General features: G+C 71.0%; 48 protein-coding genes, 3 tRNA genes and 1 pseudogene (1 of these 52 only partly in view). 24 read left to right on the top strand and 28 right to left on the bottom strand.

Annotated elements, in window-relative coordinates; all coding sequences use genetic code 11:
- From RM590_RS05640 to RM590_RS05650, 3 genes are all read right to left on the bottom strand, one after another.
- Window positions 1–288, bottom strand: partial view of an exopolysaccharide biosynthesis polyprenyl glycosylphosphotransferase gene (locus RM590_RS05640; RefSeq protein ID WP_311703242.1) — the beginning only. It extends 1,134 nt beyond the left edge of the window; the window shows 288 of its 1,422 coding nt (coding positions 1–288); it begins with the start codon at window positions 286–288; its stop codon lies off the left edge, out of view.
- Window positions 285–1,460 (bottom strand): glycosyltransferase, encoded by a 1,176-nt coding sequence (locus RM590_RS05645; protein ID WP_311703243.1) that lies wholly within the window; start codon window positions 1,458–1,460, stop codon window positions 285–287. Before RM590_RS05645 ends, RM590_RS05640 begins: the two co-directional genes overlap by 4 nt.
- A gap of 408 nt (window positions 1,461–1,868) precedes the next feature.
- Window positions 1,869–1,955 (bottom strand) — tRNA-Leu (locus RM590_RS05650).
- A 297-nt stretch (window positions 1,956–2,252) separates the two neighbouring features.
- Here RM590_RS05650 and RM590_RS05655 point away from each other — a divergent pair.
- The 6 genes from RM590_RS05655 (at window position 2,253) to pknB (ending at window position 10,226) form a co-directional block, all read left to right on the top strand.
- Window positions 2,253–3,080, top strand: a complete 828-nt coding sequence (locus RM590_RS05655; RefSeq protein WP_311703244.1) for a DUF3662 and FHA domain-containing protein — start codon at window positions 2,253–2,255, stop codon at window positions 3,078–3,080.
- A gap of 10 nt (window positions 3,081–3,090) precedes the next feature.
- On the top strand, window positions 3,091–3,585 hold the full coding sequence (locus RM590_RS05660; RefSeq protein ID WP_311703245.1) for an FHA domain-containing protein FhaB/FipA: 495 nt from the start codon (window positions 3,091–3,093) through the stop codon (window positions 3,583–3,585).
- A 40-nt stretch (window positions 3,586–3,625) separates the two neighbouring features.
- Window positions 3,626–5,089 carry a Stp1/IreP family PP2C-type Ser/Thr phosphatase gene (locus tag RM590_RS05665; RefSeq protein WP_311703246.1) on the top strand — a complete coding sequence of 488 codons (1,464 nt, stop codon included), beginning with the start codon at window positions 3,626–3,628 and terminating at the stop codon, window positions 5,087–5,089.
- 35 nt (window positions 5,090–5,124) lie between these two features.
- On the top strand, window positions 5,125–6,528 hold the full coding sequence (locus RM590_RS05670) for an FtsW/RodA/SpoVE family cell cycle protein (protein WP_311703247.1): 1,404 nt from the start codon (window positions 5,125–5,127) through the stop codon (window positions 6,526–6,528).
- Entirely contained in the window at window positions 6,525–7,997 is a 1,473-nt protein-coding gene (locus RM590_RS05675; RefSeq protein WP_311703248.1) for a penicillin-binding transpeptidase domain-containing protein, read from the top strand. Before RM590_RS05670 ends, RM590_RS05675 begins: the two co-directional genes overlap by 4 nt.
- Before the next feature lie 219 nt (window positions 7,998–8,216).
- Window positions 8,217–10,226: a Stk1 family PASTA domain-containing Ser/Thr kinase gene (pknB, locus tag RM590_RS05680; RefSeq protein WP_311703249.1), complete on the top strand. Its 2,010-nt coding sequence runs from the start codon at window positions 8,217–8,219 to the stop codon at window positions 10,224–10,226.
- Between the two features lie 34 nt (window positions 10,227–10,260).
- Here the strand turns inward: pknB and RM590_RS05685 are convergent, their stop codons facing one another.
- Window positions 10,261–10,743: a DUF5324 family protein gene (locus tag RM590_RS05685; protein WP_311703250.1), complete on the bottom strand. Its 483-nt coding sequence runs from the start codon at window positions 10,741–10,743 to the stop codon at window positions 10,261–10,263.
- Between the two features lie 194 nt (window positions 10,744–10,937).
- Here RM590_RS05685 and RM590_RS05690 point away from each other — a divergent pair, with 194 nt between their 5' ends.
- Together RM590_RS05690 and RM590_RS05695 are read left to right on the top strand one after the other, a co-directional pair.
- Complete coding sequence (locus RM590_RS05690) at window positions 10,938–11,471, top strand: peptidylprolyl isomerase (RefSeq protein ID WP_311703251.1); 534 nt, start codon at window positions 10,938–10,940, stop codon at window positions 11,469–11,471.
- Between the two features lie 72 nt (window positions 11,472–11,543).
- The gene (locus RM590_RS05695) at window positions 11,544–12,434 is read left to right on the top strand and encodes a rhomboid family intramembrane serine protease (protein WP_311703252.1); all 891 of its coding nucleotides are present in this window, start codon (window positions 11,544–11,546) and stop codon (window positions 12,432–12,434) included.
- 265 nt (window positions 12,435–12,699) lie between these two features.
- On the opposite strand, the gene crgA is transcribed toward RM590_RS05695, so the two are convergent.
- Window positions 12,700–12,963, bottom strand: a complete 264-nt coding sequence (gene crgA, locus RM590_RS05700; RefSeq protein WP_311703253.1) for a cell division protein CrgA — start codon at window positions 12,961–12,963, stop codon at window positions 12,700–12,702.
- A 110-nt stretch (window positions 12,964–13,073) separates the two neighbouring features.
- Here crgA and RM590_RS05705 point away from each other — a divergent pair, with 110 nt between their 5' ends.
- The 5 genes from RM590_RS05705 to RM590_RS05725 all read left to right on the top strand — a co-directional run bounded on the left by RM590_RS05705 (window position 13,074) and on the right by RM590_RS05725 (window position 17,122).
- Window positions 13,074–13,811, top strand: a complete 738-nt coding sequence (locus tag RM590_RS05705) for a DUF881 domain-containing protein (RefSeq protein ID WP_311703254.1) — start codon at window positions 13,074–13,076, stop codon at window positions 13,809–13,811.
- A 105-nt stretch (window positions 13,812–13,916) separates the two neighbouring features.
- Window positions 13,917–14,096 carry a hypothetical protein gene (locus tag RM590_RS05710; RefSeq protein ID WP_311703255.1) on the top strand — a complete coding sequence of 60 codons (180 nt, stop codon included), beginning with the start codon at window positions 13,917–13,919 and terminating at the stop codon, window positions 14,094–14,096.
- Entirely contained in the window at window positions 14,093–14,749 is a 657-nt protein-coding gene (locus RM590_RS05715; protein ID WP_311703256.1) for an aminodeoxychorismate/anthranilate synthase component II, read from the top strand. Before RM590_RS05710 ends, RM590_RS05715 begins: the two co-directional genes overlap by 4 nt.
- Complete coding sequence (locus tag RM590_RS05720) at window positions 14,746–16,179, top strand: class E sortase (protein ID WP_311703257.1); 1,434 nt, start codon at window positions 14,746–14,748, stop codon at window positions 16,177–16,179. The genes RM590_RS05715 and RM590_RS05720 overlap by 4 nt, the downstream gene beginning before the upstream one ends.
- On the top strand, window positions 16,163–17,122 hold the full coding sequence (locus tag RM590_RS05725) for a class E sortase (RefSeq protein ID WP_311703258.1): 960 nt from the start codon (window positions 16,163–16,165) through the stop codon (window positions 17,120–17,122). Before RM590_RS05720 ends, RM590_RS05725 begins: the two co-directional genes overlap by 17 nt.
- Before the next feature lie 223 nt (window positions 17,123–17,345).
- Here the strand turns inward: RM590_RS05725 and RM590_RS05730 are convergent, their stop codons facing one another.
- The 3 genes from RM590_RS05730 to RM590_RS05740 form a co-directional block, all read right to left on the bottom strand.
- Complete coding sequence (locus RM590_RS05730; protein ID WP_311703259.1) at window positions 17,346–18,122, bottom strand: FHA domain-containing protein; 777 nt, start codon at window positions 18,120–18,122, stop codon at window positions 17,346–17,348.
- Window positions 18,123–18,241: 119 nt separating this feature from the next.
- Window positions 18,242–20,110 (bottom strand): serine/threonine-protein kinase, encoded by a 1,869-nt coding sequence (locus RM590_RS05735; RefSeq protein WP_311703260.1) that lies wholly within the window; start codon window positions 20,108–20,110, stop codon window positions 18,242–18,244.
- 126 nt (window positions 20,111–20,236) lie between these two features.
- A tRNA-Ala gene (locus RM590_RS05740) sits at window positions 20,237–20,309 on the bottom strand.
- 145 nt (window positions 20,310–20,454) lie between these two features.
- Between RM590_RS05740 and RM590_RS05745 the strand changes: the two genes are divergently transcribed.
- Window positions 20,455–21,015: a helix-turn-helix domain-containing protein gene (locus tag RM590_RS05745; RefSeq protein WP_311703261.1), complete on the top strand. Its 561-nt coding sequence runs from the start codon at window positions 20,455–20,457 to the stop codon at window positions 21,013–21,015.
- A gap of 111 nt (window positions 21,016–21,126) precedes the next feature.
- On the opposite strand, the gene RM590_RS05750 is transcribed toward RM590_RS05745, so the two are convergent.
- The 10 genes from RM590_RS05750 to dnaA form a co-directional block, all read right to left on the bottom strand.
- The gene (locus RM590_RS05750; RefSeq protein ID WP_311703262.1) at window positions 21,127–21,264 is read right to left on the bottom strand and encodes a DLW-39 family protein; all 138 of its coding nucleotides are present in this window, start codon (window positions 21,262–21,264) and stop codon (window positions 21,127–21,129) included.
- A gap of 121 nt (window positions 21,265–21,385) precedes the next feature.
- Window positions 21,386–21,459 (bottom strand) — tRNA-Ile (locus tag RM590_RS05755).
- 46 nt (window positions 21,460–21,505) lie between these two features.
- Window positions 21,506–22,231, bottom strand: coding sequence for a DUF3566 domain-containing protein (locus RM590_RS05760; protein ID WP_311703263.1), 726 nt, complete (start codon window positions 22,229–22,231; stop codon window positions 21,506–21,508).
- A 3-nt stretch (window positions 22,232–22,234) separates the two neighbouring features.
- Window positions 22,235–24,805, bottom strand: coding sequence for a DNA gyrase subunit A (gene gyrA, locus RM590_RS05765; protein ID WP_311703264.1), 2,571 nt, complete (start codon window positions 24,803–24,805; stop codon window positions 22,235–22,237).
- Window positions 24,806–24,863: 58 nt separating this feature from the next.
- On the bottom strand, window positions 24,864–26,921 hold the full coding sequence (gene gyrB / locus RM590_RS05770; protein WP_311703265.1) for a DNA topoisomerase (ATP-hydrolyzing) subunit B: 2,058 nt from the start codon (window positions 26,919–26,921) through the stop codon (window positions 24,864–24,866).
- Window positions 26,922–27,190: 269 nt separating this feature from the next.
- Window positions 27,191–27,721, bottom strand: a complete 531-nt coding sequence (locus tag RM590_RS05775) for a DUF721 domain-containing protein (protein ID WP_311703266.1) — start codon at window positions 27,719–27,721, stop codon at window positions 27,191–27,193.
- A complete protein-coding gene (gene recF / locus RM590_RS05780; protein WP_311703267.1) occupies window positions 27,714–28,832 on the bottom strand; it encodes a DNA replication/repair protein RecF in 1,119 nt (372 codons plus the stop codon). The genes RM590_RS05775 and recF overlap by 8 nt, the downstream gene beginning before the upstream one ends.
- Before the next feature lie 27 nt (window positions 28,833–28,859).
- Window positions 28,860–29,738, bottom strand: coding sequence for a phosphogluconate dehydrogenase (NAD(+)-dependent, decarboxylating) (gnd, locus tag RM590_RS05785; protein ID WP_311703268.1), 879 nt, complete (start codon window positions 29,736–29,738; stop codon window positions 28,860–28,862).
- Between the two features lie 198 nt (window positions 29,739–29,936).
- Entirely contained in the window at window positions 29,937–31,067 is a 1,131-nt protein-coding gene (dnaN, locus tag RM590_RS05790; protein ID WP_311703269.1) for a DNA polymerase III subunit beta, read from the bottom strand.
- Window positions 31,068–31,878: 811 nt separating this feature from the next.
- Window positions 31,879–33,462, bottom strand: coding sequence for a chromosomal replication initiator protein DnaA (dnaA, locus tag RM590_RS05795; protein WP_394813791.1), 1,584 nt, complete (start codon window positions 33,460–33,462; stop codon window positions 31,879–31,881).
- A gap of 454 nt (window positions 33,463–33,916) precedes the next feature.
- On the opposite strand from dnaA, the gene rpmH reads away from it, so the two are divergent.
- From rpmH to RM590_RS05840, 9 genes are all read left to right on the top strand, one after another.
- Window positions 33,917–34,054, top strand: a complete 138-nt coding sequence (gene rpmH, locus RM590_RS05800; RefSeq protein WP_016472057.1) for a 50S ribosomal protein L34 — start codon at window positions 33,917–33,919, stop codon at window positions 34,052–34,054.
- 22 nt (window positions 34,055–34,076) lie between these two features.
- Window positions 34,077–34,445: a ribonuclease P protein component gene (gene rnpA / locus RM590_RS05805; protein WP_311703271.1), complete on the top strand. Its 369-nt coding sequence runs from the start codon at window positions 34,077–34,079 to the stop codon at window positions 34,443–34,445.
- Window positions 34,442–34,756, top strand: coding sequence for a membrane protein insertion efficiency factor YidD (gene yidD / locus RM590_RS05810; RefSeq protein ID WP_311703272.1), 315 nt, complete (start codon window positions 34,442–34,444; stop codon window positions 34,754–34,756). The genes rnpA and yidD overlap by 4 nt, the downstream gene beginning before the upstream one ends.
- 12 nt (window positions 34,757–34,768) lie before the next feature.
- Window positions 34,769–35,839 (top strand): membrane protein insertase YidC, encoded by a 1,071-nt coding sequence (yidC, locus tag RM590_RS05815; protein ID WP_311703414.1) that lies wholly within the window; start codon window positions 34,769–34,771, stop codon window positions 35,837–35,839.
- Window positions 35,840–35,864: 25 nt separating this feature from the next.
- Window positions 35,865–36,374 carry a Jag family protein gene (locus RM590_RS05820; protein ID WP_311703273.1) on the top strand — a complete coding sequence of 170 codons (510 nt, stop codon included), beginning with the start codon at window positions 35,865–35,867 and terminating at the stop codon, window positions 36,372–36,374.
- Window positions 36,371–37,117, top strand: coding sequence for a 16S rRNA (guanine(527)-N(7))-methyltransferase RsmG (gene rsmG, locus RM590_RS05825; RefSeq protein ID WP_311703274.1), 747 nt, complete (start codon window positions 36,371–36,373; stop codon window positions 37,115–37,117). The genes RM590_RS05820 and rsmG overlap by 4 nt, the downstream gene beginning before the upstream one ends.
- A 279-nt stretch (window positions 37,118–37,396) precedes the next feature.
- Window positions 37,397–38,470 carry a ParA family protein gene (locus RM590_RS05830; protein WP_311703275.1) on the top strand — a complete coding sequence of 358 codons (1,074 nt, stop codon included), beginning with the start codon at window positions 37,397–37,399 and terminating at the stop codon, window positions 38,468–38,470.
- On the top strand, window positions 38,467–39,588 hold the full coding sequence (locus RM590_RS05835; protein ID WP_311703276.1) for a ParB/RepB/Spo0J family partition protein: 1,122 nt from the start codon (window positions 38,467–38,469) through the stop codon (window positions 39,586–39,588). Before RM590_RS05830 ends, RM590_RS05835 begins: the two co-directional genes overlap by 4 nt.
- Window positions 39,589–39,635: 47 nt before the next feature.
- Window positions 39,636–40,256, top strand: a complete 621-nt coding sequence (locus RM590_RS05840) for a GNAT family N-acetyltransferase (protein WP_311703277.1) — start codon at window positions 39,636–39,638, stop codon at window positions 40,254–40,256.
- Window positions 40,257–40,369: 113 nt separating this feature from the next.
- Here the strand turns inward: RM590_RS05840 and trxA are convergent.
- The 7 genes and pseudogenes from trxA to RM590_RS05875 all read right to left on the bottom strand — a co-directional run.
- Window positions 40,370–40,711: pseudogene (gene trxA, locus RM590_RS05845) on the bottom strand (thioredoxin); the annotation flags it as partial.
- A gap of 60 nt (window positions 40,712–40,771) precedes the next feature.
- Window positions 40,772–41,740, bottom strand: coding sequence for a thioredoxin-disulfide reductase (trxB, locus tag RM590_RS05850; protein WP_311703279.1), 969 nt, complete (start codon window positions 41,738–41,740; stop codon window positions 40,772–40,774).
- Between the two features lie 104 nt (window positions 41,741–41,844).
- Window positions 41,845–42,732 (bottom strand): anti-sigma factor family protein, encoded by an 888-nt coding sequence (locus RM590_RS05855; RefSeq protein WP_311703280.1) that lies wholly within the window; start codon window positions 42,730–42,732, stop codon window positions 41,845–41,847.
- Window positions 42,729–43,418, bottom strand: coding sequence for an RNA polymerase sigma factor SigM (gene sigM / locus RM590_RS05860; RefSeq protein WP_311703281.1), 690 nt, complete (start codon window positions 43,416–43,418; stop codon window positions 42,729–42,731). Before sigM ends, RM590_RS05855 begins: the two co-directional genes overlap by 4 nt.
- Window positions 43,419–43,447: 29 nt before the next feature.
- Window positions 43,448–45,169: a protein kinase family protein gene (locus tag RM590_RS05865; protein ID WP_311703282.1), complete on the bottom strand. Its 1,722-nt coding sequence runs from the start codon at window positions 45,167–45,169 to the stop codon at window positions 43,448–43,450.
- A 130-nt stretch (window positions 45,170–45,299) separates the two neighbouring features.
- Entirely contained in the window at window positions 45,300–47,795 is a 2,496-nt protein-coding gene (gene murJ, locus RM590_RS05870; protein ID WP_311703283.1) for a murein biosynthesis integral membrane protein MurJ, read from the bottom strand.
- A 51-nt stretch (window positions 47,796–47,846) separates the two neighbouring features.
- A complete protein-coding gene (locus tag RM590_RS05875; RefSeq protein ID WP_311703284.1) occupies window positions 47,847–50,138 on the bottom strand; it encodes a DUF6049 family protein in 2,292 nt (763 codons plus the stop codon).
- A 186-nt stretch (window positions 50,139–50,324) separates the two neighbouring features.
- On the opposite strand from RM590_RS05875, the gene RM590_RS05880 reads away from it, so the two are divergent.
- Window positions 50,325–51,761 (top strand): CCA tRNA nucleotidyltransferase, encoded by a 1,437-nt coding sequence (locus tag RM590_RS05880; RefSeq protein ID WP_394813805.1) that lies wholly within the window; start codon window positions 50,325–50,327, stop codon window positions 51,759–51,761.
- Between the two features lie 21 nt (window positions 51,762–51,782).
- Here RM590_RS05880 and RM590_RS05885 read toward each other — a convergent pair whose 3' ends face one another.
- Genes RM590_RS05885 through RM590_RS05895 form a run of 3 tightly spaced genes read right to left on the bottom strand, consistent with a single transcriptional unit; the run spans window position 51,783 to window position 57,353 of the window.
- On the bottom strand, window positions 51,783–53,114 hold the full coding sequence (locus tag RM590_RS05885) for an MFS transporter (RefSeq protein WP_311703286.1): 1,332 nt from the start codon (window positions 53,112–53,114) through the stop codon (window positions 51,783–51,785).
- Window positions 53,104–54,627, bottom strand: coding sequence for a glycosyltransferase family 87 protein (locus RM590_RS05890; RefSeq protein WP_311703287.1), 1,524 nt, complete (start codon window positions 54,625–54,627; stop codon window positions 53,104–53,106). Before RM590_RS05890 ends, RM590_RS05885 begins: the two co-directional genes overlap by 11 nt.
- A 47-nt stretch (window positions 54,628–54,674) precedes the next feature.
- Window positions 54,675–57,353, bottom strand: a complete 2,679-nt coding sequence (locus tag RM590_RS05895) for a transglycosylase domain-containing protein (RefSeq protein WP_311703288.1) — start codon at window positions 57,351–57,353, stop codon at window positions 54,675–54,677.
- Between the last annotated feature and the right edge of the window lie 318 nt (window positions 57,354–57,671).

A 57,671-nucleotide genomic window follows, 5' to 3' on the forward strand; every position in this document is an offset into this window, starting at 1 on the left:
GGCGGTGGCCGTGGGCGCGGGCCGGTACAGCCCGGCGGCCCCGTTCAGGCCGAGGAGCAGCGCGGGGGCGAGGAACGGCGCCGGCCCGGCGGGCACGGCCAGGACGACGGCGGCCGCCGCGAGGACGTCCGCGGCCAGCAACGGGGCGCCGGGCCGGGGGCGGCGTGGGGCCCGGGGACCGCGCGGCCGGACCGGGGCGGGCAGCGGGCCCCGGGGCGGGATGACGGAAGCCGGCCGCGCCGGCGCGGTGGCCGCGCCGCTGGCACCCGTCATGCCTGCCGAGGTCATGGCCTGCTGAACTCTCTTGCCTCGGGCGCGGCTTCGGGCCCCGGCGGGCCCTGGCCGAGCAGTTCGCCGTACAGCCGGGCGCAGGCGGCGGCCGTGTCCCGCACGTCGTGCGCGGCGCGGACGTGGGCTGCGGCTTCGCGGCCCAGGGCCGCGCGGCGCTCCGGCTCGGCGAGCAGGGCGGCCAGCGCGTCGCCGAGGGCGACGGGGTCCTCCGGCGGCACCAGACAGTGCGGGGCGTGGCCGGGCGGCAGGCTCTCGCTGGCGCCGCCGACGTCGGTGAGTACCACCGGGCGGCCCACGGCCATCGCCTCCAGCGGTGCCAGGGCCATGGCCTCCCAGCGGGACGGCAGCACGACGACGTCCGCCGCCGCGTACCAGGGCTGGGTGTCCTCGGTGTGCCCGGTGAAGAGGGTGCCGGGGTCGGCGACGGCGCGCAGGGCGGCTCGTTCCGGTCCGTCGCCGACGAACGCGAGCCGGGCGCCGGGATGCCGGGCGGTGACCCGGAGCCAGGCGCGCAGGAGCACGTCCTGGCCCTTCTGGCGCGCCAGCCGGCCCACGCAGACGACGAGCGGCGCGCGTTGCGGAAGGGCGTGCACGGCGGCGAGGGCCGCGCGGGCCTGGCGGCGGGCGACGCCGTCGGCGGCGGGGTAGCGGGCCGGGTCCACACCGTTGGGGATGACGGAGAAGCGGGCGGCGACACCGGCCGCGCCACCGCGCCGTTGCTCGGCCTCGCTGACGCACACGACACGGTCCGCCCAGCGCGCGGCGAACCGCTCCCAGGCCGCGGCGAGCCGGGCGGCGGGCCAGGGCGCCGCCTCGAACGACCAGGCGTGCGGCTGGAAAACGGTGGGCAGCCGCCCGCGCAGCGCCAGCCGCCCGGCGAGCCCGGCCTTGGCGCTGTGCAGATGAACGACATCGGGACGGGCCCGGCGAATGACGCGGGCCGCGCAGGCGATCTCCCACGGCAGATTCGGCCCGGGCACGCGCTCGGCGAGCCACAGCCGCACATCGGCCCCGGCCGCGGCGGCGGACTTTCCGAGCGACCCCCCGGGCGGACAGGCGACAACGGCCCGCATTCCCGCTCCGGTCTGCGCGCGCACGAGATCGGTGACCACACGCGCGACCCCGCCGGCGACCGGCTGGACAAGATGCAGCACTGTGGAATTCGGCACGCGTCGCCGCAGGTCACAGCCCATGACTCACCCTCCAGGCCACGTTTCGGCAGGCGGTGAAAACCATGACAGAAAACAAATCGGAAATCACGCAAACGCGCAAAGACCAGGCACAAAAAGCCATTCTGTTATTTACATATAAAACCCCAGGACCGGAAAGCCCCGCACCCCACCCACCCCACACAGTCGCGGGAGCGCGTAGAAGCTGAGAGAAGGCGCTTGGGGGGCGCTTGGACGGATCAGAGGCTCGTCTTCCCCCCCGGACGGCTTCCCGCTCCGCAGGGACGGCGCGGGCCGTATCGGGCTCGCTCGCCCAATCCGAGAGAAGATCGCCGGGCCGTTGGTCATGCGGTTGGTCACGCAAGGGGCCGGACAACAGAAAAACCCCTGATGATCAGGGGTCTTTCGTGGTGCGCGAGGGGGGAGTTGAACCCCCACGCCCTTGCGGGCACTGGAACCTGAATCCAGCGCGTCTGCCTATTCCGCCACCCGCGCATGTGCACCAGCCGAGAGCATCGTCCGGGCCCTGGGCCCGTCCGGTGCGCTACCGACATCCAAAAGGCTAACACGCGCGAGGGGGTGCCTTCATCCGCCTTCCCCACCCACCCCGGCCGCTCCCCCCGGGCCCTCCGCATTCCCTCCGCACATGCGCGACACTGTTCCTTGCTCCCCCCTACGATCCGGGGGAGGGCCGGTGCCCGGACGGGAACCACCTGGTCGTCTCGCGCGTGGATACGATCAGTAAGCCGTACCACTTCAGCCGCGCCGGGTACATCGGAGAAGGAGGTGCACATGGGAGTACTGAAGCGCTTCGAGCAGCGGCTGGAGGGCCTCGTCAACGGCACCTTCGCCAAAGTCTTCAAGTCCGAGGTCCAGCCGGTGGAGATCGCCGGTGCCCTGCAGCGCGAGTGCGACAACAACGCCACCATCTGGAACCGCGAGCGCACCGTCGTGCCCAACGACTTCATCGTCGAGCTCAGCGCCGGCGACTTCCAGCGGCTCGCGCCCTACGCCGGACAGCTCGGGGACGAGCTCGCCGGGATGGTCAAGGAGTACGCCAAGCAGCAGCGTTACACGTTCATGGGCGAGATCAAGGTCCACCTGGAGAAGTCGGACTCCCTCGACACCGGCCTGTACCGCGTGCGCAGCCGCACCCTCGCCGCCTCCACCTCCGCCGGCCAGCCCGGCGCCATGGGCCAGCCGCCGTACGCGCCCCCCGCCGGACCGCCGTCGCCCACCCCGGCCGGATACCCCGCCCGCCCCCCGGGGGCGCCTCCGATCCCCCCCGCCGCACCGCCCCGCGCGCCGGCCGCCCCCTACGGGCAGCCGGCCTTCGGCCGCGTCCGGCGCTGGGTCGAGATCAACGGCACCCGCCACCAGATCGCCCGGCCCAGCCTCGTGATCGGCCGCAGCACCGAGGCCGATGTGCGCATCGACGACCCCGGGGTGTCCCGCCGGCACTGCGAGATCCAGGCCACGGATCCGGCCACGATCCGCGACCTCGGTTCCACGAACGGCATCGTGGTGGACGGACAGCACACCAAACGCGCTACGCTCCGCGACGGCTCACGGATCGTCGTGGGCAGCACCACAGTCATCTACCGGCAAGCCGAAGGGTAAGCGGGGGGCAATGTCAGAGCTGACCCTCACGGTCATGAGGCTGGGCTTCCTGGCCGTCCTGTGGCTGTTCGTCATCGTGGCCGTCCAGGTGATCCGCAGCGACCTGTTCGGCACCCGGGTCACACAGCGCGCGGTGGCCCGCCGGCCCGAGCCGGCCCAGCCGCAGCGCCGCCCCCAGCAGCCCCCGCAGCGCGGCAGGCAGCGCCGCGGCGCCCCGACGAAACTGGTGATCACCGAAGGTTCTCTGACCGGAACCACTGTCGCCCTCCAGGGCCAGACCATTACGCTCGGCCGGGCACACGACTCGACCATCGTGCTGGACGACGACTACGCCTCCGGCCGTCACGCCCGGATCTACCCCGACCGCGACGGCCAGTGGATCGTCGAGGACCTCGGGTCCACCAACGGCACCTACCTGGACCGGGGCCGCCTGACCGCACCGGTCCCCATCCCGCCCGGCACGCCGATCCGGATCGGCAAGACGGTCATCGAGTTGCGGAAGTAGGGCCGACCAGAATGACGACCGGAGGGTGGGAGAGGCGAGCATGAGCCTGTCACTGAGATTCGCCGCGGGTTCCCACACCGGCATGATCCGGGACCACAACGAGGACTCGGGATACGCCGGTCCACGCCTCCTCGCCATCGCCGACGGCATGGGCGGCCAGGCCGCCGGCGAGGTCGCCAGCTCCGAGGTCATCTCCACGCTCGTCCAGCTCGACGACGACATCCCGGGCTCGGACGTCCTCACCTCGCTCGACGCCTCCGTGCAGCGCGCCAACGAGCAGCTTCGCGCCATGGTCACCGAGGACCCGCGCCTGGACGGCATGGGCACCACCCTGACCGCGCTGCTGTGGACTGGCCAGCGGCTGGGCCTGGTGCACGTCGGCGACTCCCGGGCGTATCTGCTGCGGGACGGCGAGCTCAGCCAGATCACCCAGGACCACACGTGGGTGCAGCGGCTGGTGGACGAGGGCCGGATCACCGAGGAGGAGGCCACCACGCACCCGCAGCGCTCGCTGCTGATGCGCGCGCTGGGCAGCTCCGACCACATCGACGCCGACCTGTCCATCCGCGAGGTCCGCCCCGGCGACCGTTATCTGCTGTGCTCCGACGGCCTGTCCGGCGTGGTCAGCCAGGACACCCTGCGCGACACCCTCAACGCGTTCGCACCGCCGCAGGACACCGTGCGCGAGCTCATCGAGCTGGCGCTGCGCGGCGGCGGCCCGGACAACATCACGTGCATCGTCGCCGACGTGCTGGACATGGACACCCAGGAGAGCGACACCCTGGCCCGGCAGCTCTACGACGCCCCGCAGATCGTCGGCGCCGTCGCCGAGACGCAGAACCAGCGCTTCGGCGAGAACAACCAGACGCCCGCCTCCCGGGCCGCCGAGCTGGCCCGTCCCCCGATGCCCCCCGGCGCCCCGGCGCCCGGCCTGGTCGGCCCGCCGACCGGCGTCTTCGGCTCGTTCGCCGACGACGACTACGTGTCCCAGCGCCCGCGCGGCAAGGCGTGGAAACGCACGGTCCTCATCGTGCTGGCCCTCGCGATCGTGGGCGGCGGCCTCTACGCCGGGTACCGCTGGACCCAGACCCAGTACTACATCGCCGCCAACGGCGACCACGTCGCGCTGTACCAGGGCATCAGCCAGGACCTCGGCCCGCTGAGCCTGAGCAGCGTCGAGCGCGACTTCGAGGACATCAAGCTGGACGACCTGCCCACGTTCCAGCAGGACCAGGTCACGGACTCCATCTCGGCCGGCAGCCGCGCCGAGGCCGAGGACCAGATCGACGAGCTGGCCGCCCAGGCCGAGGCGTGCCGGCTGCTCAGGGAGCAGGACCAGCAGCGCGAGCAGGCCGAGCAGGAGCAGCAGCAGGAACAGGACAACGAGAAGGGCACCGCCAACGGCGGCGCCGGCGAGGAAACCCCCGAGGACTCCGGGGACAACCCGGAGACGCCCTCCCTGTCCGAGGAGCAGCAGCGGCTCGCCCGGCAGTGCGGCACCTGACGACCCCGTAGCGACGACCGACAGAGACCAAGGGCATGAGCGGCACCAGCAACACCACAGTCTCCACCGGCGGCCTCCCCAGCCGCCGGAACACCGAGCTGGCGATGCTCGTGTTCGCCGTGCTCATCCCCGTCTTCGCCTACGCCAACGTCGGCCTCGCCAAGGAGGAGACCCTCCCGGCCGGCATGCTCGGCTACGGCCTGGGCCTCGGCCTGATCGCCGGCGTCGCCCACCTCGTGGTCCGCCGGTACGCGCCCTACGCCGACCCGTTGATGCTGCCCATCGCCACCCTGCTCAACGGCCTGGGCCTGGTCCTCATCTGGCGGCTGGACCAGGAGCCGCAGATCACCGACCCCGAGCTCGGTCAGCAGGGCGCCATGGCCGCCGACCAGCTCATCTGGTCCACCCTCGGGGTCGCCCTCTTCGTGACCGTGCTGCTCTTCCTGAAGGACCACCGGATCCTCCAGCGCTACACCTACATCTCGATGGTCGTGGCGCTGATCCTGCTGGCCTCCCCCATCTTCGTCGGCGAGGAGATCAACGGCGCCCGCATCTGGGTCCAGATCCCCGGCGTCGGCTCGCTCCAGCCCGGCGAGTTCGCCAAGATCATCATCGCCGTGTTCTTCGCCGGCTATCTGATGGTCAAGCGCGACGCCCTCGCCCTGGCCAGCCGCCGCGTGATGGGCATCTACCTGCCGCGCGGCCGGGACCTGGGCCCGATCCTGGTCATCTGGGCGATCAGCCTGCTGATCCTGATCTTCGAGACCGACCTCGGCACCTCGCTGCTGTTCTTCGGCATCTTCGTCGTCATGCTCTATGTGGCCACCGAGCGCACGAGCTGGATCATCTTCGGCCTGCTCCTCTCGGCCAGCGGCGCCGTCTTCGTCGCCAACACCAACGCGCACGTCGGCGAGCGCGTGCACAACTGGCTCAACCCCCTGGAGCTCCAGAACGGCGGCGTCACCGAGACCGCCCAGTCGATGTACGCCTTCGGCTCGGGCGGCCTCTTCGGCTCCGGCCTGGGCCAGGGGTACTCCCGGCTGATCGGCGGCATCGCGACCAAGAGCGACTACATCCTGGCCACCGTCGGCGAGGAGCTGGGCCTGGCCGGCCTGATGGCCGTCATCCTGCTGTACGCCCTGCTCATCGAGCGCGGCATGCGTACCGCGCTGGCCGCCCGCGACCCGTTCGGCAAGCTGCTGGCCATCGGCCTCTCCGGCATCTTCGCGATCCAGGTCTTCGTCGTGGCCGGCGGCGTCACCGGGCTGATCCCGCTGACCGGCATGACGATGCCGTTCCTCGCCCAGGGCGGTTCGTCCGTGATCGCCAACTGGGCCCTTATCGCGCTCCTACTGCGGATCAGCGACACTGCCCGACGACCGGCACCTGCCCCGGCGCCCTCGCCCGACGCGGAACAGACTCAGGTGGTACGACTGTGAACAAACCGATGCGACGAGTGGCCGTCTTCTGCGGCCTGCTCATCCTCGCGCTGCTCCTGCGTGTCAACTGGGTTCAGTTCGTGCAGGCGGACGAGCTCCAGGAGGACAAGAACAACCGCCGGGTCAACATCGAGCGATACGCCCACCCCCGCGGCGACATCATCGTGGACGGCGAGCCGATCACCGGCTCCGAGGAGACCGACGACCCGGACTACCGGTACGAGCGCACGTTCACCGACGGCGAGATGTGGGCGCCGGTCACGGGGTACTCCTCGCAGGCCTATGACACGAGCATGCTCGAGGGCGTCCACGACTCGATACTCACGGGCGACGACGACCGGCTGTTCTTCAACAACACCATCGACATGTTCACCGGCGAGGACCAGCGCGGCGGGAACGTGGTCACCACGCTGAACGCCGACGCCCAGCGCGCCGCGTTCGAGGGCCTGGGCGACAAGAAGGGCGCCGTCGCGGCCATCGACCCGGGGACCGGCGAGATCCTGGCGCTGGTCTCCACCCCGTCCTACGACCCCTCGACCTTCTCGGGCTACGGCGCGGACGACCAGGAGGCGTGGGAGGCCCTGCAGAACGACCCGGACCAGCCCATGCTCAACCGGGCGCTGCGCGAGACGTACCCGCCGGGCTCCACGTTCAAGATCGTCACCGCCGCCGCCGCCCTGGAGAACGGCATCGTGGAGGACGTGGAGGAGGAGACCGACTACGGGGACCCGTACATCCTCCCGGACACGAACAACCAGGAGCTGGGGAACCAGGTCCCGGGCGTCTGCGCCGACGCCAACATCCGCGACGCCATCCGCTACTCGTGCAACAGCGTCTTCGCCGGTCTCAGCAACGACGTGGGCAACGAGGACATGATCGCGATGGCCGAGGAGTTCGGCTACAACCAGGAGCACTTCACCCCGGTCCGGGCCAACGCCAGCGCCTACCCCGAGGACAACCGCCCGCAGAACGCCCAGGCCGGCATCGGCCAGGCGTCGAACCGGGCCACCCCCCTCCAGATGGCCATGGTCGCCGCGGCCGTCGCCAACAACGGCACGCTCATGGCGCCGTACATGGTCGACCAGCTCGTCGCGCCCAACCTGAACGTGATCGAGCAGAGCGAGCCGGACGAGCTGAGCGAGCCGCTCTCCTCGGAGAACGCCCAGCAGCTCCAGTCCGCCATGGAGTACATGGTCGACAACAGCTCGATCGACGTCAGCGGGCTGGAGACCGACGGCGTGCGGATCGGCGGCAAGACCGGTACCGCCCAGCACGGCGAAAACAACTCCGAGACGCCCTACGCCTGGTTCATCTCCTACGCGATGACCGACGAGGGCTCGCCCGTCGCGGTGGCGGTCGTCGTCGAGGACGGCGACGTGCCGCGCGACGACGTCTCCGGCAGCGGCCTCGCCGCCCCGATCGCGGTCGATGTGATGGAGGCGGTCCTGGCCGGCGAGAACGCCGGATGAACAGTTCCCGGGCAACCGCCGCACCCCGATCACACGTCATACACACGACCGGGGGAAGGCCGCCGGTCACGGCGCTGAGCGATACCGGTTGGATATCGGCCGACCACCGCCGTCCGGCTGGCCGACGCCCGCCGGGTACCGTAAGCCAGGGCTTGGACCCTTAGCCCCACGAGCCGGCCAGGGGGTGCGGCCCGGGACCGAACGGAGAGGGCTGGATACATGGAAGAGCCGCGTCGCCTCGGCGGGCGGTACGAACTGGGCCAGGTGCTCGGCCGCGGGGGTATGGCCGAGGTCTACCTCGCCCACGACACGCGCCTCGGCCGCACCGTGGCCGTCAAGACGCTCCGTGCCGACCTCGCCCGTGACCCCACGTTCCAGGCCCGCTTCCGCCGCGAGGCCCAGTCGGCCGCCTCGCTGAACCACCCCGCCATCGTCGCCGTGTACGACACCGGCGAGGACTACGTCGACGGCATCTCCATCCCGTACATCGTGATGGAGTACGTGGACGGCTCCACCCTCCGCGAGCTGCTGCACTCCGGCCGCAAGCTGCTGCCCGAGCGCGCGCTGGAGATGTGCATCGGGATCCTCCAGGCCCTGGAGTACTCCCACCGCAACGGCATCGTCCACCGCGACATCAAGCCGGCCAACGTCATGCTCACCCGGAACGGCCAGGTCAAGGTGATGGACTTCGGCATCGCCCGCGCCATGGGCGACGCCGGCATGACCATGACCCAGACCGCGGCCGTCATCGGCACCGCGCAGTACCTCTCCCCGGAGCAGGCCAAGGGCGAGACGGTCGACGCCCGGTCCGACCTGTACTCCACCGGCTGTCTGCTCTACGAGCTGCTGACCGTCCGGCCCCCGTTCATCGGCGACTCCCCGGTGGCGGTGGCCTACCAGCACGTCCGCGAGGAGCCGCAGCCGCCCAGCGTCTTCGACCCGGAGATCACCCCGGACACCGACGCGATCGTGCTGAAGGCCCTGGTCAAGGACCCGGACTACCGGTACCAGAGCGCCGACGAGATGCGCGCCGACATCGAGGCGGCCCTCGACGGCCGCCCGGTGGGCGCCACCGCGGCCATGGGCGCGGTGCCCTACGGCTACGACGACCGGCCGACCACCGCGCTGCGCGCCGCCGACCCGGCGACCACGATGATGCCGCCGGCCAACGACCCGGACTACGGCTACGACGACTACGGCGGGCGCGCCGACCGCCGCCAGCGGAACCGGCACACCTCCACCATCCTGCTCGTGCTGGCCGGCATCCTCGTGCTGGTCGGCGCGGTCTTCATCGGCCGGGCGCTGTTCGCCAGCGATCCGCCCGCGGACGGCATCGAGGTGCCGAACGTGGCGGGCGAGAGCCTGGAGGAGGCGGAGCGGCAGCTCGTGAACGCCGGCTTCAAGCCGGAGCAGGGCGACAGCCGCCCCTGTGAGCAGGACGCCGAGACGGTCTGCGTGACCGACCCGGCGGCGGGCCAGGAGATCCCGCGCGACAGCGTCGTGCGGATCATCATGTCCGAGGGCCCGGAGTCCGTCGAGGTGCCCGATGTCGTCGGCGACCCCTTCGACGAGGCCGAGGCCGAGCTGGAGAAGCTGGGCTTCGAGGTCAGCCGCGAGGAGCAGGAGAGCGAGGAGGACCAGCCCGACACCGTTCTGGAGCAGAGCGTCGAGGCGGGCGAGCAGGCCGAACCGGGCAGCGAGATCACGCTGACCGTGGCCGTCGAGCCCGAGGGCATCGAGGTGCCCGACGTCGTCGGCGACAACCTCGAGGCGGCCCGGGCGGAGCTGAGGGCGGCGGGCTTCACCGTCACCACGCTGAACCAGACCGACGACTCCCGCCCGGAGAACGAGGTCATCAGCCAGACCCCGCGCGCCGGAGACCGGGCCGAGGCCGGCACCGTGGTGCAGCTCACCATCGCGGTCCGCTCGCAGCCCCAGCAGGTCACGATCCCCAACGACCTGAACAACCAGCCGCTGGCCACCGTGCGGCAGCGGTTGACGGATCTGGGGCTCACCGTGACCGTCAACGGCCCGGACACCGTCACCGCCATCGTCACCGGCACCGACCCCGGCGGCGGCAGCCAGGTCGCGGTCGGCAGCCCGGTCACCGTGACGACGCAGGAGCCGGGCGGCCTCGGCGGCCAGGACGGCGGCGCGGACAATGGCGGCAACGGCAACGGCGGCGGCGACGGCGACGGGGGCACGTTCGGCGACATCTTCGGCGACTGACCCCGCCGCCAAAGCCCCCGGGCCCCGCCCGGGATCAGCCCAGGGAGCCCTCCTCCGCCTCCGGTACCGCTTCGGTGGCGGGAGAGGGCTCCATCAGCCAGTCGGGGTTGGTCTGGCTGTTCCACCACTTCCAGGCCGCCAGCGCGCCGCCCGCGGCCAGCCCCAGCAGCCCCAGCCGGCGCGCCATCCGCCCGGCCCGCGCCCGCCGCTGCCGGCGGCGCACCGCGCACCGGATCTCGCGCGGCGAGATGTCCCCGCGCAGCGCCGCGAGCGCCGCCTGGGAACGGGCCGACGCCTCCTCCCTGGCCGGCCCGGCGGCGGCCCTGGCCCGTTCCATCCCCGGGGCCACGCGCGTCGCGTACCGCACCCGGGCCTGCGCCGCCGCACGGCGGGCGCGCGGCCCGAAGTAGGCGCCCGCCTGCTGCGCGTAGCTCATGGCGTTGTCCTTGGCCGACACGGCGTACGGCGTCACCATCTCCGCGGCGTGCCGCACCCCCGACTTCCCGTTGTGGCTCACTGGATTACTCCCTCACGCTCTCTTGGTGTCGATTTGCCGCTGACCCTTCGTGTTGTCCAGTTACTGGCAAATCATGCGCAAATCATGCCGGGTGGGAGGTGGCGCGGCACGCGGAACGGCCATCCGGGGGCGAGGCGTGTCGCGGGCGCATGGGAGGATCGGGGACCGTCACTGACGTAGACGGAAGGTACATCGTGGCCGAGCAGCTCTATGCCACCCTGAAGACCAACCGAGGCGACATCGAGGTCCGGCTCTTCCCGAACCACGCGCCGAAGACGGTCAAGAACTTTGTCGAGCTCGCGGAGGGCTCCCGCGAGTGGACCAACCCGGCCACGGGTCAGCGGTCCGCCCAGAAGCTGTACGACGGCACGGTCTTCCACCGGGTGATCAGCGGATTCATGATCCAGGGCGGAGACCCGCTGGGCAACGGCACCGGCGGCCCGGGCTACAAGTTCGAGGACGAGATCCACCCGGACCTCGCCTTCACCCGTCCCTACCTGCTGGCCATGGCGAACGCGGGCCCCGGCACCAACGGCTCGCAGTTCTTCATCACCGTCGCCCCCACCACCTGGCTGACGGGAAAGCACACCATCTTCGGCGAGGTGGCCTCCTCCGCCGGACAGCAGGTGGTGGACGCCATCGCCGGCACCGCGACCAACCCCCGGACCGACCGCCCGGTCGAGGACGTGGTGATCGAGTCGGTGGTCATCGAGACCCGTCAGGGCTGACCCGCGGGAACCATTCCGGCCCCCTGTCCGTAGGATCAGGGGGCCGGAAGGCATTGCGCGAGAAGGGACGCCATGGCGGAGCCGCAGGGACAGCCACAGCCCGCAGCCGGGCCGGCCCGCTGCTACCGTCACCCCGATCGGGAGACGGGCATCCGCTGCACCCGCTGCGGCAGGCCCATCTGCCCGGCCTGCATGATCTCCGCCCCCGTGGGCTACCAGTGCCCGGACTGCGTCCAGGGCGCCGCGCGCGCCACCCGGGTCACCCGGCCGCGCACGCTGGCGGGCGGGGCCGTCACCGCGGACACCCGGCTGATCACCATGATCCTCATCGGGATCAACGTGGCGATGTTCGTGGCGACGCTGGCCGGCGGCGACGAGTTCGTCGCGGACTTCGGCATGCTGGGGTACTTCGGCTACACGCCGGACTTGCAGACGATCACCTGGATCGGCGTCGCCGATGGCGAGTGGTACCGGATGCTGACCTCGGCGTTCCTGCATGAGCAGTTCTGGCACATCGCGGTCAACATGCTGAGCCTGTGGTTCCTCGGCCCGGCCCTGGAGGCGGCGCTGGGCCGCGTCCGTTTCCTCGCGCTCTATCTGCTCTCGGCGCTCGCCGGCAGCACGCTGTCGTATGTGCTCGCCGACCCGGACCAGCTCTCGCTGGGCGCCTCGGGGGCGATCTTCGGCCTCTTCGGCGCCACGGCCGTGCTGGCGCGCCGCCTGCGCTACGACATGCGGTCGATTTTGATCCTGCTCGGGTTCAACCTGGTGCTGACCTTCACCTGGTCCGGCATCGCCTGGCAGGCGCACATCGGCGGCCTGGTGGCCGGGGCGGCCATCGGCTTCGGCATGCTCAACGCGCCCCGCGAGCACCGCACCCTGGTCCAGGTCGGCACCTGTGTGGCGCTGGTGGTGGTGATGGCCGTGGCGTGCGCGGCCCGCACGGCGCAGCTTCTCGGCTGAGCCGGGCTCGGCGGCGCTGGCCGCCAGGGCGGGTCGCCGGGGCCGGTAAGGGCAGGTCGGCGGCGAGTTATCCACAGCCGGTGCCGGATCTTGTGCAGGTTGTGGATGAGTGGGCCCACACCCCGCGCCGGACCGCGTTTCCGCAGGCGAACAGGGGTGCGGGACCGCCCGCGACTCGGACGGACGTTCCCGTTCTCGGTCAGTTATCCACAGATCTTGTGATGTTCGGGCGAGCTGTGGATAACGTGCGAGGGCCCGGCCGGGCCTACTTCCACTGGGTGGAGACGACGAACCCGATGGCGATGAAGCCGAAGCCGACCACGATGTTCCAGTTACCCAGGGACTCCACCGGCAGGTCCGCCTGTGTGACGTAATACACCACGATCCAGGCGAGTCCGATCACGAACATCGCCAGCATCAGCGGAGCCACCCACCGACGACCCGACCTCATGTCGATCTTCGTCGCCTGCCTCTTTTCCGGCGGGCTGTAGGTGTCGTCCTTCTTCTTCCGGATCCGTGACTTCGGCACGAGGAGTTCTCCTGTCGATCGCGCTGCCTGTCCGCGCTGGACAGCGCGTAGCTAGGGGATCGTCCGTTAGCGTAGTGCTTTCTCGGCCGATTAAGGAGACCAGGGGTACGGTGAGCATCTTCCGACTCCGCCCGGCCAGGCTGGGCACGGTGGCTGTCTTCGCCCTCGCCGGCCTCATATTCTGGCTCAGTTTCCAGGTGTCCCGGGGCAACAACATCCGCACCGACGACTCCTTGCTTCAGATGTCCGATCTGATCCGGGAGCACGCCCGGGAGAACGAGTCCCTGGAGTCGTCCGCCGCCGCCCTGCGCGCCGAGGTGGACGCCCTCGCGGACCGCGACAACCCGGCCGACCCCGCCGAGCAGCGCCGCCTCGCCGAGCTGGAGGAGGCCGCCGGGCTGACCGAGCTGTCCGGCACCGGGCTCACCGTCACCCTCACCGACGCGCCACCCGACGCGACGGCGCTCATCCCCGACGTTCCCGAGCCCTCGCCCAACGACCTCGTGATCCACCAGCAGGATCTCCAGGCCGTCGTCAATGCGCTGTGGGCGGGGGGCGCCAAGGGCGTTCAGGTCATGGACCAGCGGCTGATCTCCACCAGCGCGGTGCGCTGCGTCGGCAACACCCTGATCCTCCAGGGCCGGCTGTACTCACCGCCGTACACGATCACCGCCGTCGGCGACCGCGACCAGTTGCGCGCCGCCCTCGACGACTCGCCCCAGATCCGCAACTACCAGCAGTACGTGGCGGCCTACGGCCTGGGCTGGGACGTGCGGGAACACTCCTCGGTGACCCTCCCCGGCTACACCGGAAGCGTGGCACTCCAGCACGCGGAGCCCGTCGAATGACTCCGACCCCCTCCGGCCCCTCCCGCCAGCGTCGTACGCTTGGGGCACGCGGCGCGGCGCCCCGCCCGCGCCGACGCGTCTGATGAAGGGGAGAACACAGAAGCCATGTACGGGTGGATCTGGCGGCACCTGCCGGGCAACGTGCTGGTGCGGTCGCTGATCTCGCTGGTCCTGGTGCTGGCCGTGGTGTACCTCCTCTTCCAGTACATCTTCCCCTGGGCCGAGCCCCTGCTTCCGTTCAACGACGTGACCGTGGACGACGGAGGGGAGAACACCGGCTCATGAGCGGCACCCGCATCCTTGTCGTGGACAACTACGACAGCTTCGTCTACAACCTCGTGCAGTACCTGTACCAGCTCGGCGCCGAGTGCGAGGTCCTGCGGAACGACGCCGTGCGGCCGGAGCGGGTCGCCGAGGGCGGCTTCGCCGGCGTGCTGCTGTCCCCCGGCCCCGGCACGCCGGAGCGCGCGGGCGTCAGCATCGACATGGTCCGGCACTGCGCCGGGACCGGCACCCCCGTCTTCGGCGTCTGCCTCGGCATGCAGGCGATGGCGGTGGCCTACGGCGGAGTCGTCGGCCGCGCCCCCGAGCTGCTGCACGGGAAGACCTCCGAGGTGAGCCACGAGGGCGCCGGGGTCTTCGAGGGGCTGCCGGCGCCGTTGACCGTGACCCGCTACCACTCGCTGGCGGCCGAGGAGGACACGCTGCCCGGGGACCTGGAGGTCACCGCCCGGGCCGGCGAGGTCGTCATGGGCCTGCGCCACCGCGAACACCCCGTCGAGGGCGTGCAGTTCCACCCCGAGTCGGTGCTCACCCACGGCGGCCACCGAATGCTGGCCAACTGGCTGGCCCGCTGCGGCGACCCGGGCGCGGTCGCGCGCTCGCACGGGCTCGCCCCCGTCGTGGGGCGCACCGGTCAGCAGGAGCCGGCGGCGTGACCGGTGAGCGTCCGGGCGGGGGGGCGTGGGGGTCGGAAGGCGACGCCTACGCCGAGCCGGACGCGTTCCAGGCCGCGGTCGAGTCGCTGAACGATCCGCTGAGCGACCCGCTGCCCGGCCACTACCCGGAGCAGCCGGGGAACGGGGCCGGGTACTACGCGGCCGAGTACCCGCAGGCGCCGGGCGGGCCGGACCCGTACCAACAGGCGTACGACCCCGAGACGGTGGGGCTGCGGCGGCCCGCCGACCTCAACGCGCAGCAGTGGTCGGCCCCTTACGCGCCCGGCCGCGACTTCGCGGCGGCGCCGGACCCGAACCCGGGCCCTGCCACGCCGCCGCCCACGCCGGGCGGCCGGGCGGCGCGGCGCAGGGCCGCCGCCGCGCAGGGCGAGCCGGGCATGGACCCGGCGGCCACCCAGGCCCGGGAGATCGAGACCCCGCCGCCCGCGCCGGGCGGCCGGGCGGCCCGTCGCCGCGCCGCGCAGAACGGCGCGCCCGCCGAATCACCCGCCGCCGCTCCCGCCGCCGGCGGCCGGGCCGCCCGGCGCAGGGCCGCGCAGAACGGCGCCACCGCCACCGAATCACCCGCCGCCGCTCCCGCCGCCAGCGGCCGGGCCGCGCGCCGCCGAGCCGCGCAGAGCGGCAGTGCCGCCGCCGAGTCGCCCGGCGGCGGCGCGGACGAGGCGGAGCTGAGCGGCGGTCGCGCCGCCCGGCGCAAGGCGGCGAAGGCCGCCGCCAAGGCCGCCAAGCAGACCGGCACCGCCATCAGCAACGTGATAGGCGAACTGTTCATCACCACCGGTGTGTTGCTGCTGCTGTTCGTCGTCTACCAGCTCTGGTGGACGAACGTGGAGGCCCGCGCGCACGCCAACGGCGAGGCCGACCGGCTCACCGAGCAGTGGGACGAGGCGGGCGGCGAGGACCGGGACCCCGGCACGTTCTCGCCCGGCCAGGGCTTCGCCATCCTCTATCTGCCCACGCTCGACGTCCGGGTCCCGATCGCGGAGAGCGTGGACCCGAGTTCCGTGCTGGACAACGGCATGGTCGGGCACTACACGGAGGAGGACCGGCTGCCGACCGCGATGCCCTGGGACCCCGAGGGCAACTTCGGGCTGGCCGGGCACCGCAACACGCATGGCGAGCCGTTCCGTTACATCAACCAACTGAATCCGGGCGACCCCATCGTCGTGGAGACCCAGGACGCCTTCTACACCTACGAGATGACCAGCCGACTGGATTCCACCTCGCCGTCGAACACGGACGTTCTCGACCCGGTCCCCACCCAGGGCGGGTTCACCGAGCCGGGCCGTTACATCACTCTGACCACGTGCACCCCGGAGTTCACCTCCACCTACCGTCTGATTGTCTGGGGCCAGATGGTGGAAGAGCGTCCGCGTAGTGAAGGGAAGCCGGATGCCCTCGTCAACTGACCGGAGGACACCGGCCGTGCCGGAGGAGAACGAGCCCGACACCGCGCGGGAACGGGAGGAGGAGCGGAAGCCGGAGCCGGACGAGACCCCGGGGACGGAGTCCGAACGGGCGGAGCCCGATGAGCCCAAGTCGGTGCCCGATGAGCCCAAGTCGGAGCCCGATGAGCCGGAGGAGACCGAGACCGACGCGGAAGCGGATGAGCCCGAGCCGGAGCCCGAGCCCGTGGTCCGCCCCAGCGTCCGGCGGCGCCGCGTCGCCGCCGCCGTCAGCGTCTTCGGCGAACTCCTCATCACCGCCGGCGTGATCCTCGGCCTCTTCGTCGTCTACTCGCTCTGGTGGACCAACGTCATAGCGAATCAGGAGGCCAAGCGCGACAGCGACGCCGTCCGCGACAGCTGGGCCCAGGGCGAGGACGACGGCGACGACTCCACGGCCCCCGCCGAGTTCGACCCCGAGGACGGCATCGGCTTCCTCCACGTGCCGGCCATGACGGACGCCGACATCCTGGTGAAGGAGGGCATCGACCTCGACATTCTCAACGGCGGCGTCGCCGGGTACTACGACGAGCCGGTCCAGTCGGCCATGCCCTGGGAGGAGGGGAACTTCTCCCTCGCCGCCCACCGGGACGGCCACGGCGCCAAGTTCCACAACATCCACAAGATCGAGGAAGGCGACGCGATCGTCTTCGAGACGAAGAACACCTGGTACATCTACCGCGCCTACGCGATCCTCCCGGAGACCTCCAAGTACAACACCGCGGTCCTGGACCCCATCCCCGAGGAGTCGGGCCGCACCGAGGCCGGGCAGTACATCACGCTCACCACCTGCACCCCCGTCTACACCTCGCAGCACCGCTACGTGGTCTGGGGCGAGCTGGTCCGCACCGAGCACGTGAACGCGGAGCGCACCCCGCCGGAGGAGCTGCGGCAGGCGGACGACTAGGGCCTGTATCGAGTTCCCGGTCGGATCAGCCCGCGGCGTCAGACGCGGTGCCCCCCCAGGCCCTTGGGGGCCTGGGAGGTACCCCCAGCAAGGCACCGGATCGCAGCTCATACCCGGCCGTATTCGCGCGATTCGGCTGGGGGCACCTCCCAGACGGAGTCTGGGGGAGCGGCGAGGTGCCGTGACTGGCGTCGCGGGCCCGGGCGGGAACTCGATACAGGCCCTAGCGGCCGAACGCCCCGTCGAGGACCGCGAGATCGGTCGGCACCAGCGTGGTGGACAGGAGCAGCTCGGTGAGGAGGTTGTCGTTGAGCGCGTTGCCGATGGGCTGCGGCAGATCGCCCTCGACCACCCCGAACACGCCCCCGCGGGAGAGCCGTTCACGCACCCCGGCCACCACGTTCTGCAGGCGCCGCTCCCCCCAGCCGGCGTCCGGTTGCAGCGCCTGGAGCTGAAGGGCCGCCTGCTTCCACGCCAGCGGCTGCGGGCACGCCTCGTGCAGCAGGTAGCGCTGGCCCAGCACGATCAGCGCGAGCCGTTCCTCCGGCTTCAGCGGCCAGCGCTTCGGCGGGCGCGTGGGGTCGTCGGAACGGGTCGGCGGCCTGCCCCCGTCCGGGCCCGTCACAAACAGCTCCAGCAGGTGCTCCCGGCTGCTGGAGCCGCGCACGAAGAGCGGCGTGTACCCCTCGCCGAGGGGAACGGGCTCCTCCTCGTTGAACAGCAGCATCGAGCCGGGCAGCCGGAGCGGGAGCCGGCCGGTGTTCGTCACCCACCACTGGTCGCGGCGGTGCGTCAGGACGCCCTGGAGGCGGCTCACCCGCCCGTCGTCCTCGCCGATGCAGACGTGCACCTCTTTGCGGTTGCGTCCGAACAGGATCTCCCGGCCCTCGCGCGGCCGGAGGGTGAAGTCGCTGCCGATGGCGCGCACATGGATGGTCCCGGCCGGCGCGGGCGGCACGCCGAATGCCAGGCTGGCGCGGTCCGACGGTGGTGCTGTCATGAAGGTACCCACCTCTCTCAGCCATCCCTTCCCCGTGCTTTTGGGCGTCCGGGCCATGGTCTCGCGGCTCCGCCGGGACCGGTCCCCGCCCGGTGCCCGCAAGTCCCGTCCGGCGGCGGCTACAGCGGCGGGAGGGCGCGCACAGCCGCCTCCATGAGCGCGGTGGCGCTCGCGCAGGCGCCCGCCGCGTCGTCCGCGCCGCCCACGACAAGCAGCAGCGACTCCACGGCGTGCTGGCCGTCCGCGTCCGTGTAGGTGCGGTACTCCAGCTTCATCCGGCAGGTCCCCTCGCCCTCGGCCTCGGGCAACACGGCGGCGCGGTGGCCGGCGAGCTGGGTGGGGTCGCCGGCCTCCGGGGTCACCGGTTCGGCGCGGTCGAAGCGCAGGTCGGCCCAGCCGTCGTCGGTGGTGCTGTGCCACATGCAGCTCCAGTCGCCGAACCCGGTCTCCGGCGCGCCGGCGTCCACCCCGGGCAGGGCGGCGGCGAGCGCTTCCGCGCCGGGCAGCGCGCAGGCGTTGTACCGGGCCAGCGAGCCGGCCGGGAACGGGGCCGGGCGGCGCGGAATCGTGCCCGGGTCGTTGAGCACGCCGACGGCGTGGTCGGTGGCGGCGTCGGCCATGGCGCACAGGTCGGGGGAGCCGTCGTCCCAGTGCTGGGCCGAGACGGTGATCCAGTTGTCGTCCGGCAGCAGGAGGATCCGGGTGCACTCGCCGTCCTCCTCGGCCTCCCGCACGACGCCGACGGTGCCGTCCCGCGTCACGCCGGTCCGTGTCTCGGGCAGCGGCGGGTTGCTGAGGTCCACCTTCACGTCGACCTCGGAGCCGTCGGTGGTGACGACCACGTCGCAACGGTCGAAGTTGCCGTAGTCCCAGTCGAGCCGGGCGTTCCCGAAGTCCGCCAGGGCCTTGGGCGAGACCAGGGCGCAGGGGTCGGCGGAGCGCGGGTCGCCGACGCCGTCGTCCCGGGGCGGCTCGTCGTCCAGGAGGGCCGCGCCGAGCCAGGCCAGGCCCCCGGTCACGGCGGCCGCGGCGACGGCGGCCAGGGCGAGGCGGAGGGCGCGCGGTGCGCGCCGGCGGGGCGGTGCGCTCGAAGGGGCGGACGGCGGCGGGGGCGGGTCGGCGGCCGGCCGGTTCACCAGTACGTCCTCCAGCAGCCGACGGGCCCCGGCCGCGTCGGGCCGCCCCTCCGGAAGGGGCGTCAACAGCCGTTCCAGGACGGGCGTCAGCGGCCCGGCCCGTTCCGGCTCCAGCAGCTCGCCGGCCCGCGCGCGGATGTCCAGCACACCGCTGACGTCGTCGGCCGAGCCGTACACCGAGTGCCCCTCGACCGCGGCGAACAGCGCGGCGCCCAGCGAGAAGACGTCGGCCGCCGCGGTGGGCCGGCCGCCGCGGTGCACCTCGGGCGCGGCGTAGGCGGGCGTGAAGAGGTACCGGCCGCTGCGCCCGATGGTGTCGTCGGCGTCGCCGACGACGGAGGCGCCGAAGTCGCCCAGCTTGGCGGTCCAGTCGGAGGTGACCAGGATGTTGCCGGGCTTCACGTCGCGGTGCACCACGTCCTTGGCGTGCACCGCCTGGAGCGCCTCGGCGATCTGCGCGCCGAGGTGCGCCGCGCGCCGCCAGGCGGGCACGCCGTCGGTCTCCGGGACGCGGTTGCCGGGGGCGCCCCGAAGCACGGTGGCCAGGCTGCGCGACTCCACGTACTCCATCACCAGCCAACTGTCGGTGCCCTTGCCGGGCGCCGCGCCGTTCCCGCCGGGATCCTCCTCGACGTCATACAGGATCACGACATTCGGGTGCTGCATATCGGCCAGAATCCGGGCCTCGCGCCGGGCCTGCCGGCGGCCGCGTTCGCCGTCCAGCAGAGCGCGCTTGAGCACGACAGTGCGTGAAAGACGCCTGTCCACGGCCCGCCAGACCTCGCCCTGCCCACCCTCGTCGAACCGCACCTGGAGCACATAACGGCCGCCGACCGTGTCACCGATCTCCACGGCACCCGTAGTACCAGCGCGCCCGAACGGGCTGCCACCGCTTCTACACAATGACCACAATGGACAGGTGGAAAAGGGGGATTGCTCGCGTTTCACGGCCGACGCGACGCGCGACCGTACAGGAAGTGGAGCCTAGGAGAGTCGAACTCCTGACATCCGCCATGCAAAGACGGCGCTCTACCAACTGAGCTAAGGCCCCGCGGCCCGGGAACGGGCCAGGCCCAAGGGTACCCAATCTTCGGGCCGGATACCGACCGGGTATCGCCCCGGGTATGGGTCCCTCCGTAGGATGACGCGCAACTTCGCTCACGTGAAGCGATTCAGGGGAGAACAGGGGAGACACGATGGACGCAGCACAGCAGGAGTCCACCGAAAAGGCCAGAGAACAGCAGACGACCTGGTATGGGGAGCCGTTGGGGTCGCTCTTCCGGCGGCTCATCGCCGATCTCGGGCTCAACCAGGCACGGCTCGCCGTCGTCCTGGGTCTGTCGGCGCCCATGCTGTCACAGCTCATGAGCGGCCAGCGCGCGAAGATCGGCAACCCCGCCGTCGTCCAGCGGGTGCGCGCGCTGCAGGATCTGGCCGGAGAGGTCCGCGGCGGGCGGGTGAGCGCCGCCGAGGCGACCGCCGCCATGGACGAGATCCGGCGCACGTCCGGGGGGAACGTGCTCAGCTCCAGCTCCACCGCGACTCGTTCCGCCTCGATCGGGGTGCCGGCCAACCCGACCAAGCGCGTCGTTCGCGAGATCCAGGCCCTGTTGCGCTCTGTCTCCGACGCGACCGAGATCCAGAGCGCCGCGCGGCTGCTGTCGGACAGCCACCCGGAGCTGGCCGAGTTCCTCCGGGTGTACGGCGTCGCCCGCACCCGGGAGGCCGTCGAGCACTACGAGAACCACCAGGGCTGACCCCCACCGGTTCGTTCGCAAACGCACAGAAAAACGTCTCTCGGGCCCCCGTCCGCCGCGCGCGGTCGGGGGCCCGAGAGGGGTAAGTCGAGTATCGAACCGGTCTTCGAATCAGGCGCCCGTGGAGCCGGACGGCACGGAGTCGGTCTCCTCCGTCCACAGGTCCTGCTCGGCCTTGTCCGCCTGAATCTGGCGGTACACGAGGAGGCCGCCGATAGCCGCCAGGGCGACCAGGAGGAGCTTCTTCACCGCGCTACCTCGTCCTTCTTCAACGTGATCGGACCATCTGGCGCCCGATGATACCCAACCGGCCCCCTGCACAAAGGGCTCGGTCCGGCCGGAAAACTCTCCGGCCGGACCGAGCCCACCGTGGGGCTAACAGGACTTGAACCTGTGGCCTCATCCTTATCAGGGATGCGCTCTAACCATCTGAGCTATAGCCCCGCGTGCACGGAAAGGCTAGCGCATGTGCACCCCGGCTCCCAAATCGCTATTCGTCCTCCGCCAGCGTCACCTCGATGCCGCCGACGAAACCGGCCGACAGGTTGTACATGAAGGCCCCGAGGGTCGCCAGCGCCGTCGCCAGGACGACGTCGATCAGCGCGATGACGGAGGTGAAGATCATGACCCGGGGGAGCGACAGGAACGCCTCCAGGTCGAAGCCGCTGTCGGTGTCCGTCTCCGTGGCCTCGGTGATCGTCTCGCCGATCGTGGAGAAGACACCCATCGCGTCCATCACCATCCACAGGACGGCGACCGCGATGATCGTGCAGATCCCCAGCGCGATGGACAGCAGGAAGCTGACCTTCATCACCGACCAGGGATCGGCCTTGGCGACGCGCAGCCGGGCCTTGCGGGTGCGCGGGATGGTGCGCGCCCCGGTACGCGGGCGGCGCACGGCCTGCCGGGCCTGCTTGCCGCCGCCCTGCGGGGACTGCTGGCCCACCGTGGGCGCGGCCCCGGGCGGGGCCGGGTAGGCCTGCGGGGGGTGGTAGTGCTGTGCGTCCTGCGCCGGGTAGCCCTCGCCCTGCGCGGGTCTGGCACTGGTCATCGTGGTACCCCCACGAGTCGTCTCTTCCGGGGTTCGCCCCTGGGGGCCGCTGCCCCCGGGACCGGTGCCCGGGGCGCCGCCGGTCGGCGGGCCCGCAGGTGAACGATCCGGCGTCTGCCCGTCGTTCCCCGTGCCGCCCCCCGGGGCGCCCCTGGATCCGCTCACGCGTTACTCCTCAATGCCCGGAGCCGGCGCCTCTTCGGGCGACTCGGCCTCGACTTCCTCGGCCTCGCGGCCGGCCTCGGCGTTGCGGGCGATGCCGACGACGGCATCCCGCTTCCCCAGGTTGATCAACTGGACGCCCATGGTGTCACGGCCAGTCTCCCGCACCTCGTTGACCCGCGTGCGGATCACTCCACCGCCCAGGGTGATGGCCAGGATCTCATCAGTGTCCTCGACCACGAGAGCGCCCACCAGGGAACCGCGGTCCTCCACGATCTTGGCCGCCTTGATGCCCAGGCCGCCACGGCCCTGGACCCGGTACTCGTCGACCGGCGTCCGCTTGGCGTACCCGCCGTCCGTGGCGGTAAACACAAACGTCCCGGCGCGCACCACGTTCATCGACAGCAACTCGTCGCCCTCGCGGAAGCTCATGCCCTTCACGCCCGAGGTGGCCCGGCCCATCGGCCGCAGCGCGTCATCGGTCGCCGTGAACCGGATCGACTGCGCCTTCTTGCTGATCAGCAGCAGATCGTCGGCGGCCGAGACCAGCTCGGCACCGATCAGCTCGTCGTCGCGGCCGTCTTCCATCTGACGGAGATTGATCGCGATGACGCCGCCGGAGCGGGGCGAGTCGTAATCCTTCAGCGCGGTCTTCTTCACCAGCCCGGACTTCGTCGCCAGCACCAGGTAGGGCGCCGCCTCGTAGTCGCGGATGGCCAGGATCTCGGCGATCCGCTCATCGGGCTGGAAGGCCAGCAGGTTGGCCACGTGCTGGCCGCGGGCGTCCCGGCCGGCGTCCGGCAGCTCGTACGCCTTGGCCCGGTAGACCCGGCCCTTGTTGGTGAAGAACAGCAGCCAGTGGTGCGTGGTGGAGACGAAGAAGTGGTCGACGATGTCGTCTTCCTTCAGCTTCGTGCCGCGCACGCCCTTGCCGCCGCGCTTCTGGGCGCGGTAGTCGTCGGTCTTGGTCCGCTTGACGTAGCCGCCACGCGTGATCGTGACGACGATGTCCTCCTCGGCGATCAGGTCCTCGATGGACATGTCGCCCTCGAAGGGGATCAGCGCGGTGCGGCGGTCGTCGGCGAACTTCTCGACGATCGCCGTCAGCTCCTCGCCGATGATGGCGCGCTGCCGCTCGGGCGAGGCGAGGATCGCGTTGTACTCCTCGATCTTCGCCTGGAGCTCGTCGTGCTCGGCGGTGATCTTCTGCCGCTCCAGGGCGGCCAGCCGGCGGAGCTGCATCTCCAGGATCGCGTTGGCCTGGATCTCGTCGATCGACAGCAGGCCCATCAGCCCGTCCCGCGCGACGTCCACCGTGGCGCTGCGCCGGATGAGCGCGATGACCTCGTCGATGGCGTCCAGGGCGGCGAGCAGGCCGCGCAGGATGTGGGCGCGCTCCTCGGCCTTCCGCAGCCGGTAGCGGGTGCGGCGGACGATGACGTCGATCTGGTGGGCGACCCAGTTCCGGATGAACGCGTCCAGCGACAGGGTGCGCGGCACGCCGTCGACGAGCGCGAGCATGTTGGCGCCGAAGTTCGTCTGGAGGTCGGTGTGCTTGTACAGGTTGTTCAGGACGACCTTGGCGACGGCGTCCCGCTTGAGCACGATGACCAGGCGCTGCCCGGTGCGCGAGGACGTCTCGTCCCGGACGTCGGCGATGCCGCTGACCCGGCCGTCCTTGACCAGCTCGGCGATCTTCTGCGCCAGGTTGTCCGGGTTGACCTGGTAGGGCAGCTCGGTGACCACGAGGCACTGACGGCCCTGGATCTCCTCCACCTCGACGACCGCGCGCATCGTGATCGAGCCGCGGCCGGTGCGGTACGCCTCCTCGATGCCGCGGCGGCCGACGATCAGCGCGCCGGTGGGGAAGTCGGGGCCCTTGATCCGCTCGATCAGCGCCTCCAACAGCTCCTCGGGGGTGGCCTCGGGGTGCTCCAGGTACCACTGGGCGCCGGACGCCACCTCGCGCAGGTTGTGCGGGGGGATGTTGGTGGCCATGCCGACGGCGATGCCGGCCGAGCCGTTGATCAGCAGGTTCGGGAAGCGGGAGGGCAGGACGGTCGGCTCCTGGTTCCGCCCGTCGTAGTTGTCCTGGAAGTCGACGGTCTCCTCGTCGATGTCCCGGAGCATCTCCATGGCCAGCGGCGCCATCCGGCATTCGGTGTACCGCATGGCGGCGGCCGGGTCGTTGCCGGGGGAGCCGAAGTTGCCGTTGGAGTCCACCAGCGGCATGCGCATCGTCCAGGGCTGGGCGAGCCGCACCAGCGCGTCGTAGATCGACGTGTCGCCGTGCGGGTGGTACGTGCCCATGACGTCGCCGACAACGCGGGCGCACTTGTAGTAGCCGCGCTCGGGGCGGTAGCCGCCGTCGTACATCGCGTACAGCACGCGGCGGTGCACCGGCTTGAGGCCGTCGCGCACGTCCGGCAGCGCGCGGGAGACGATCACGCTCATCGCGTAGTCGAGATACGAGCGCTGCATCTCCGTCTCGAGCGTGACCGGCTCGATGCGCAGGGCGCCGGACGAGTTCAGCAGGGAGTCCTCGCCGGAGGGGGGAGTGGAGTTGTCGTCGGCCATGACGTTGGTCCGATTCCTTTCGAGCCGCTGGTGGGGGTGACCGGGTGGGACCGGCCCGTCAGATGTCCAGGAACCGGACGTCCTTGGCGTTGCGCTGGATGAACGATCGCCGTGCCTCGACGTCCTCGCCCATCAGGATGGAGAAGAGGTCGTCGGCCGCGGCGGCGTCGTCCAGCGTGACCTGGCGCAGCACGCGGTGCGCGCGGTCCATCGTCGTCACCCGCAGCTCCTCGGCGTTCATCTCGCCCAGGCCCTTGAAGCGCTGGATCGAGTCCTCCCTGATCCGCTTGCCGCGCTCGCGGCCGAGCTGGATCAGGCTGTTCCGCTCGCGGTCCGAGTACGCGTACTCGAACTCGTCGCGGCCCCACTTGATCTTGTAGAGCGGGGGCTGGGAGAGGAACACGTGGCCCGCCTCGACGAGCGGGCGCATGAAGCGGAAGAGCAGCGTCAGCAGCAGGGTGTTGATGTGCTGACCGTCGACATCGGCGTCGGCCATCAAGATGATCTTGTGGTAGCGGAGCTTGGAAATGTCGAAGTCCTCGTGGATGCCCGTGCCGAACGCCGAGATCAGCGCCTGGACCTCGGTGTTCTGAAGGACCTTGTCGATACGGGCCTTCTCGACGTTGAGGATCTTGCCGCGGATGGGCAGGATCGCCTGGTACTGCGGATCGCGGCCGGACTTGGCGCTGCCGCCCGCGGAGTCGCCCTCCACGATGAAGATCTCGCACTGGGCCGCGTCGTTGGACTGGCAGTCGCTGAGCTTGCCCGGCAGCGACGCGGTCTCCAGCAGGCCCTTGCGGCGGGTCAGGTCGCGCGCCTTGCGGGCCGCGACGCGAGCCGTGGCCGCCTGGATGCCCTTGCGGATGATGTCGGCGGCCTCGGTCGGGTTCCGGTCGAGCCAGTCCGACAGGTGCTCGTAAACGATCTTCTGGACGAACGTCTTGGCCTCGGTGTTGCCCAGCTTCGTCTTCGTCTGGCCCTCGAACTGCGGCTCGCCCAGCTTGACGGAGATGATCGCGGTCAGACCCTCGCGGATGTCCTCACCCGTGAGGTTGTCGTCCTTCTCGCGCAGCAGCTTCTTCTCACGGGCGTACTTGTTGACGAGCTGCGTCATCGCCGCGCGGAAGCCCTCCTCGTGCGTGCCGCCCTCGTGGGTGTGGATCGTGTTCGCGAAGCTGTAGACACCCTCGCTGTACTGGTTGTTCCACTGCATCGCGATCTCGACGGAGATCTTGCGCTCGGTGTCCTCGGCGTCGATCTCGATCACCGAGGGGTGCACCAGCTCGCCCTTGCGGGAGTTGAGATGGCGCACAAAGTCCGAAATGCCGCCCTCGTAGTGGTACGTCACCGAGCGCGGCTGGTCGTCGGCCTCGGGCGCGGCCGTGTCCGCCCCCGACGTCTGCTTCGCCGACTCCCGCTCGTCGGTCAGCGAGATCGTCAGCCCCTTGTTCAGGAACGCCATCTCCTGGAAACGGCGCGACAGCGTCTCGAACGAGTAGTCCGTCGTCTCGAAGATCTCGCCGTCCGCCCAGAACGTGACCGTGGTCCCCGTCTCGCCGGTGGCCTCGTTCCGCGCGAGCGGCGCGTTCGGCACGCCCAGCGTGTAGTCCTGCGTCCACCGGTACCCGTCCCGGCGCACCTCCACGGCGACCTTCCGCGACAGCGCGTTCACCACGGAGACGCCCACGCCGTGCAGACCGCCGGACACCGCGTAACCGCCGCCGCCGAACTTGCCGCCCGCGTGCAGCACGGTCAGCACGACCTCGACGGCCGGCTTGCCCTCGGAGGGCACCATGTCCACCGGGATACCGCGCCCGTTGTCCACGACCCGGACCCCGCCGTCGGCCAGCAGCGTCACGTTGATCAGGTCGGCGTGGCCGGCCAGGGCCTCGTCCACCGAGTTGTCCACGACCTCGTAGACCAGGTGATGCAGACCACGCTCACCGGTCGACCCGATGTACATGCCCGGCCGCTTTCGGACCGCGTCCAGCCCCTCCAGCACCGTGATCGCACTGGCGTCGTACGAGGGAAGCCCCTCCGCGGGCGCGGCAGGGGTGGGAATGTTCTTGTTGGCATCGCCGGAATCGGCCACGAAGCGCCCTTTCTGGCACAGCACGAGCCAACTCCGGCAAAGGGAGCGGCTGTGTCGTTCGACATGGTCCGCAACGGGGCGGGTCAGTCCAGTCTACCGGTAGCGCCAACCGTGAGGACGGTTTCCCGGGCCCTGAGTCCGCATGTGCCGCCCTGAACTGCCATCCGGTGACTCCCCATATGCGGCCCGGGCCCCTGATCCGCTCACAACGGCGCTCAGCGCTTCCGTCTGTCAACCTCTGCACACGTGACCGGCATCACTCCCGCACCGCCCGTCCCACGGCCCGCGACCGGCTACCCGTACGTATCGCCGGGCCCCCGGCTCCCCGGCGCGCGCAGCCGTCCCCCGCCGCGCCCGGGCGCCGCCGGACCCTGCACCTTGAGCGACTTGACCGTGCCCTGCCCCAGATCCGCGTTCAGCCGCCGCAGCAACTGCGGGGCCAGCAGGCGCAACTGCGTGGCCCACGCCGTGGAGTCACAGCGCACGGTCAGCACCCGCGCGTCCTCGTCGTACCCCTCCGGCGCGCAGTGCTGCGCCACCTCCGGCCCCACCAACTCCGGCCAGCGGCCCAGCACACCACCCACCGCGAGCGGCATCTCCCAGCCCCGCTCCACGGTCAGCCGCTCCACCGCCGCCCCGAGCGGCAGCGGATCACGGCCACCGGGCCGCGCCCCCGACCGCAGGCCCCCGCGCCGCGCCTGCCGGCGCTGCTGCGCCATCGCGCCGCGCGCCCGCGCCTGCTCCTTGGCCGCCCGCAGCGCCACCCGCGCCAGATCAACGCCCGACGGCTCCGGCACTTCGGCCGCCGCGTTCTCCTCACTCACGCTCGACCCGTCCCTCCGTCACGGCGAACCGCGCGCCCGACAGCACGTCCGGCACGTCCTGCGGCACCGCCGCCGTCACCAGCACCTGCTCACCCGGGGCCACCAGCTCCGCCAGCCGCTCCCGCCGCCGGGCGTCCAGCTCCGCGAACACGTCGTCCAGCACCAGCACCGGCTCCGGACCCTCTTCCTTCAGCAAGTCGTAGGAGGCCAGCCGCAGCGCCAGCGCCAGCGACCACGACTCCCCGTGGCTCGCGTACCCCTTCGCGGGCAACTGCCCCAGCCGCAGCACAAGATCGTCCCGGTGCGGGCCGACCAGCGTCACCCCGCGCTCGATCTCCTGCGGCCTGACCTCGTTCAACGCGCCCAGCAGCAGCTCGTACAGCTCCTCGCGCGAGGCCACCTCGGCCGCCGCCCCCCGGTACTCAAGCCCCACCGGGCCGCCGCCGGGCGCCACCGCCTCATACGCCTTGTCCGCCAACGGCCGCAGCGCGTCCACCAGCAGCAGCCGCTGCGCCAGCAACTCCGCGCCGGACCGCGCCAGATGCTGATCCCATACGTCCAGCGTGGACAGATCGACGCCCCGGCCGCCGTGCCGACGGGCCATCGCGGCCGATTTCAACAGGGAGTTGCGCTGCTTGAGCACTCGCTCGTAATCCGCGCGCACCCCCGCCAGCCGCGGGGCGCGCGCCGTGACCAGCTCATCCAGGAACCGCCGGCGCTCCCCCGGGTCGCCCTTCACCAGGTGCAGGTCCTCCGGCGCGAACAGCACCGTCCGCACCACGCCCAGCAGATCCCGGGGGCGCACCTGGGACGACCGATTGAGCCGCGCCCGGTTCGCCCTGCCCGGGTTCAGCTCCAGCTCGACCAACTGCCGCCGTTCGCCCTCGACGACCGCGGCCCTGATCACCGCACGGTCCGCGCCCATCCGCACCAGCGGCGCGTCGGAGGACACCCGGTGGCTGCCCAGCGTCGCCAGATAGCCGACCGCCTCGACCAGGTTCGTCTTGCCCTGGCCGTTCGGACCGACGAACGACCAGACGCCCGGGCCGAGCTCCACCTCGGCCCGGGCATAGGACCGGAAGTCGGCCAGCGACAGATGCGTGACGTGCAACTCGGCCCAACCTCCCCCGGTCCGCGCCTACTTGGCGTTCTCGACCGCGTGCCCGCCGAACTGGTTGCGCAGGGCGGCGATCATCTTCATCTGCGGGGAGTCGTCCTGCCGCGAGGCGAACCGCGCGAACAGCGACGCGGTGATCGCGGGCAGCGGCACCGCGTTGTCGATCGCGGCCTCCACCGTCCAGCGCCCCTCGCCGGAGTCCGCCGCGTAGCCGCGGAGCTGGTCCAGGTGCTCGTCCTCGTCCAGCGCCCGCACGGCCAGATCCAGCAGCCAGGAGCGGATCACGGTGCCCTCCTGCCAGGAACGGAACACCTCCCGCACGTCGGTGACGACGTCGACCGCCTCCAGCAGCTCCCAGCCCTCGGCGAACGCCTGCATCATGGCGTACTCGATGCCGTTGTGGACCATCTTCGCGAAGTGCCCGGCGCCCACCTTGCCCGCGTGGACCGCGCCCGCCTCGCCCTCCGGCTTCAGCGCGTCGAAGACCGGCTGGACCCGCGCCACGTGCTCGGCGTCACCGCCGTACATCAGGGCGTAGCCGTTCTCCAGGCCCCAGACGCCGCCGGAGACCCCGCAGTCCACGAAGCCGATGCCCTTGGCCGCCAACTGCTCGGCGTGCTTGGCGTCGTCGGTCCAGCGGGAGTTCCCCCCGTCGACGATGATGTCGCCGGGCGACAGCAGCCCGGACAGCTCGTCGATCACGGACTGCGTGGCGGCACCGGCGGGCACCATCAGCCAGACGACGCGGGGCGCGGCGAGCGCGTCCACCATGTCCTTGAGGCTGTGGACATCGGCGGCTTCCGTGTCGGGGGCGTACCCCACCACGGTGTGGCCGGCCCGGCGGATGCGCTCGCGCATGTTCCCGCCCATCCTGCCGAGACCGACGAGACCGAGCTCCATTGGGACTCCTTCGTAGCGATATGACCTGAAGCCGAGCCTACGCCCGACCCTCGCCACACCACCGACCGCATGGCGGCACCTCAGCCGCCCGGCGGCTCAGCCGGTCGACCGGTCAGCCGCACCGGCATACCGCGATCCTGTGAGGGGCGCCCCTCACGCTCCCGCGGCACGCGCCGGACCGGCCGTCGTCGCGGCGGCTCAGCCGCTCAGCCGCACCGGCATGATCAGGTACTTGTACGCCTCGTCCGCCTCGGCGTCCACCGCCGGCTTGCCGCTCAGCAGCGCGGGCTTCGTCGAGGTCGTGAAGGAGAGCTGGGCCGCCGGGGAGTCGATCGCGCTCAGGCCCTCCAGCAGGAAGCCCGGGTTGAACGCGATCGAGATGTCGTCGCCCTCGAGCTGGGCGTCCACCCTTTCCACAGCCTGTGCGTCGTCGCTCGACCCCGCCTCCAGGATCAGCACGCCCTGCTCGAAGCTCAGCCGGACCGGGGTGTTCCGCTCGGCGACGAGGGCCACACGCTTGACCGCCTCGACGAACGGCGCGGTCTCGATCACCGCGACCGAGTTGAACTCGGTGGGGAACAGCGTCCGGTACTTCGGGAGGTCGCCCTCCAGCAGCCGCGTGGTGGTGCGGCGGCCCGCGCCCTCGAAGCCGATCAGGCCCTCGCCCGCGCCGGCCCCGGAGAGCGCCAGGGACACCGTGTCCCCGCCGCTGAGCGACTTCGCCGTGTCCAGCAGCGTCTTGGCGGGCACGAGCGCAACCGCGGAGACGTCGGCCGTCTCGGGCTTCCACAGGAACTCCCGCACCGCGAACCGGTACCGGTCCGTGGAGGCGAGCGTCACCATGTCGCCCTCGATCTCGATCCGCACGCCCGTGAGCACCGGCAGGGTGTCGTCGCGGCCCGCGGCGATGGCCACCTGCGCGACGGCGGCGGCGAACACCTCGGCCGAGACCGTGCCGGTCGCGGTCGGCATCTGGGGCAGCGCCGGGTACTCCTCCACAGGCAGGGTATGGAGTGTGAATCGCGAGGAGCCGCAGACGACGGTCACGCGCACACCGTCGGAGGAGATCTCGACGGGACGGTTCGGCAGGGCGCGGCAGATGTCGGCGAGCAGCCGCCCGGACACCAGGACCGTGCCGCCCTCCTCGACGTCCACCTCGACCGACACCCGCGCCGAGACCTCGTAGTCGAAGCCGGAGAGGCTGAGCGCCCCGTCCTCGGCCTTCAGCAGCAGGCCCGCGAGAACGGGCACCGGCGGTCTGGCAGGCAGGCTGCGGGCGGCCCAGGCCACCGCCTCCGCGAGCACATCGCGTTCGACCCGGATCTTCACTTCAGCCGCCTCCTGCTGTCGCTGGCTGCTCGCCTGATGGCTTCTTACGGGCCACCAGTCTGACGCACGCCACTGACACTAGGGGCTTGCGTGAGTCAAATCGAAGTCGAGTGGGTAGACCGTCGGCGGGCCAGTTGTGCACAGCCCCCACTTCGAATCGAGTCTCGCGGCTTATATCCGTAGTCGTAGTAGTAGGGCCTGTGGAAACCGTGGATAACCTCGTTTTCCCAGGTCGGCGGCCGTTTTTTGTGCACAGGGCCTGTGGGTGGGGCGGTGGATGAACAGGGGGGTCCTGTGGACGCCGCCGAGTTGTGCACAGGCCGTCCCCAGCCCACCCCGACTTCTCAACAGCTTCGTCCCCAGATTCGGTGGGGTTCTCAACAGGCCGCCGCGGCCTCTCCTGTGAGCTGTTTCACTCGTCCCGGTGAGACCGCGCGTTGCGTTGCCGAACAGTGGACAACTCTGTGGATTGCCTGTGCACAACTGCCCTTTGCCTGTGGGCGGGCGGTGGACAACGCCGATCGGCCGCGATGGGGCCGCCGCGTGTCCACAGTCTGTGGATCACGCTCTTCCACACTTCCACAGGCACCCCACCTGGGATCTTCCCTCATCAACGGCCGGGCTGTGGACGGGATTCTGGACAACTCGGCGTTCCCACAGGGTGTGGACGGGCGAAACCGCGCCGAGCTGTGGAGAACGGACGGTGTCCCACCGGTAATCGAACAGCGCCCCCGAGGTGTCCTCGGGGGCGCTGGACGTCGGTGGGGTCAGTGGGATCGGCGGAACGCGGTCGCCGGCCCGCGTGGGGCCGTCAGCCGTTCTTGATGCGGTTGGTGAGCTCGGTGACCTGGTTGTAGATGGAGCGCCGCTCGGCCATCAGCGCCCGGATCTTCCGGTCGGCGTGCATGACGGTCGTGTGGTCCCGACCGCCGAAGTGCTGGCCGATCTTGGGCAGCGACAGGTCGGTGAGCTCCCGGCACAGATACATGGCGATCTGGCGGGCGGTGACGAGGATGCGGCTGCGGGAGGAGCCGGCGAGGTCGTCCACGGTCAGCCCGAAGTAGTCCGCCACGGCCGAGGTGATGGCGTCCGCGGTGATCTCCGGGGCGGTCTCCTCGCCGCCGGGGATGAGGTCCTTGAGGACGATCTCCGTCAGGCCGAGGTCCACCGGCTGCCGGTTGAGGCTGGCGAACGCGGTGACGCGGATGAGGGCGCCCTCCAGCTCGCGGATGTTGCGCGAGATCCGGGAGGCGATGAACTCCAGCACCTCGGGCGGGGCGTTGAGCTGCTCCTGCACGGCCTTCTTGCGCAGGATCGCGATGCGCGTCTCCAGCTCGGGGGGCTGGACATCGGTGATCAGCCCCCACTCGAAGCGGTTGCGCAGCCGGTCCTCCAGGGTGATCAACTGCTTGGGCGGCCGGTCGGAGGACAGCACGATCTGCTTGTTGGCGTTGTGCAGGGTGTTGAACGTGTGGAAGAACTCCTCCTGCGTCGACTCCTTGCTCGCCAGGAACTGGATGTCGTCGACCAGGAGGATGTCCATGTCGCGGTAGCGCTTGCGGAACGCGTCCGCCTTGCCGTCGCGGATGGAGTTGATGAACTCGTTCGTGAACTCCTCGGAGCTCACGTACCGCACCCGCGTGCCGGGATAGAGGCTGCGGGCGTAGTGACCGATGGCGTGCAGCAGGTGCGTCTTGCCCAGGCCGGACTCGCCATAGATGAACAGCGGGTTGTACGCCTTGGCCGGGGCCTCGGCGACCGCGACGGCGGCGGCGTGCGCGAAGCGGTTGGACGCGCCGATGACGAAGGTGTCGAAGAGGTACTTCGGGTTGAGGCGGGCCGTCGGCTCGCCGGGACCCGGCGCCGGCGCGGACGGGGAGGCGGCGGGCGGGCCGCCCGTCCCGGCGGGCGCGGCCGGCGCGTACCGCTGCTCCTCGTACCGATGCTCGTAGGGCTCCGGCTGCCGGCCGTAGCCCGAGTAGTCGGCGCCCGGCTGCTGCCAGCTCCGCGGCGGCGGGCCGCCCGGGCGGGGCGCCTCGGGGTGGTCGGGGTAGGCCGCGCGCGCGGTGGGCAGCTCGTGCCCGCCGTAGCCGTCGCGGCCATAGGGGTCGTGCGGCTCGGCGGCCGGCGGCGGGGCCGCGGGCTCGGCGGGGCGGCGGGGCTGCGGCAGCGTCTCGGGCGGCGGCGCGGTGACGGTGATCGCCAGCCGGATGGGCTGGCCGCACTCGCGGCTGAGCGCGTCGCTGATGAGGGGGGCGAGCCTGCCCTCCAGCACGCTTTTCGCATACTCGTTCGAAACGCCGAGGAGTGCCGTCCCCGAGACGAGCGCCAGCGGCTGGCAGTCCTGGAGCCAGCGGTGGTCCTTGGACTCCAGACGCTGGCCGTCCGAGAGCATCGAGGTCAGCGCACGTGGCCAGACCGCGGAAAGGTCTGTGGGAAGGTCAGCCACGAGGCACGCTCTCTCACTCGCAGGGGTGGTGCTGGCGTTGGCGGCTGCCCGGGGGTGTGACGGTGGGGGCAGTCGGGAAAGGATTCCGAGTTCAGCAACGGTAGTCAGCGTGGCGTACGCATCACAAGTCATTGTCCACAGGGTGTGTACAACGCTCCGCCGTCCGGGTTTGACCTGTGGGTCCCCTCGCGCGTACCGTTGCGAGGTCGAGTCGTCGACGGCTGCTGCCGCCTGCCTCCGATGGCCGCTCCGCCGAGGGCATGCCCCTCCGCTGGATGGCGATGGCGGCTGACTTGGGCGTAGCGAGGTCCCTCGTGGGCGCACGGTGCTGGCTGTCGGCGGTCCACACCCTGTCTCGGCAACCCTGTGCCGGAACACCGAAGATTTCTGGAGCCTCCGAGTGAGCAAGCGCACTTTCCAGCCGAACAACCGGCGCCGGGCCAAGACCCATGGCTTCCGGCTGCGGATGCGGACGCGGGCCGGCCGCGCCATCATCGCCAACCGCCGCAGCAAGGGCCGCGCGCGCCTGTCGGCCTGAGCAGCCAGACCAGGTCCATGCGGTGCTGCCCTCCGAGAACCGGCTGAGGCGGCGCGAGGACTTCGCGGCCGCGATGCGCCGAGGGCGCAGGGCCGGACGCCCGCACCTCGTCGTCCATCTGAGCGGTGGAACGGACCCGCACACGGTGGGAGAAGACGCTTCTCCGCCGCGTGCGGGTTTCGTCGTGAGCAAGGCCGTGGGCAACGCGGTCGTGCGTAACCGGGTGCAGCGTCGGCTGCGTCACCTCATGCGGGACCGGTTGTCCGCGCTGCCCGCCGGTAGCCTGGTGGTTGTACGGGCCCTGCCCGGAGCGGATGGTGCTCCTTACGACCAGTTGGCCCGGGAGCTCGATGCCGCGCTGGAGCGGCTGCTGGGAGGGGTACGGCCATGAAGTACCCGCTGCTGCTGCTGATCAAGCTGTACCAGTGGACCATCAGTCCGCTGCTCGGGCCGGTCTGTCGTTACTATCCGTCGTGTTCCCACTACGGGTATGGCGCCATCGACCGGCACGGCGCCGTCAAGGGGACGGCTCTGACCGCCTGGCGCATCCTGCGCTGCAACCCCTGGTCACGCGGTGGAGTCGATCACGTTCCAGCGCGCAAGCGCCCGGTCTGGCACCAGCGTCTGCGCGGACGCCTACGGCCCCGGGCCCTGTCCCACGCTTCGCCCGGGGGTGCCCCCAACAATGCCCAAGGAGCCTGACCCGTGGACACGATCAATTCGATCCTCAGTCCCCTTTACTGGCTAGTCACCCAGATCATCATCCTGTTCCACCGGATGTACAGCGTCGTCTTCGACGAGGACAGCGGCTGGGCGTGGGGTCTGTCGATCGTGTCCCTGGTGGTCGTGATCCGGATCGCGCTGATCCCGCTCTTCGTCCGGCAGATCAAGGCCACGCGCAACATGCAGGCGCTCCAGCCGCGGATGAAGAAGATCCAGGAGCGCTACAAGAACGACCGGCAGCGTCAGTCCGAAGAGATGATGAAGCTGTACCGGGAGACGGGCACCAACCCGCTCGCGAGCTGTCTGCCGATCCTGGCGCAGTCGCCGTTCTTCATCGCGCTCTTCCAGGTGCTGAACCACATCGCCAACAACGACAAGGTCGGCGTGCTGACCGCCGAGCAGGTGGACAGCGCCCGGCAGGCGACGATCTTCGGGGCCCCCATCGCGGCCCGCTTCCTGGACGGCGCCGAGAAGCTGGCGCAGCTCGGGGCGGAGCAGGGCACCGTCCGCGTGGTCACCGTCATCATGATCCTGCTGATGTCGGCGTCGCAGTTCTTCACCCAGCGGCAGCTGATGACGAAGAACGTCGACCTCACGGTCAAGACGCCGTTCATGAATCAGCAGAAGATTCTGATGTACATCTTCCCGATCATGTTCGCCGTCTTCGGGATCAACTTCCCCGTCGGCGTCCTGATCTACTGGCTGACCACCAACGTGTGGTCCATGGGCCAGCAGATGTACGTGATCACGCGGAACCCGACGCCGGGCAGCCTGGCCTACCAGCAGCGGCAGGAGCGGCTGCGCAAGAAGGGCAAGCTCCAGGAGGAGAAGCCGGTCGAGACCGAGACCAAGAAGGCCGCCGAGGCCGCCCGCGCCCAGCGCGCCCAGCCCAAGCGGCAGTCGAAGTCCCAGCGCCAGGCGGGCGGCACCGGTCAGCAGCAGCCGAAGAAGCAGGCGCAGTCCGGCGGGCAGCCGAGCCAGCCGGAGCGGCAGGGCGGGAAGCAGCAGGGGAAGAAGTCTCAGCCGCGCAAGCCCAAGCCGTCCGCGAAGAGCAAGAAGTAGGAAGACCCACGAAGGAGTCCCACCCGTGACGGACACCACCTCAACCGCCGCCGCCGAGGACACCGATGTCCTGACCCGCCTGGAACAGGAGGGCGAGATCGCGGCCGACTACCTTGAGGGGCTTCTCGACATCGCGGACCTCGATGGCGACATCGACATGGACGTCGAGGGGGACCGGGCGGCGGTGTCCATCATCGCCGACGGTCCGACCCGCGACCTCCAGAAACTGGTCGGCCGGGACGGTGAGGTCCTGGAGGCGCTTCAGGAGCTGACGCGGCTGGCCGTGCACCGGGAGACCGGCGAGCGGAGTCGGCTGATGCTCGACATCGCCGGCCACCGGGCGCGCAAGCGGGAGAAGCTGACGGCGCTGGCGAAGCAGGCCGTGCAGCAGGTCAAGGACGGCGGCGAGCCGGTGAAGCTCAAGCCGATGACGCCCTTCGAGCGGAAGGTCGTGCACGACGCCGTGGCGGCGGCCGGCCTGCGCAGCGAGTCCGAGGGCGAGGAGCCGCAGCGCCGCGTGGTTGTCCTGCCGTGAAGCGGGACGGCTTCTCGGGGAGCCCGTCGGCCGAGCTGCCCGAGCCGCCGGAGGTCGCCCACGAGATCTTCGGGGACCGGCTGCCGGACGCCGTCCGGTACGCCGAGCTCCTGGCCGAGATCGGGGTGGCGCGCGGGCTCATCGGGCCGCGTGAGGTGCCGCGGCTCTGGGAGCGGCACCTGCTCAACTGCGCCGTGCTCTCCGAGGTCGTCCCCGAGCAGGTGACGGTGTGCGATGTGGGCTCCGGCGCCGGGCTGCCCGGCATCCCGCTGGCGCTGGTCCGCCCGGATCTGCGGATCACCCTGCTGGAGCCCCTGCTGCGCCGGACCAATTTCCTCAACGAGGTCGTGGAGCTGCTCGGTCTGGAGCAGGTGACCGTGGTGCGCGGCCGGGCCGAGGAAGTGATGAACGCGTTGACCCCGGTCCACGTGGTGACCGCGCGGGCCGTCGCCCCCCTGGACCGGCTCGCCGGCTGGGGCGTTCCGCTGCTGCGTCCCTATGGGGAGATGCTGGCGATCAAGGGGGACACCGCGGAGGAGGAGCTCAAGGCCGCTCGGGCCGCACTCGCGAAGCTCGGCGTGGTGCGGAGCTCCGTTCTGCACGTGGGTGCAGGGCTCGTGGACCCGCCGTCCACCGTGGTCCGCGTCGAGGTCGGGGAGAGCCCCGGCGGGGTGCGGTTCGCCGCCAAGCGGGCCAAGGCCGCGCGGCGCGGCGGCGGCCGTGGCGTCCGGCGTTCCCAGTGAGCGCCGGGCCCGGCTGACCCTATTCGTCCGAAGCGACGGTAAAAGAGCCGAATATATCCCTCAGACGGAGTGTCGACCCGGCCGCCCGCCGCGTGCGTGGGCATCGTGTTTCACGTGAAACGCCGCTCGCTGCTCCAGGGAATCATCAGTCGTGGACGCGCAGCCGCCGAGCCGCGCGACCGTCCCCCTCGAACGTCACCCAAAAGTGGGTCGGCGGTATCCACAGATGGTCCGCCATCCACAAGTAGCCGGTCCTCGCTGGTTCGTGACCCCCATGACATGGCAGGCTTTGAACCCACCAAGGCTGCATGTGTCGAGGAGAGTGAACCATTGCGGTCCGACGCCAATATCGCTGGGCCGACGGCCGATCCGGTGCCCGGCCCTCGGTCCGAACCGGCGGATGCCCCCGGAGGCGCGGTGGACATCGCGCCCTCGGCTCCGCCGCCCGCAGGAGAAACCCCGAGTCGGGCTGCCCAGCAGGCAGTTGAGGCCATGTACCGCGCCGGCGGAAGTCTGCCCCGGCCGGAGGAGACCCGGATCATGGTCGTCGCCAACCAGAAGGGGGGCGTCGGCAAGACCACCACCACGGTCAATCTGGCCGCTTCGCTGGCCCTGCACGGGGCCCGCGTCCTGGTGATCGACCTCGATCCCCAGGGCAACGCCTCCACCGCGTTGGGAATCGACCACCACGCGGATGTGCCCTCGATCTACGACGTCCTCATCGAGAGCAAGCCGCTCTCCGAGGTGGTGCAGCCGGTGCGCGATGTCGAGGGACTGTTCTGCGCGCCCGCCACGATCGACCTGGCCGGCGCGGAGATCGAGCTGGTCTCGGTGGTGGCCCGGGAGAGCCGCCTCCAGCGGGCGATCAGCTCCTACGAGCAGCCACTGGACTATGTCTTCATCGACTGTCCGCCCTCGCTGGGGCTTCTCACGGTCAACGCCCTGGTCGCCGGGGCCGAGGTCGTCATTCCGATTCAGTGCGAGTACTACGCGCTGGAGGGACTGGGACAGCTCCTGCGGAACGTGGAGCTGGTGCGTGGGCACCTCAACCCTCGGCTGCATGTCTCCACGATCCTGCTGACAATGTACGACGGCCGCACGCGGCTCGCCTCGCAGGTCGCCGAGGAGGTGCGCAGCCACTTCGGCAACGAGGTTCTGCGGACCAATATCCCCCGCTCCGTGCGTATCTCCGAGGCGCCGAGCTATGGGCAGACGGTTCTCACCTACGATCCGGGCTCCAGCGGATCTCTGTCGTATCTTGAAGCGGCACGTGAGATCGCGCTGCGCGGTACGGCCGCTCAGCGAGGACTTCCGCAGCAGGACCAGCACAGCCCGGTGAAGGGGGCGCAGTGAGCGAACGACGGAGAGGGCTCGGACGAGGGCTTGGCGCGCTGATTCCGGCGGCGCCGACGAGCACCGAGGAGCCCGGCACCTCGCATGACCGGGGCGCGTCGGTCTCACCCTCCTCGGTCCCCGTTCTGACGCCCGACCGCGGCGTGGTGATCCCCACCGGTCCGGTAGTTTCCGATGCCGACGCCCAGAACGGCGTTTCACGTGAAACGGCGGCGTCCTCCGCCGAGGAGGCGGGCCCCGGAGAGGTGGCCGGGGCTCATTTCGCGGAGCTGCCGCTGGACTCGATCACCCCGAACCCGAGGCAGCCGCGTGAGGTGTTCGACGAGGACGCGCTGGCCGAGCTGATCACCTCCATCAAGGAGGTGGGTCTGCTTCAGCCGGTGGTGGTCCGGCAGTTGGGGCCCGAGCGCTATGAGCTCATCATGGGCGAGCGCCGGTGGCGCGCCTGCCAGAAGGCCGGTCTGGAGACCATCCCGGCCATTGTGCGGGCCACCGAAGACGATCAGATGCTCCTTGACGCCCTGCTGGAGAATCTGCACCGGGCCCAGTTGAATCCGCTCGAAGAGGCCGCCGCCTACGACCAGTTGCTGCGCGACTTCAAGTGCACCCATGACGAACTCGCCGACCGGATCGGCCGGTCCCGGCCCCAGGTGACCAACACCCTCAGGCTGCTGCGGCTGTCGCACACGGTGCAGAACCGGGTCGCGGCGGGCGTGCTCTCGGCCGGCCACGCCAGGGCGCTGCTGTCGGTGGAGGACCCGGAGGAGCAGGACAGGCTGGCCAAGCGCATCGTCGCTGAGGGGCTGTCGGTGCGTGCGGTGGAGGAGATCGTCACCCTCCAGGGCGCAAGCGCGAAGAAGAACGGCTCGCGGGGCCGGGGACCTCGGGCCGGCAAGCTGATCTCCCCCGCGCTCGACCACCTGGCCGGGCGGCTCTCCGATCGCTTCGAGACCCGGGTGAAGGTGGACCTCGGTCAGAAGAAGGGCAAGATCGTCGTCGAGTTCGCGTCGATAGAGGATCTGGAGCGCATCCTCGCCCAACTCGCCCCCGGCGAGGGCCCGGTGCTGGAACAGCCAGGCGGCGACGGGGATTCCACCGAGGCGGTGGAATCCGCCTGACCCAACGGGCCCCGGCTCAGCGACGCCCCGTGGATACGATGGGATCCATGGGGCGTCTGCTTGTGCCGCTCACGCCGGACAACTTCTCGGATCTGCCGTCCCGTTGCCGTGCCTGCGTTTTCTGGGAGCTGGATCCGGTGGCCGCGGAGAAGGCGGAACGAACCGGCCAATCGGTGCTGGAGAAGGAATCCTGGCTCTCCACCCTGCTGTTGCGGTGGGGATCCTGTGGCCGGGTCGCCTACGTCGACGAGCAGCCGGCGGGGTTCGTGCTCTACGCCCCGCCCGCCTATGTGCCCCGATCCGGGGCGTTCCCCACGAGCCCCGTCTCGGCCGATGCCGTTCAGTTGCTGACGGGGTGGATCAGTCCCGGATTCCAGGGCCAGGGGCTGGGCCGAGTTCTGATGCAGACCACCGCCAAGGATCTCCTTGCGCGCGGCGTGCGGGCGATCGAGGTCTTCGGTGACGCGCGCTCGTCGGACACGGCGTCGTGCCTGCTGCCGACCGGGTATCTGCTCGCGGTGGGCTTCGAGGTCGTACGCCCGCACCCGGTGTTCCCCCGGCTCCGGCTGGAGCTGAAGCGCACCGTCTCCTGGCGGGCGGACATGGAGCTGGCCCTGGACCGGCTGCTGGGATCGGCGCGGCCGATCACGGCACTGCGGCCCTCCTGAGGCTCGCCCGTTGCTTTCCCACGCTGTGCTCCCCAGCGAGAGGGGCCGGCTGTTTCACGTGAAACCGTGTGTCACGTGAAACAGTCGGCCCCTACTGCCGCGAGGCGGAAGGATCAGCCGATGTAGTCGACCAGGTCCCGCTCGATGGCGGCCTTCGGCTTGGCGCCGACGATCGTCTTGACGACGTCGCCGCCCTGGTAGACGTTCATGGTGGGGATGGACAGGATCCCGTACTTCGCGGCGGTCGTCGGGTTCTCGTCGATGTTGAGCTTGACGACGGTGAGCTTCTCGGCGTGCTCCGCGGCGATTGCCTCCAGGGCCGGAGCAACCTGGCGGCAAGGGCCGCACCACTCGGCCCAGAAGTCGACCAGCACCGGCTTCTCGCTCTTGAGGACCTTCTCCTCGAAGTCGGCGTCGGTGGCGGTCACGGTGGCACCGGCCATGGTGCTTCTCCTTCGTTCTCGGTTATGGGGGGCGGGGCAGGAAGTTGTGGGTCGGCGACCCGGCCGTTCGGGTCAGGCCGGGACGTCCGAGGTGATGGACTCGACGTCGGTCAGGGCGGCGAGATAGCGCTCGGCGTCCAGCGCGGCGGCACAGCCCGTGCCGGCCGCGGTGATCGCCTGGCGGTAGCTGTGGTCCACGACATCGCCGGCGGCGAAGACGCCCGGCACGTTGGTGCGGGTCGTCGGCGCCTCCACTCGCAGGTACCCCTCCGCGTCGAGCTCCAACTGTCCCTTGAACAGTTCGACGCGCGGGTCGTGGCCGATGGCGACGAACAGACCCGTCACCGGCAGCGGCGAGGTCTCACCGGTCTTGGTGTTGCGCAGGGTCAGCCCGGAGAGCTTGCCCTCGGTGCCGTGGATCTCCGCCACCTCGCTGTCCCAGACGAACTTGATCTTCGGGTCGGCGAAGGCCCGCTCCTGCATGGCCTTGGAGGCGCGCAGGGTGTCACGGCGGTGCACGATGGTGACCGTCCGCGCGAAGCGGCTGAGGAACGTGGCCTCCTCCATGGCGGTGTCGCCACCGCCGATGACGGCGATGTCCTGCTCGCGGAAGAAGAAGCCGTCACAGGTGGCGCAGTAGGAAACTCCGCGTCCCGAGAGCTCGTCCTCGCTCGGCAGCCCGAGCTTGCGGTGCTGGGAGCCGGTGGCCACGATGATGGCCTTGGCGCGGTGCACCGCGCCGGCCGTGTCCGTGACCGTCTTGATCTCCCCGCTCAGGTCCACGGAGACGATGTCGTCAGGGACCAGCTCGGCGCCGAAGCGCTCTGCCTGTGCCCGCATGCTGTCCATCAGATCCGGGCCCATGATCCCGTCCTTGAAGCCCGGGAAGTTCTCCACCTCGGTGGTGTTCATCAGAGCACCGCCCGCGGTGACCGCTCCCTCGAAGACGAGCGGGTTGAGCGAGGCGCGTGCGGTGTAGAGCGCGGCGGTGTAGCCCGCAGGTCCTGAGCCGATGATGATCACGTTGCGGACGTCGCTCACGGGATTCTTCCTTGTCTCGGGGTCTCTCGCCCAGGGCCCCCGGTGGGGCCCGTAGTCCAGTAACGGATCCTAGGGTCCCAGACATTCCCGGCAGGGAAGTGCCGTCAGTCGCGAGGATAGCTCTCCTGGACGAGGATCTCTCCCGCAGTCGAGGGCGACCCGGTGACACACGAGGCGGATACCACGTAGGCGTCGATCTGCTCCGGGTCGGCCTCGTGCGGGAACACCACGAGATAGGCGTCCACGCCCGCGTAGTCCTCCTCGTCGGCGGCCAGCGGCGCCTCCCGGCGGCCGATGGTCTCCTCGACGCAGGCGGGCACCTCGGGCTGGGCCGAAACAGAGGGCGAGGACTGGCTCTCCTCCGGAGTCGCCCCCTCGGAGCCCTCGGCGACCAGGGGTCCGGTGTCCTGGGCCTCGGCGAGCAGTTCGCGCACCCGGGTCTCCAGCTCGTCCGACGGGCCGCTCAACTCCCCCTGGCCCTGGTCATTGACCGACGCCTCCAGCTCGCCACCGGATTCGTCGCCCGCGCTCATGCCACCCCCGGACTGAATGATCGAGACGCCCACGCCCAGCACCACCACGGCGCCGACCGCCGCCAGCCCCATCTGGAGCCGCCGGTGCCGGCGCTCGCGTCGCTGCCGCAGCAGCACGAGGTCGGATGCCGGCGTCCGCGTCGCGGGCGGTGCCACCGACACCGCTCCGTATGCGGCGGTCTCTGTTTCACGACCCGCGTCCGCTGTTTCACGTGAAACAGCGTCGGCGGCGGCTCCCTCGGCCAGGGCGAGGTCGATGCGGGCGGCGATGTCGGCCGGGATCGGGCCGGGATCCGGAAGGTCGCCGAGGGCCTGGGTGAGCGCGGCCAGCTCCACCTGGACCCGCGCGCAAGCGTCGCACCATGCGAGGTGGTCGTGCACCCGGGCCGCGTCCGCGGGAGGCAGCAGGTCTTCGTCGAGCGCCGCGATCTCCGCGGGCTCGGGGTGGGTGTCGTTCACGAGTGCGCACCTCCTCCCCGTACTGCGCCGGTATCGCCGGTATCTCTTGGTGGTGGGACGGATGGACCCGGTGCCTGGTTCCTGGGCGAGTCCTCCTCCGACGCCCGGGGATGGAGATGCCGCAGCAGCGGCAGCAGCCGGGCCCGGGCCCGGGCGCAGCGGCTCTTCACGGTGCCGACCGGTGTCTCCAGGATCGCGGCGGCCTCGGCGACCGGGTAACCCTGCATGTCGACCAGCACGAGGGCGGCCCGCTGTTCGTCGGGAAGCTGGGCGAGCGCCGTGCGCAGCTCGCGGCGCAGGTCCTGGCGTTCGGCCGGCGCCTCGGCGGACTCGTGCGGGTCCAGCAGGTCTTCCAGCCGCTCGGGCTCGGGGATGGGAGACGTGCGGCGGGTCTTGGCCTTGCGGAGCCGGTCCAGACAGGCGTTCACGGTGATGCGGTGCAGCCACGTGGTGACGGCCGCCTGGCCGCGGAAAGTGCGCGCGGCCCGGTACGCGGAGACGAAGGCGTCCTGTAGGGCGTCGGCGGCCTCCTCCCGGTCGCCGAGAGTCCGCAGGGCCACCGCCCACAAGCGGTCGCGGTGCCGGCGGACGATCTCGGCGAAGGCATCGGGGTCACCGGCGATGTGCCGGTCCAGGAGCTCCTTGTCGGACTCTATGGCAGGCTCGCGTGGCGCGCGTGTGCCCACGGCGGAACCTCCACTCGTTCGGGGCCGGGCTACTGGCCGACGGTGATGTCGGTGATGTGGCCACGGTAGTTGCCATCGTCGCCCTGGGGCAGTTCGGTGAGCCAGACGAGAACGAACCGTGTCTTGATCGATTCCTCCGCCCGCAGCGTCAGCGACTCCCCGGTGCCCTCGGCGAGCCGGGGGAAGGCGTCGAGGGCGTCGGGCATCTCCGTGACCTCGGGACCCGCGGCGCGGAACTCGACGGTCGTCTCGCCGATGGTCTCCACGGTGACGGAGGAGATCTCCCGCGCCTCACCGAGGTCGAGGATGAGGCCCAGCCCCTCCTTGAGATTGCCGAACGACGGGCCGTAGTAGTTCTTGGTGTGCCAGAAGGTCCCGGGGTCGCCGTCGATGGCGGCGGGGGCCGACTCCGGGTTCTGCCCGGAGCCGGTGCCCTCGGGGTCGAACTCGGTGATGTCCGTGACCTCCACCGGGCCGGGCGCGGGCGGCTCCTCCTCCTGCTCCTCGGGCGGAGCCGTGGGCGGCGCGGCCTCAGCCGGGGAGTCGCCCTTCAGCAGGGCGTCGGCGAGCTGCCAACTGCCCAGGCCCAGGGCGGCGATGAGGAGCGCGGACACGCCCCACTTCAGAACGGTCCCGGTGCGGCCGGGCAGCGCGGGCGGTGCGGCGGGGGTCGGCGCCGTGCGGGCCGGGGCGGCGACCGGCGTGCGGCCGGCGGCCAGGGTGCCGCGCTGGAAGGTGGTGTGCTGGAAGCCCGCCAGCGCGGTGGGTGTGGGATCGGGCGGCGGGATGCGGGGGAGGGCGGCCAGCGCCTGGCTGAGCTCCTCGGGGGAGGTGAAGGGCGGCTCCTGGCTGGTGGCGGTCGCCCCGTTGTTGTCCAGGGCGCGCATGGCCAGCTCCGAGAGCCCGCGGTGGATGCCCGCCCGCACCTGCTCGGGGGTGGCCAGGGAGTCCCGGGAGCCCTTGCTGAGGCCCGCGACGCCGCTCAGCCCGTAGGCACCCTCGCCATAGGGCCAGCGTTGCGTGAGCGCGGCGTACAGGAGCGCGCCGATGGCCTCGGTGTCGGCCCGGCGCGGGTCGGCCGAGGTGATGCCGCGCAGGGCGGCGTCCACCGCGAGCCCCCGGATGCGGAACTGGCCGGGCCCGGTGCGCAGCACGGTGGCGGGGGTGAGCCGCAGATGCGCCAGGTCCTTGCGGTGGGCGGCGGCCATCGCCTGGGCCACCTGCCCGGCCAGGGCGTAGGCCTCGTGGGCGTCCAGCGGCCCGTTGTGCAGGACGGTGCTCAGCGGAACCGCGTCCGAGAGCCACTCGTGCACGACGTGGACCTGGCCGTTCTCCTCGACGGCGTCCAGCACCTGAACGAAGCGGAGGTCGCCGAGGAGGGCGGTGGAGCGGGCAGCGGAGAGCACCGCACGGGCCCGTTCATGGGTCGCGGGCAGCACATGGATGCCGACGGCGCGGCGCAGCTTCTCGTCCACGGCACGCCAACTGCTGAAGCCGTCCAGTCGGGTGATGCACTCCTCCAGCCGGTACCGCTTGGCGAGTCTGTGACCGCTGTGCAGCTCGGGGGACGGGGTGGCTGCCACTGGGGTGCTCTCGGCCGGCTCCTTCCCGGCCGGCGAGGCCACCGTCTCGGTGCCCTCAGGGTCCGTGGCGTGCTGGGCGCTCGCTGGACGCTGCGAAGAGCTCGTTGCCGTGCTCCGTTCCGCCACCGTCGTTCCCGCCTCCCCGTTCTCGGCTCGGATGCTTGACACTGCCAGACTCATTGTGCCGGTAGTCCATCACCCTGCACGACATGTGAGTACGGTCCGAGGTTGTACGGCACATGGCTGGAGAGTGACGGCGGCGGGCTCGTCCTGCGGCGATCGCGCCCCGCGGGCCCGGTCAGCGCCCGAGACGGGAGCGGACCATGCCCACGAGCGCGTTGAGCTCCTCGATGCGCATGCGGCGCGCGGCCAGGTAGAAGACGGCGAAGAGGACCAGGGTGCCCGCCGTGAGCGCCACCAGGGAGCCGAGCATGCCCTCCCCCAGGGCCCGCAGCAGGCCGAAGCCGACGGCGCCGCCGAACAGGGCGGCCGGGATGCTGGCGCCCGACAGCCGGATATAGGTGCGCACCACGCGGGCCCCGTCCAGATCCGTGCGCATGCGGCGGCGGAGCCGACGCCAGGCGACCCGAACGCCCACGGCGTAGGCGATGCCGTAGCCGAAGGCGATGCCCGCCACGATCCAGCGGTTGGGGAGGATGAGGAAGCTCAGCCCGGAGAGGACGATCCAGGTGGCCGAGACGATGACCGTGTTGTAGAACGGCGTCCGCGTGTCCTCGTAGGCGTAGAAGGCTCGCAGCACCACGTACTGGGCGGAGAACGGGATGAGCCCGAGGCCGAACGCCATCAGGACATAGCCGAAGTTGCGCGGACTGTCCTCGCCGCCGAAGCCGAACAGCAGGGTGCACATCGGCACGCCCAGCGCGACGAACGCGAAGGCCATGGGCACGATGGCCACCGCGGAGGTGCGCAGCCCGTGGGAGAGGTCGTCCCGCACGGCCGCGGTGTCGCCGTCGGCCGCGGAGCGGGAGAGCCGGGGCAGCAGCGCCGCCATGAGGGAGACGGTGATGATGGCCTGCGGCATCTGCCAGATGAGCTGGGCGCTGGTGTAGGCGATGAAGCCGGTGCCCGGGTGCCCGTCCGCCTCCGCGTTCTTGCCGGCCCAGGTGGCGATCTGGGTGACGACGACGAGCCCGGCCTGGTTGGCGAGGACGAACATGACCGTCCACCGGGCCATGGTGGCGGCCTTGCCCAGGCCCTTGCCGCGCCAGTCGAAGCGCAGCCGCATGCGGAACCCGGCGGCCCGCAGGTAGGGGACCATCGCCAGCGCCTGGACGATCAGGCCCAGCAGCGTGCCGATGCCCAGCAGCCGGAGGCCCTCGGGGGTGATGGTGGTGACGCTGACGCCCGAGGTGCGCTGGGTGCCGTAGACCCACAGGAACATGCCGAAGGTGAAGATCACCACGATGTTGTTGAGGACCGGGGTCCACATCATCGGGCCGAAGCTGCCGCGGGCGTTGAGGATCTGGCCGAGAATCGCGTGGACGCCCATGAAGAAGATCGTGGGCAGGAAGTAGCGGGTGAAGGTGACCGTGACCTCGTTGGCCGCCGGGTCGTCGGCGAAGGAGGCCGAGGTCATCCGGACGAACAGCGGGGCGGCGAGCACCGCCACGACGACGAGCGCGCCGAGGATGACCATGATCAGGGTGAGCAGGCGGTTGGCGTATGCCTCGCCGCCGTCCTGGTCCTGCTTCATCGCCCGGACGAGCTGGGGGACGAAGACCGAGTTCAGCCCGCCGCCGATGATCAGGATGTAGATCATGTTCGGCAGGTTCCACGCGACGGTGTACGTGTCGCCGAGGACCGTTGCGCCGAGCGCCGCGACCAGGACGAGCTGGCGGACGAAGCCGGTGATGCGGGAGACCAGGGTGCCGGCGGCCATTATGGCGCTGGAGCGCAGCAGGCCGGCGGCCCGGCCGGGTTTCTTGGCGGCCACGGGCGGCTCGGGCCGCTGCTGCGGCGGCGTGCGCCGGGGCCGGCCGGGCGGGGTGCCGGGGGGCGGCTGCCGGGGGCCCGTCTGCTGGTCGCGGAAGAGATGGGCGAACGCGTCGTCGTCCGCGCCGCGCCCCGGGCCCGGCTGGTGCGGGCCGGGGCCCTCCCCCGCCCGGTGCAGCAGTCCGTCGATGCCGGTGAACTCGGTGGTGGCGGCGTTGTCCCCGTGCGGCAGATGCCGCGAGACGGCGTCCGGCTCGGGGGCGGGCGTGGGCGCCCAGCGCTGCGGGTCCGGCGCGTAGGGCGAGGCGGGCGGCTGCTGGTAGAGCTGGGCCGGGTCGGGGAGGGTGCCGGGCGGCGGAGGCGGGTGCGCGGCGCGGTCGTAGAGCGCGTCGCCCACCGGGTCCTGGGCCAGCGGGTCGCGGCCCGCGTACGGGTCGTGGTGATAGCTGTCCGCGAGATACGGGTCGTAGGCCGGCGGCTGCTGGTACCCCGTGGTGTCGTAGGCCGGTGGCTGGTACGCGGGCGGCTGGTAGCCCTGCGGGGCGTAGCTCTGGCCCCCGTACTCCTGACCGCCGTATCCCTGCCCGCCGTGGTCCTGCCCCGCGTAGCCCGGCGTGCCGCCGTACACCCCCGGGTCGTAACCCGGGGGTTCATAGGCGGGCGGCTGGTACGCGGGCGGCGGGTAGCCCTGGGCGCCTTGCTGATCGGGGTAACCCTGCTGATCCGGGTAACCCTGCTGTCCGGGGTACTGGTGGGGATGGCCGTGCTGGTCCTCGGGCCAGCCCGACGGGTCGCCGCCACCCGGCGCCTGGCCGCGCTCATGGTCGTACGGCGATTGCATCGCTACCCCACCTTCGGTGTACGGGCCGGTGGTGCCCCTCCGGCTGGCGGCTCACTCGTCGGAGTCCAGCCTCTCACCCCTGGACGGGGTGCCGGTGGCGCCGCCGCCGGTGTCGGCCCCGGTCTCACCCTCGGGGGCGTCGGCGTTTTCACGTGCGCCGACTCCCGCGCCGGCGGGCTGCCGCGCGGCGCGCTTGCGTTGCGTGTACATACGGATGCCGGCGAGCACGACCAGCAGCACGCCGCCCGCGATCACCATCATGACCTCGGAGGTGATCGACGTGACCTCGGCGCGGAAACGCATGGGCTCGCCATAGGGCTTGCCATCGGCGTAGAGCCGGGCCTCCAGATAGAAGACGCCGTTCGCGCGGGCCGTGGTGGAGAACTTCACCGACTGGCTGTGGCCGCCGCTGATGGTGATCTCCTGCGGCTCACTGACCTCCAGGCCCAGGCGCCTGCTGGAGGTCAGCCGCAGCTCCAGGTTGTGCACGTCCTGGACCAGGTTGTTCTGCACGGTGACCGGGATGGTCGCGCTGCGCCCGGACAGGGTGATGGGGGACTTGGGAATCAGATGCACCCGCTCGGTCAATTCCTCCAGACCGTCCTGGACGGTGGAGCGGTACTCGGCGGCCTCGTCCTCGTTGCCGCGCCAGGAGACCGACATCTCGCGGCGTATGGCGTTCCCGAAGGGGGGCGCGACGCGGTCGTCGCGGGTCAGGATCACCTGGAAGTCCTCCAGCGTGCGCTGCGTCTCGCGCATCGACTGGAACGCGCCGACGGGCAGCTCCTGAGCGCGCAGCTCCCGCGGGTAGTCCCCGGCGCCGGGCACCTCCTGGTTCGCCGCCGGGTCCGGCTCGGCCTGCGCCGCGTCCGACAGGTCCGCGAAGGCGACCCAGTGGGCGTCGTCCCGCAGCGTCACCAGGGCGTCGGCCATCGCCTGCGCCTGCGCGGCGGACGGCATGCGCTGCGGGGCCATCACGATGCTGCGCTCGTTGGCGGGCTCCTGCTGAGTGATCGCCAGCGTCTGGGCGAGCAACTGCTGCTGCGCCAGCGAGGCGTTCGCCGTGGAGGTCATGTCGCCCTCGAACAGCGTGGACAGCCGGGCGTCGGCGACGATCGCCGTGGTGCCGCCGCCGATGGGGCGGACGGCGCTCGGGGTGTACGTCAGGTCGCCCGGGCGGAGGCTGTCGCTGCGCGTGATGACGTGGTGGGCGCCGGCCGAGGTCGCCACCGAGACGATCTCGGGGTCGATCGCGCCCTCCACGGGCCAGGCGAAGTCGGTGCTGGCCTGCACGCCGTTGAGAACGGTCTCCACGGTGGTGCCGGCCGCCTCGGTGGCCGTGGCGAGCTGCCCGAGCGCGCCCTGCACGTCGATGCCCTGGTGGGCGAGCGAGGCCAGGTCGGGGTCGCCGAAGGGCAGCGCGACGACCTCGTCGCCGTTCACCGCCTCCTCCAGCTTCAGCAGCCAGGCGCGGGCCTGGTCCTGGCCGTCGCCGTTGACGAGCTCGTCCCCGTCGAAGACCCGGTACTCCTCCGTCATGGCGTCCACGGACGCCAGCAGATCGGGGTCGACGACCCAGGTCACCGGCAGGTCGGCGCCCAGGGAGACGAGCTGGTCGAGCCGCCCGCCGGGGGAGATCTCCGCCAGCAGCGACTCGTCGCGGAACGCCGGCGTCTGCGCCTCGTCCGCGCCCATCTGGGCCGTGAGATGCGTGGTGGAGATCAGCGGCCACAGCACGGTGAGCCGGGTCTGCGGGGAGTCGGCCGTGCCCTCGCCCGGCTGCCAGGGCAGCACGGTCCGCCCGACGCCGAGCACCTGGTCCCAGCGGGCGTCCTCCCGCTGGCCGGTGAGCCCCACGCCGAGCTGATAGACGCCGTCGTCGCCGAGGGCCAGCGCGGAGACGGGCACCTGGAGCGAGAAGGTGCGGGACATGCCCGGCTCGATGGTGCCGATGTCCTGCCCGTGGCCTCGTACTATGCCGCCGTCCGCGGCCTGGTCGAAGCCGGTCCGGGCGAGCCACTCGTCAATGGCGCTGCGGCCGGACAGCGGCACGCCCTGCCGGGCCTCCACCGAGCTGTCGATGATCGCGGAGGAGCCCTCGTTGGTGATGGTGCCGCGGATGGAGAGGGTGTCCTCCTCCCCGGGCGCGACCGGGGACACCTCGGTGATGGCGACGGTCGCGGAACGGTCCCCGGTGCCGAAGTCGTCGGCGGGCGCCGCCGCCATAGCCGTCGGGACCAGTCCGGTCAGCAGAGGAAAGGACACCACCACCGCCAGCAGGGAGGCCAGCCGTCGTCCGCGGCCGGCGGATGATCCCCGGCCCCGCATCCGCGACACTGCCACGCGTCAGCCCCGTTCCCTCGTCCGCAACCCGCCCTCATGGTAACGATGATCGGCCCCGGAGAGTGTCGCGGACCAGGGGAGGACCCGGGGGAAGCCCGGGGACGTCGCGGGCACGTACGCTGTGCTGTTGTGCCGAATGACAGGAACAACGCTCAGCCCCGCCAGCCCGCGGCCGAGATCGGCCACGTGCAGCGCCGGGCCGTGGGCGAGCTGCTGCGGGTCTCCCCCATCGCCGACGATCTCGCCGCGCGCTTCTCGCACGCCGGGTTCTCCCTGGCACTGGTGGGCGGCTCGGTGCGCGACGCGCTGCTGGGGCGGCTCGGCAACGACCTGGACTTCACCACCGACGCCCGGCCCGAGGACGTGCTGCGCATCGTCCGGCCCTGGGCCGACGCCGTCTGGGACGTGGGCATCGCCTTCGGCACCGTCGGCTGCCGCAAGTCCGCGCCCGACGAGACGGGGCAGGGCACTCACAAGGGCTACCAGCTCGAAATCACCACCTACCGCTCCGAGGCGTACGATCGCAGCTCCCGCAAGCCGGAGGTCGTCTACGGCGACTCGCTCGAGGAGGACCTGAGGCGCCGGGACTTTACGGTCAACGCGATGGCCGTCGCCCTGCCGCAGAAGGAGTTCGTCGATCCCCACAACGGGCTGGCCGACCTCGCCCACCGTGTGCTGCGCACCCCGGGCACCCCGGAGGAATCCTTCTCCGACGACCCGCTGCGGATGATGCGCGCCGCGCGCTTCGCCGCGCAGCTCGACTTCTCGGTGGCCGAGCCGGTGCGGACAGCCATGACGGACATGGCCGACCGGATCGACATCGTCTCCGCGGAGCGGGTCCGGGACGAGCTGAACAAGCTCCTCCTCAGCGACCAGCCGCGCAAGGGAATCACGCTGCTCGTCGAGACCGGGCTGGCCGAGCGTGTGCTGCCCGAGGTGCCGGCGCTGCGGCTGGAGCGCGACGAGCACCACCGGCACAAGGACGTCTACGAGCACAGCCTGACCGTGCTGGAGCAGGCGATCGCGCTGGAGGGCGACGAGCGGGATCTGGTGCTGCGGCTGGCGGCCCTGCTGCACGACATCGGCAAGCCGCGCACGCGGCGCTTCGAGAAGGACGGCCGGGTCTCCTTCCACCACCACGAGGTGGTGGGCGCCAAGATGACGAAGCAGCGGCTGTCCAGCCTCAAGTACCCGAGCGAGATCATCAAGGACGTGAGCCGGCTGGTCGAGCTGCACCTGCGGTTCCACGGCTATGGCACCGGTGAGTGGACCGACTCCGCCGTGCGCCGCTATGTGCGCGACGCGGGCCCGCTGCTCGACCGCCTGCACAAGCTGACCCGCTCGGACTGCACCACCCGCAACAAGCGCAAGGCCCTGGCTCTCTCCCGCGCCTACGACAGCCTTGAGGAGCGCATCGAGCGGCTCAAGGATCAGGAGGAGCTGGACGCCATCCGGCCCGATCTCAACGGCAACGAGATCATGCGGATCCTCGACATCGGCCCCGGTCCGGAGATCGGCAGGGCCTACCGTCATCTACTCGAACTCCGCCTGGAGCACGGCCCGCTGGAGCACGAGAACGCGGTGGCCGCGCTCAAGGAGTGGTGGGCCGCCCAGCAGCGCTGAGCCTCGTGGGCGCCCTCCTGCTCAGGCGGGCGCCCCGTTTGTTTCACGTGAAACGGCGGCGCGGTTCAGCCGGTGGACACCGACGGCGGTGGCGGCGTAGAGCACGGAAACCGTGAGCAGTAGCGCCGCCGAGCGTCCGTCCGAGGGCAGCATCAGCGCGGCCAGCCCGGCGGCTCCCACAAAGGCGATGTTGAAGAGCATGTCGTAGAGGGAGAACACCCGGCCGCGGAAGGCGTCGTCCACCGAGGCCTGCACCACGGTGTCCGTGACGATCTTGCTTCCCTGGCTCACCAGCCCCAGCACAAACGCGGCCGTCACCACGGGCACCGGGCGGAAGGACAGTCCGAGCGCCGGCACCAGCAGCGCGGCCAGCGCGGCGCAGGTCGCGAACCAGCCGAGCTCGCGCAGCTTGGCGACGGCCCAGGGGGAGACCACGGCGGCGACGAAGAAGCCGACGCCGGACACCCCGACCGCGATCCCCAGCCAGGCCATGCCGTCGTCGCCGGTGGTCTTGTCCGCCCAGGCGTGGCGGCAGAGCATGAGCACGGTCACCAGCAGGGCGCCGTAGCAGAACCGCATCATCCCCAGCCCGCCGAGCGTCCAGGCCGCGATCGGGCGCCGGCCGAGGTGTCGCAGCCCGGCCAGCAGGCCGCGGGCCGTGCCGGTGAGCGCGGGCCAGAGCCGCCGCACCACCTCGTCCTCCTCCGGCCCCAGCAGACCCGCCCGCATCCGCAGTGCGGACAGCCCGGCCGTCAGATAGATGCCGCTGGCCAGCCCCAAGGCGAGGGCGTCCTGCGCGTTCTGGCCCTGGGCCAGGAACTGCACCGCGAAAGCCGCGCCGCCGCCGACCGTGGCCGCGAGCGTGCCCGCCGTCGGGGAGAGGGAGTTGGCGACCACCAGCCGCTCACCGTTCACCACGCGCGGCAGGCCCGCCGACAGCCCGGCGAGGATGAACCGGTTGACCGCGGTCACCGACAGGGCGGAGAGGTAGAACAGCCAGTCCGGTGCGCCGCCCAGCACCAGGGTGCAGGTGCCGGCGGACAGGACGCAGCGCAGCACGTTCCCGTGGAGCAGCACCTGGCGGCGGCGCCACCGGTCCAGCAGCACCCCGGCGAACGGCCCGAGCAGCGAGTAGGGCAGCAGCAGCACCGCCATCGCGGCGGCGATGTCGGTGGCCGAGGTCTCCTGCTCGGGGGAGAACACGACGTAGGCCGCCAGCCCCACCTGGAAGACGCCGTCGGCGAACTGCGACAGCAGCCGGACCGTGAGCAGTTGGCGGAAGCCGGGGAAGCGCAGCAGGGTGCGGAGGTCGGCGAGCGCCGAGGTCCGCTGCTCCGGTCTCTCATGTTTCACGTGAAACGTCATCCGGGGGGCTCGGGGGACGGGGGGAGGCGGCCGGGGCTGGCAGGGTGCGTTCGGAGACGCCCCAGTCGACGAAGGCGGTGGGCGCGGCCTTCTGCTCGTGGGTTCGGCGCAGGGTGAAGACATCCGGTGCGCCGTCCAGTACGCCGCCCCCGGGATCGTCCACGGGGGAGTCCCGGCGGATGGGGTCGTACTCCGGACGGAGCACATCGCGGACGACCATGCCGCACAGGTAGAGCGTGCCCAAAAGGTGGAGCAAAATGGCGAGTTGATAGCCGCCGGGGGACAGGCCCTGCTGGTCCTCGCCGTTGAGGTAGGCGAGGTACATCCAGATGCCGAGGTAGTAGAGCACCTCGCAGCCCTGCCAGATGAGGAAGTCGCGCCAGCGCGGCCGGGCGAGGACGGCCAGCGGAATCAGCCAGAGGACGTACTGCGGGGAGTACACCTTGTTGGTGACGACGAACAACGCGACGACGAGAAAAACCAGTTGCGCCAGCCGCGGCCGACGGGGCGCGGTGAGGGCGAGCACGGCGATGGCGGCGCAGCCGATGACCATCAGCGTGGTGGCGTAGAGGTTGACGTCGTCGATCGGGGTGTCGGCGCGCTGGGAGATGATCAGCCAGAACGAGCCGAAGTCGACCGGGCGTTCCTCGCTGAAGGTGTAGAACTTCGCCCAGCCGTCCCGGGCGGCGAGGAGCACCGGCAGGTTCACCGCGAGCCAGGCGCCGGCCGCGGCGGCGGTGGTGGCGGCGAACTCCCGCCAGCGTCCGGCCCGCCAGCACAGCAGGAGCAGTGGCCCCAGCAGCAGGACGGGATAGAGCTTGGCCGCGGTGGCGAGGCCGAGCAGGAGTCCGGTGGCCACCGGGCGCCCGCGGGACCACATCAGCAGGGCGGCGCAGGTAAGGGCGCCGGCCAGCAGGTCCCAGTTGATGGTGGCCGTGAGAGTGAGGGCGGGGGCCAGGGCGACGAGGAGCCCGTCCCAGGGCCGCGCGCGGTGCATCCGGGTCACGCAGACGGCGATGACGACGGCGCAGATCATCAGCAGGCCCGCGTTGACCACCCAGTAGAGCTGCGCGGGGCTTGGATCGGAGGTGCCGCCCGGGGTCAGCCAGGCGGCGACCTCCATGAACAGCCCGGTGAGAACGGGGTACTCGAGGTACTCCATGCCGCCGGAGAGCTCCGCCGGGATGCGGTCGAAGTACGGGGTGAGCCCGTCGGCGAAGCCGCGGCCGTGGTACAGGTGCGGGATGTCGGAGTAGCAGGCGTGGGTGTACTGGTCGGTGGGGCCGCGGAACCAGCCGCTGTTGTAGCAGGGCGCCTTCTGCACCATGCCGAGGGCGAACATCCCGATCATCACCAGCGCGATGACCCGCACCGGGGTCCACCAGCCGCCGACGGAGATCGCGCGCCGGCCGGCCGGGCCGCCGATCAGCTCACTGCCCGCGGCGGCCACTTCGTCCTGGACGGTGGGCCGTACGGCCGTTCGCGGGTTCGGATGCACCATGTGCACATCCTGCCGCACGGCCCCACCGTCGAGGGGTCAGGGCACAGCTATCCGGTGCCGCCGAACCAGCCGGTGGCGCCGTCCGTGCCCTCGGCGGTGTTGCCCTGGTCGGTGCCTTGGTCCGTGCCCTGGTCGGTCCCCTGGTCCGTGCCCTGGTCGGTGCCTTGGTCCGTGCCCTGGTCGGTCCCCTGGTCCGTGCCTTGATCGGTCCCCACATCCGTGCCGCCGTCGGTGCAGGCCGGATCCCATTCGTTGCACGGCTCGGACGGGTCGTCCGTGGGGTCGGTCGGGTCGTCGGTCGGGTCGTCGCTCGGCTCGTCGGACGGCTCGTCCGTGGGGTCGACCGGCTCGTCGGTCGGGTCGGTCGTCTCCACGGGCGGTGGCGGCTCGGGGCTTTCGGCTCCGCCGCCGTAGTGCATCTCGCCGATCTCGCCGGGCTCCGGGAACTCCTCGACGGGCTCGCCCTCCATGGCCGCCTGCATGAACGCCAGCCAGACGTCCAGCGGCAGCGAACCACCGTTGATCCGCTCCTTGTCGGCCGTGCCGTACATCGACATGAAGCCCATCTGCTCGCCCTCGGCCAGGTCGTCCTCGGAGTCCGGGAGGCGCCACATGCCGATCGCGGTGGAGAGCTGGGGGGTGTAGCCGACGAACCACGCGCTCTTGTTGTCGTCGGTGGTGCCCGTCTTCGCGGCCACCGGCCGGTCCAGCTCCTGGGCCCGCCGGCCGCTGCCCTCGTCGCCCTCGACGACCTCGGTCAGCACGTCGGTGACGTTGTCCGCGACATTGGATTCGAACGCCTGATCGGTGGCGGCCTCGTGCTCGAAGTCGACGCCCCGCGCGGGGTTCTTCGCGCTGGTCACCGAGTAGGGATCGGCCTGCTCGCCGCTCGCGGCGAACGTGGCGTAGGCGGACGCCATCCGGATCGGCCCCGGGGTGGAGACGCCGAGCGCGAAGGTCGGCACGGTGTCGTCCGCCTTGCCCAGGCTCTCCGGGCTCAGCCCGGCGTCCTCGGCCGCCTGGGCGACCGTCGCCGGGCCGATGTCCATGCCGAGCTGCACGAACGGCGCGTTGGCGGAGACCTCCATGGCCTCGCGCAGCGTGACGTCACCCTGCGAGTGACCCTCGAAGTTCGCCTGGTGCCATTCCTCGTCCTCGCCCGTGTCCGAGTTCTCCACGAGCACGGGATCGCCGTTGTAGTTGCGGATGAGGAGGCCGTCCTCGCTGAGGTATTCGGCGTCCGGCGAGAGCCGCGTCCGATCCTCCGGGGGCTGCTCGGCGTCCCCCTCCGGATCGCGGATGCCGTCGCGCATGGCCGCCGCGAGAACGAAGGGCTTGAATGTCGAGCCGACCTGGGCGCCGACGTTGTCGGCGTTGTTCACGAAGTGCTCGGTGTAGTCCTCACCGCCGTAGATGGCCTTGATCGCGCCGTCCCCGGGCACCACCGCGGCGCCGCCGAACTGGACGTGCCGGTCCTCCGGGCGCTCCTCGGGGTCGAGGTTCTCCTCCTGCACCCCCTGCACGGCCTGCTCCATCTGCTCCACCATCTCCTTGTTGAAGGTGGTGTGGATCTGCCAGCCGCCCATGTCGAGCTCTTCCCGGGTGGCGATGTCCTGCGCGATCAGGTAGTTGTCGGCGAGGGTCGTCAGGTAGCCGATCTGCCCGGCCTGCTCCATCGCCGGGGTCGGCGGATTGGGGTCCGGGAACCCCTCCTCCGCGATCGCCTGCCGCTCGGCGGCGTCCAGGTTACCGACCTCCACACGCCGGTCCAGCACCCAGGACCAGCGCTCCTCGGCCCGCTCCTGGTTGGCCTGGTTGATGTCGTTCACCGTGTCGCCCTCGCCGCCGATGAACGGGTCGTAGAGCGCGGGGCCCTTCAGCAGCGAGGTGAGGAAGGCGCACTCGCTGTCCGTGAGGTCGATGGCGTCCTTGCCGTAGTACGCCTGGGCCGCGGCCTGGATGCCCAGTGCGCCGCGGCCGAAGTCCGAGGTGTTGAGATACCCCTCCAGGATGTCGTCCTTGGAGGTCTCCGCCCCCACCTTGACCGAGAGCAGCAGCTCGCGCGCCTTCCGCTCTATGGTCTGGTCCTGGGTGAGGTACATGTTCTTCACGTACTGCTGGGTGATCGTCGAACCCGACTGCACTTCGCCGCCCCGGGCCATGTTCAGCACGGCGCGGCCGATGCCCATCAGGTCGATGCCCGGGTCGGAGTAGAAGCTCGCGTTCTCCGCGGAGATCACCGAGTCCTGCATCGCCGCCGGGATCTCCGACAGGGGGAGGTTCTGCCGGTTGACGTTGCTCGCGCCGGAGACGACCATCCGGGAGCCGTCGTCCCAGTAGTAGACGTTGCTCTCCTGCATGGCGATCTCGTTCTGATCGGGGATCTCCGTCAGCGCGTACGCGACTCCGACGAGGCCGATCAGCAGGCCCATGAAGGCGATGGACGAGCCGAGGACCTGCTTCCAGGAAGGCACCCAGCGCCGCAGCCCCCGGTACCCCGAGCGCGGGTAGTCGATGAAGCGCTTCTTCTTCGGCGGCTCCGACGCCCGCCGCCGCCGTGCGGCCCGGCCCGTGCCCTCGGCGGCGCCCGTGCCCTCGGCCGCGCTCGCCGCCCGCCGGCGGCCCCCGCCGCCGCCGCGCTGCGCGGCCCGTCTGGCCTCGGCCCGGCTCCCGTACGGTCGCTCCGGCGGCGTGTCCGGCCCGCCTCCCGGCCCCGCAGGAGGCACGGGTGGCGGGGTCGCCCGGTGACCGGACGGCCCCGCGGCCCGGCGACCGCGGGACTGCGGCGGTTTGCGACGGTGCTCGCTCATGGGACAGCTACTCCTCGGACAGACACAAGCGCCTGGTGACGGCAGGTACTTCTCATGACATCCAGTCCCCCGATGTGCGGTCCGTCCACGTGTACGGGCGCACTACACCTAGAACGATGACGCTGAGAGGCATCGCTGGGTTCCCGGTCATGGCGGTCTGCACGGGCCCAAGACTACGCAGCCCCAAACAGCCATCTTTCCGAGCGCATAGCACAATTGGGGCATTACACCCCT

Origin of the sequence: Streptomyces litchfieldiae (assembly GCF_031845365.1) — a bacterium.
Classification (GTDB): domain Bacteria; phylum Actinomycetota; class Actinomycetes; order Streptomycetales; family Streptomycetaceae; genus Streptomyces; species Streptomyces litchfieldiae.

Excerpts from the sequence above, each read along its gene's own strand:
- RM590_RS05655 (WP_311703244.1), top strand. The coding sequence starts at position 2,253 with ATGGGAGTACTGAAGCGCTTCGAGCAGCGGCTGGAGGGCCTCGTCAAC.
- RM590_RS05660 (WP_311703245.1), top strand. The coding sequence starts at position 3,091 with ATGTCAGAGCTGACCCTCACGGTCATGAGGCTGGGCTTCCTGGCCGTC.
- RM590_RS05665 (WP_311703246.1), top strand. The coding sequence starts at position 3,626 with ATGAGCCTGTCACTGAGATTCGCCGCGGGTTCCCACACCGGCATGATC.
- RM590_RS05670 (WP_311703247.1), top strand. The coding sequence starts at position 5,125 with ATGAGCGGCACCAGCAACACCACAGTCTCCACCGGCGGCCTCCCCAGC.
- pknB (WP_311703249.1), top strand. The coding sequence starts at position 8,217 with ATGGAAGAGCCGCGTCGCCTCGGCGGGCGGTACGAACTGGGCCAGGTG.
- RM590_RS05695 (WP_311703252.1), top strand. The coding sequence starts at position 11,544 with ATGGCGGAGCCGCAGGGACAGCCACAGCCCGCAGCCGGGCCGGCCCGC.
- RM590_RS05710 (WP_311703255.1), top strand. The coding sequence starts at position 13,917 with ATGTACGGGTGGATCTGGCGGCACCTGCCGGGCAACGTGCTGGTGCGG.
- RM590_RS05715 (WP_311703256.1), top strand. The coding sequence starts at position 14,093 with ATGAGCGGCACCCGCATCCTTGTCGTGGACAACTACGACAGCTTCGTC.
- RM590_RS05725 (WP_311703258.1), top strand. The coding sequence starts at position 16,163 with ATGCCCTCGTCAACTGACCGGAGGACACCGGCCGTGCCGGAGGAGAAC.
- RM590_RS05730 (WP_311703259.1), bottom strand. The coding sequence starts at position 18,122 with ATGACAGCACCACCGTCGGACCGCGCCAGCCTGGCATTCGGCGTGCCG.
- RM590_RS05745 (WP_311703261.1), top strand. The coding sequence starts at position 20,455 with ATGGACGCAGCACAGCAGGAGTCCACCGAAAAGGCCAGAGAACAGCAG.
- gyrA (WP_311703264.1), bottom strand. The coding sequence starts at position 24,805 with ATGGCCGACGACAACTCCACTCCCCCCTCCGGCGAGGACTCCCTGCTG.
- gnd (WP_311703268.1), bottom strand. The coding sequence starts at position 29,738 with ATGGAGCTCGGTCTCGTCGGTCTCGGCAGGATGGGCGGGAACATGCGC.
- dnaA (WP_394813791.1), bottom strand. The coding sequence starts at position 33,462 with ATGCTCTCGGACGGCCAGCGTCTGGAGTCCAAGGACCACCGCTGGCTC.
- yidD (WP_311703272.1), top strand. The coding sequence starts at position 34,442 with ATGAAGTACCCGCTGCTGCTGCTGATCAAGCTGTACCAGTGGACCATC.
- RM590_RS05830 (WP_311703275.1), top strand. The coding sequence starts at position 37,397 with ATGGCAGGCTTTGAACCCACCAAGGCTGCATGTGTCGAGGAGAGTGAA.
- RM590_RS05840 (WP_311703277.1), top strand. The coding sequence starts at position 39,636 with ATGGGGCGTCTGCTTGTGCCGCTCACGCCGGACAACTTCTCGGATCTG.
- murJ (WP_311703283.1), bottom strand. The coding sequence starts at position 47,795 with ATGCAATCGCCGTACGACCATGAGCGCGGCCAGGCGCCGGGTGGCGGC.
- RM590_RS05890 (WP_311703287.1), bottom strand. The coding sequence starts at position 54,627 with ATGGTGCATCCGAACCCGCGAACGGCCGTACGGCCCACCGTCCAGGAC.